The following is a 53,747-nucleotide window of genomic DNA, read 5'->3' as shown; positions in this document are numbered from 1 at the left end:
GCGCGCCCTTCGACCTCAACCTTTTCTACCGGCCCGAGGGCGAGGGCAGGGTGCTCGCGCCCGACGAGATCTTCCCGGTCTGCGCCCCGTCGCTGGCCGCGCGGCTCGCCCGGCCGGAAGACCTCGCCGATGTGCCGTGCCTCACCGACAGCGTATGGGCGGAGGACTGGCGCATCTGGGCTGAGGCCGCCTTGCCCGGGGCGGGTTTCGCGCCGGAGGGGCCGGTATTCTCGCTCTATGCGCTGGCGGTCGAGGAGGCCGTGAACGGCGCGGGCGTTCTCATGGGGCACGGCGCGCTGGTGGCGCGGCATCTGGAAAGCGGGGCGCTCGTCGCACCGTTCGGGCCGCGGCTGCGGCTTGGGCGCGACCTTTCCCTCTGGTCCGCGCGGCCGCATCGACCCGGCAGCCCGGCGGCGCGGGTGGCCGACTGGCTGGCGCGGCCCGGTGGCTGACGCCCCGCCGCCGGTTCAGCCGAAGGCCGCCCCGAGCGCGATCTCGACCATGTCGCCGAAGCTGCGTTCCCGGTCTTCGGAGGGCAGCGCCTCATGGGTGAGGAGGTGGTCCGACACCGTGAGCACCGCAAGCGCGCGGGCGCCGTGTCGCGCGGCGACGGTGTAGAGCTCGGCCGCCTCCATCTCGACGGCGAGCACGCCGTGGCGGGCCAGCATCTCGGTCAGGTCGGGGCGTTCGTCGTAGAAGACGTCGGCCGAATAGATGCCGCCGACATGGATGCGCGTCCCCTTCGCCCGCGCCGCCGCGACGGCGCGTTCGAGAAGGCCGAAATCGGCCGCGGGCGCGAACTGCATCTCCTTGAAGAAGCCGCGCGAGGGGGTGGAGATGGTCGAGGCGGTCATCGCGATCACCACGTCGCGCAGCTTCACCGTGTCGAGCATCGCCCCGGCCGAGCCGATCCGGATCAGCGTCTTCGCGCCATATTCCCTAATGAGTTCGTTGGCATAGATCGACAGCGACGGCATCCCCATGCCGGAGCCCTGGATCGTCACCCGGTGGCCGTTCCAGGTGCCGGTGAAGCCCAGCATGCCGCGCACCTGGTTGACGCAGACGGCGTCCTTGAGGAACGTCTCGGCCGCCCATTTCGCCCGGTAGGGGTCGCCCGGCATCAGGACGGTTTCGGCGATCTCGCCGGATTTCGCGCCGATATGGATGGTCATGGAGCCCTCGCCGGTTTGGTGCCCGCGAAGTATAGGCTCGGGTTGCGGGAAGGTTAATGGGTCTTGCGCGCTGGGGCGCGGAGAAGCCGGTATGGCGCTGCATCGGTTGATAAATTTGCGTATGCTTCGCGTACGGGACGTGTCGGCAAAGCGTATGGCATCCGTCCTGACATATGGTTCATCAAATGCGCGCGTTTGGCGAAGGATAAAAGCGTCCCGGCTCCGTCGGCCAGATCGACCTTTCAATCGACGCAGGGATAGGGAGGCATGCGGGGAATTCCACTTGCCCCACTGCCGGGCCTTCGCGTCTGGCATGCCAAGGTGATGAGCGCATCGAAGTCCTCGCTTTGCCCAAGCGCGTAGGACACGAAAGCCGCGATGGCCCGGCCTTCCCGCTCGGCTTGCTCGCGGGCGGGCTCCTGCTCGCTCTCCCACACAGACCAGACCGCGACAAGATGCTTCTCGACTGGAAGCGCGGCCAGGCAATGCTTTGTGGTCGAGCTGCCATCCTGCCTACAGTCGATTGAGACTTGGCCCCGGACCAGTGACATCGCCAGAAGGCTGTCAGACAAGCGCCCGCCGCCGGCACTCCCATGATACCTAAAGGACTCCGCGAAGCGCCGGTCATCGGCGAGGTGAAAGTCTCTGGGCAGAGCCTGCGTCAAAGGCGCCCACGGATCACGGCAGACCGATCTTGCCCACAGCCGGGTCAGTTGATCGCACAATTTGCTCCATTGCTCGTAAAACTCGTCGTTCAAGCTGTAGGGCCTGACCCAGATACGTATGTCGTCGAGCGAAGGCGCGCTACCCGGGCTCGAAGTGGCCGCCCGGAACTCGTCCCGACGCCTGATCCATTCCTCTTTCGCGCCTTTTCGGTTCAAGGAAAAGTACGCGCCCATCGAGACTTGATCTGGTAGCGCAACATGGGGGACAACGAGGGGCACGTCGCCGACGACAAGGTGTGCGTCCCGGGCAAGGGCTCTGATTTCAGCGTTCGAGGGGGCGGTTCTGGCGTTCTGGCCGCCCAATACCTGAGACAAGACGAGGCCGGTGACGATCACGACGGCGGCGATCTTCGCTGCCAGCCGGGCCGGTCGCGCTGATAGCTGCACCGCCTCACCTCCAATGCGTTTCCACGGCTCCCCTTCGGGGGGCTGCGCGTATGTCGCGATCAAATGCCTGTCGTCGCAATTCCTGTGCGGGGCTCAAGGCAGCGCCTCGCGCAGGTCTCGACCTTTCCCTCACTCTGCCGCGACCTGCTTCGGTTCGGCAAGCGCCATGAAGTGGAACACGGTCCGCTTCTGCGCGAATCCTTCGGGGCTTGGACCCGCCTCACGCCCGTAGCGCGAAGCCGGGTGGCATCAGGATCCTTTCGGCGGTCCCGCCAGGCCCGGCGCCGACAGGGAGGGGCATGTCCGGTCTCGTCGATGGAGCGCGCCAGCCGGCCGGGGCCGCGCGGGCGGGGCGGGGGTCAGACGCTCCTGGCTTGCGCGAGGTAGCGCCGGAGCGGTGCGAGGCTATCCGGATCGCCGGCAAGTTCGGCCCGTGCGTGGTCGATGATCGCCACCTCGTGCGCGACGAGCAGGTCGGCGTGGTGCCTGAGGGCTTCGGGCGCGCCGGCGCGGACCACCTCGAACTCCGTGACATAGGCGCCGTAGTCGTCGCGCATGTCGGTGAGGAGGTCGTGCCAGCTCTGGCCCGCGAGCTCTTGTGCCTCGGCGCGGCCTTCTTCGAGAAGCGCCGAACGGTCCGCGGGGCGCACATCCGCGGCTTCGAGCAGCGGCTCGAGCGCCCGCGCCGTCGCCCGCTCCATTTCCGCCATGAGCGTGAGGGCGTCGCGGGCGCGGCCCGATTGCATCGCGGCGAGTGCTGCGAAATAGGCTTCGCCCGACACCTCTTCTTCGTAGGCGGACAGCAGCGCTGCCGCATAGTCGGGAAACGCGCGGGCTTGCAGGGTCATGTGGTCCTCCGGCTCGTGACCCGCTCACTCTGCCGCGTCCGGTCTCGGTTCGGCAAGCGTCACGATGCCGGGCGTGGTCCGGTTCGGGGGGCTATTCGGCGCCGCCCACCCGGTTCCAGCGCCCCTCGTCCCAGGTCAGCGCGACGACGCAGCGGTTGAGATTGGTCCCGCCGCATTCGGAGCCGTGGATCTGCGCCAGAAGCACCGGGCCGGTGTTCATCAAGGCGAGATCCCAGCCCTTGTTGAGGAGCGTCATGACGCTGTCGCCGACCTTGAAGGTCGTGGTGCAGCCGCCGGTGCCGCAAAAGAGGCTCGCCGCCGTCGAGCAACTGAGCAGGTATTCGTCGAGCGCCCAGTCGGGTTTGAAGTCACCGTCGAGATCGGGCCGCGACACCGCGCCCCAGTCGACCGAGAGCACGCCGTTGTCGAAGCCGGCGCAGTCGGCGCGCGCGGCCTCGATCCGGTCGCGGAATTCGGGCGGCAGGTCGGCGAGGTCCTGCGCGGTGGCGGGAAGGGCGCTGACAAGCGCGGCGAGGCAGGCAGCAGGGGCGGAAAACGAGCGCATGGAAACCTCCGGATCAATGCGGTCGTTTTCCGTCAGGTCAGGGCAGAAGGCAATCCCCGCGTCGCGTCAGGCCGGGCTCGGCGTCACTCCGCCGCGACCGCCTTCGGTTCGGCCAGCGCCACGATGTCGAACATGATCCGGTTCAGCTCGAAGTCCTTCGGCGTATAGACCCGCGCCACGCCCATCTCGCGGAGCCGCGCGGCATCCTCCTCGGGGATGATCCCGCCGACCACGACCGGGACATGCGCGAGACCCGCCGCGCGCATCCGCTCCATCACCTCGGCCATCAGCGGCAGGTGCGAGCCCGAGAGCACTGACAGGCCGACCACATGCGCCTCGGCCTCGGCCGCCGCCGCGACGATCTCGGCGGGGGTGAGGCGGATGCCCTCGTAGCTGATGTCCATGCCGCAGTCGCGCGCCCGAGCCGCGATCTGCTCGGCGCCGTTCGAATGGCCGTCGAGCCCCGGCTTGCCGACGAGGAACTTGAGCCGCCGCCCGAGCCGCTTCGAGACGGTTTCCACCGCGTCGCGGATCTCGTCGAGCCCCTCGGTGCGGTTCGACGGGTTCTTCGAGACGCCGGTCGGGCCGCGGTATTCGCCGTGGACCTGGCGCATCACGCCGGCCCATTCGCCGGTGGTGACGCCGGCTTTCGCGCAGGCGACCGAGGCGGGCATGACGTTTTTCCCCGCAGTCGCTGCGGCGCGGAGCGCGGCCAGCGCTGCGGCCACCGCGCCCGCGTCGCGCGCAGCGCGCCAGTCGTTCAGACGCGCCACCTGGTCGACCTCGACCGCGGGATCGACCGTCAGGATTGCGCCGTCGCCGGCCGTCAGCGGCGAGGCCTCGCCCTCGCGCCAGCGGTTGACGCCGACGACCACGGTCTCGCCCGCCTCGATCCGGCTGAGACGGGCGGCATTCGACTCCACCAGCCGCGACTTCATGTATTCGATCGCCGCGATCGCGCCGCCCATGCCGTCGAGCGTCTTCAGCTCGTCGCGCGCGCCGGCCTTCAGCGCCTCGACCTTCGCGGTGATCGCCGGGTTGCCGTCGAAGAGGTCGCCGTATTCGAGAAGGTCGGTCTCGTAGGCGAGGATCTGCTGCATCCGCAACGACCATTGCTGGTCCCAGGGGCGGGGCAGGCCGAGCGCCTCGTTCCAGGCGGGAAGCTGCACCGCGCGGGCGCGGGCGTTCTTCGAGAGCGTCACCGCGAGCATTTCGAGGAGGATGCGGTAGACGTTGTTCTCCGGCTGCTGCTCGGTGAGGCCGAGCGAGTTCACCTGCACGCCGTAGCGGAAGCGGCGATATTTCTCCTCCGCGATGCCGTAGCGCTCGAGGCAGATCTCGTCCCAGAGCTCGGTGAAGGCGCGCATCTTGCACAGCTCGGTGACGAAGCGGATGCCGGCGTTGACGAAGAACGAGATGCGGCCGACCATCGCCGGGAAGGCTTCGTACGCCACCTTGCCCTTGAGATCGTCGAGCACCGCGATGCCGGTCGCAAGCGCGAAGGCCAGCTCCTGCTCCGGCGTGGCACCCGCTTCCTGCAGGTGATAGGAGCAGACGTTCATCGGGTTCCACTTCGGCAGGTGCTCCGCCGTGTAGGCCGCGACATCGGTGATCATCTTCAAGGATGGCTTCGGCGGGCAGATGTAGGTGCCGCGCGAGAGGTATTCCTTGATGATGTCGTTCTGCACCGTGCCCTGCAGCGCGGCGACATCCGCCCCCTGCTCCTCGGCCACCGCGATATAAAGCGCAAGCAGCCACGGCGCGGTGGCGTTGATCGTCATCGAGGTGTTCATCTGGTCAAGGGGAATGTCCTCGAACAGGGTCCGCATGTCGCCGAGGTGGCAGACCGGCACGCCGACCTTGCCGACCTCGCCCTTCGCCAGCTCGTGGTCGCTGTCGTAGCCGGTCTGGGTCGGCAGGTCGAAGGCGACCGAGAGCCCGGTCTGGCCCTTGGCGAGATTCGCCCGGTAGAGCGCGTTCGACTTTTCCGCCGTCGAATGGCCGGCATAGGTGCGGAACAGCCAGGGCCGGTCGCGCTCGGGTTGGTCGGACATGGGCGTCACCTCGCGGGGTAATATAGTTCTTCGCCCGGCAACCTATGCGGAATAAAGTTGCGCGTCCAGATGCTGCAGTGCAAAAAAATCGGGCCGGAAAATGCTGCACCGGCCCAATCGGGGCTCAGTTCACCGCGAAGCAGTAGAGAAGCCCGTCGCCGCCGGTGCCGCGCAGCGCGTCGAGGCCGCAGCCGCCGCGCGAGGAATGCGACGAGTTCCACGACTTCGCCGCGTCCGAATCGTCGAGCCCCATCCGGTCGTGGTGCCCGACCATCCCGGCGGCGTCCTCGGCGTCCGAGGTCCAGTCGGCGCAGGTCATGCCCTCGGCGACCGTGCCGTCGGGCATCGAACCGGTGAGGATGTCGTGCCGGTTCGGCTCGTCGCCGCGGCCGTTCACCACCGCGCCGGTCTCGTCGAGCCCGGTCTCCTTGGTGAGGTTGTTGGCGGCGCTGTGAAGCTCGTCGACGCTCGCGGCGATGGTGACGCCGGCGGCGTTGACCCAGGGGCCCGCGCCAATCCGGTCGCGGGCGTTCTCGGCGCTCGTGGAGAGATAGGCGTGCCAGGTCTTGCCGGTCACGCCGGCCGCCTCGGCGAGTGCGGCGCAATGAGCGTCCGCCCCCTCGATCCCGCCGAAATTGCCGCCGGTGCCGGGGTTCTGGCTGGTCACGAAGAAACTCATCGTGCCGTCCTGCGCAAAGGCCGCCGACGCGGCAAGCGTGATGGCGATGCCGCCCGCTGTCTTTAAGAACATTCTGAATACCTCCCGTTGTCCCGCTCAAATATCGGCAAGAGCCAGAACGCTACCACGGTTCAGCGGCCCGGTCCCTCACGCATGCGTGATGGGGGGCGAGCCGGTGCTGCCGACGACCGGTGCGCCGCGATTGCCGGTTCGGTCGCACCGGTGTCGACGTACGCCCGGCCCGCGTGCGGAAACGCTTCCTTTCTATGGGCTTGCGGCTAAGCTCCTCTTGCGGAGCGGCGTGGATCCTCGCGCCGCGCGGGGAGGGCGACGGGGTGTTCAACCTTTTGGAACTGATGGCAAAGAGCCAAATCTTGTTCATGGTCATACTGACCGTATTTCTTGTGACGATGAACGAGTTCGGCAGGCGGGTCGGCAACCGCCAGCGCACGAGCGAAGCCGCAGGCGATGACACGACCGGCCTGGTCATCGGCAGCGTTCTCGGCCTGCTGGCCTTCGTTCTGGCCTTCAACCTTTCGGCGGCGACGTCGCGCAACGCGGACCGGCTCGCATCCGCGATGGGCGAGGCCAACGCGATCGGCACCGCCTGGCTTCAGGCGAAGGCGATTGGCGGGGCGGACGGGGAGGCCGTGGCGTCGGCGCTTGGCGATTATCTCGGGGCACGGCTGATCTTTGCGGGGTCGCGCAGGCACGATCCGGCCATCGATGAGGCAGACGCCCGCACCAACGAGCTTCAGACGGTGATCTGGGACCATGTGAGCACCATCGTCGCGGAGCGGAAGGACCCCGCGGCGGCCTCGCTCATGAATGCGGTCAACAACACGTTCGATGCGACAACCGAGATGCGGTTCGCGATGGGATTCATCATGCCGCCCCAGCTCGTCTGGCTGCTTCTGGGCATGAACCTCGTCGGCATGGGCGCGGTCGGTTACAAGTTCGGACTTGCCGGTCGCTCCAACCGGCTCGTTGCGGTGTCGCTCAGCATTCTCTGGTGTGTCGTCACCACCGAGATCATCGATCTCGGCTCGGGCCGCATCTGGTCTTTCCGCACCGATGTCCGCACGTATATATGGGCGCTCGAAAGTATCGGCCAGAAACCGACGGACCTGCCGGGCTGATGGCGCCGGCGCGGCGGAGCCGGACCGAAAGGCATGAACGGCATGATGGCGACCGTTGAAATTCCGATCTGGCTGCTGGTCGTGGTTCTCGTGTTCGCGTCCATGTCGTTCTTCTCGCATTTCCTCGTTCCGTCCGTTCGCTGGTTCTTCCGCAAACGGATGGAACGGGTGGTGGCGCGGCTGAACGCGAAGCTCGACCGGCCGATCCAGCCCTTCAAGCTGATGGCGCGGCCCGACATGATCGTGCGGCTCGTCCACGATCCCCAGGTCGCCGAGGCGATCGCCGCCGAGGCCGCCCTGACCGGCGAGCCGGAGACCGTCGTCCACCAGCGTGCCCGCCGCTATGCGCGCGAGATCGTTCCGGCCTTCTCGGCCACGGTCTATTTCGGTTTCGCCGCGCGGGCGACGAAATGGCTCGCCCGGCTCGTCTACCGTGTCCACATCGGCCGGTTCGACGAGGGCGCGTTCGGCGCGATCGACAAGAAGGCGACGGTGGTCTTCGTGATGAACCACCGCTCGAACATGGATTACATCCTCGTCACCCATCTCGCGGCGAGCCGCTCGGCGCTGTCCTACGCGGTCGGGGAATGGGCGCGGATCTGGCCCTTATCCGGGCTGATCCGGGCTTCGGGCGCCTATTTCATCCGCCGCCGCTCGGGCAACCTGCTCTACCGTCGGGTGCTCGCCCGCTATGTGCAGATGGCAACGGCCGAGGGCGTGACCCAGGCGATCTTCCCCGAGGGCGGGCTCAGCCTCGACGGGCGCGTCGGGAGGCCGAAGCTCGGCCTGCTCGGTTACATCGTCTCGGGCTATGAGGAGGGCGGGCCGGATGTGGTCTTCGTGCCGGTCTCGCTCGCCTATGACCGGATCATCGAGGACCGCGTGCTGGTCGCCGCCCATGCCGCCGGCGTGCGCCGGTTCCGTGGCTCGGTCTGGTCGGGCGCGCAGTTTGTCGGCCGCCAGCTCCGGCGCATGCTGACCCGGCGGTTCCGCAAATACGGCATCGCCTCCGTCAGCTTCGGCGCGCCCCTGTCGCTGGCCGAGTTCCTGAAGGCGCCGCACGAGGACGCCACCGCCGAGATCGCCGAGGCGCTGATGGCGCGGATTGCCCGCAACATCCCGGTGCTGCCGGTGCCGCTCGTTACCGCGGCGCTTGGCGAGGAGACCGAGATCGCCCGGGACGCGCTTATGCACCGCGCCGAGGCGCTCGCGGCCGAATTGCGCGCCATCGACGTCCATCTCGAGCTTCCGGACGGCTCGGTGCCCAAGGCCGTCGAGACCGCGCTGGCGATCCTTTCGCTGCGCAAGATCGTCCGCAGTGCCAAGGGCAGGGTCACCGTGCTGCCGAAGGACCGCGCGCTCATCGGCTTCTACGCCGCCCCGGTCCGACAGCATCTTGCTGCAAGTGCGGCATCGGAAATGGGCGACTTTCGCCCATCGGCCCGGATTCGAAATCGGTCGGGACATAAAATTACAAAATAGGGCTGCGCGACTATTGCAATGTTGCTGCGCCAATCATATTCCATGACGTGAGCACGCGTTGATTCTGCAATGCGGCGAGAGCATCAGGAGAGGTAGATGGCCTTGGATACGCAGACCGAAATCGCGCCCTACGACGCGCCCGAAAAAGACCTCTACGAGATCGGAGAGATGCCGCCGCTCGGCCATGTGCCGAAGCAGATGTACGCCTGGGCGATCCGCCGCGAGCGTCACGGCGAGCCTGAAACCGCGATGCAGGTCGAGGTGGTCGATACCTGGAAGCTGGACAGCAACGAGGTGCTGGTTCTGGTGATGGCCGCCGGCGTCAACTACAACGGCGTCTGGGCGAGCCGCGGTGAGCCGATCAGCCCCTTTGACGTCCACAAGCAGGACTACCACATCGCCGGATCGGATGCCTCGGGCATCGTCTGGGCCGTGGGCGAGAAGGTCAAGCGCTGGAAGGTCGGCGACGAGGTCGTGGTGCATTGCAACCAGGACGATGGCGACGACGAATACTGCAATGGTGGCGACCCGATGTATTCGCCCAGTCAGCGGATCTGGGGCTACGAGACCGGCGACGGGTCGTTTGCACAATTCGCCCGTGTGCAGGCGCAGCAACTGATGCCGCGGCCGAAGCACCTGACCTGGGAAGAGGCCGCCTGCTACACGCTGACGCTGGCCACGGCCTACCGGATGCTCTTCGGCCATGCGCCGCACGATCTGCAGCCGGGCCAGAACGTGCTGGTCTGGGGGGCTTCTGGCGGTCTGGGCTCCTACGCGATCCAGCTCATCAACACCGCGGGCGGCAACGCGATCGGGGTGATCAGCGACGAATCCAAGCGCGACTTCGTCATGGGGCTGGGCGCCAAAGGCGTTATCAACCGCAACGATTTCAAGTGCTGGGGCCAGCTGCCCAAGGTCAACAGCGAGGAATATAATGCCTGGCTGAAAGAGGCGCGCAAGTTCGGCAAGGCGATCTGGGACATCACCGGCAAGGGCGTCAATGTCGACATGGTGTTCGAGCATCCCGGCGAGGCGACCTTCCCGGTCTCGTCGCTGGTGTGCAAGAAGGGCGGCATGGTCGTGATCTGCGCCGGCACCACGGGCTTCAACTGCACCTTCGACGTGCGCTACATGTGGATGCACCAGAAGCGCCTGCAGGGCTCGCATTTCGCGCATCTGGCGCAAGCCTCTGCCGCGAACAAGCTGATGCTCGAGCGCCGGCTCGATCCCTGCATGTCCGAGGTCTTCCCCTGGGCCGAGATCCCGGCCGCGCATATGAAGATGCGCCGCAACGAGCACAAGCCGGGCAACATGGCGGTGCTGGTCCAGGCGCCGCGGACGGGCCTGCGCACCTTCGAGGACGCGCTCGAGGCCGGCCGCAAGGCCTGAGCCCGGCGCAAGACGTGATCCGCGCCCGCGCCGTGACACCACGGCGCGGGCGTTTCCGATTCGTCCCAAGCGAAATCAACGGGTTGCCCGAATCACCCCCGTCAATATCGGGGAGTTGATCGTAAGGATTCGATAAGGAAGACTCTGCATGCTGTGGTTGAGTGTCCGTCAGTAAATCCGCTTGCGCGAGAGTGAAAATGCAATACGAATGGATCCTAGACGTGCTGACCGATCTCAAGGCCTTCGCCAAGGGCAACGGGTTGTCGGCCCTGGCCGAGCAGCTTGACGACGCATCGCTTGTGGCAGCCGCCGAGATCGCTCAGGTCGCGGGCAACATGGCCGGAGGCGTGGCTCTGGATGCAAACAAGGCTGGCAGGCGGTATTGCGGCGCTTCAGCAAGCGACAACGCTTGAGGAGCTGCGCGCCGCCGTCAGCGGCCTGCGCGACCAGTACGAGGTCGAGCATTTCGTCTACCACTCGGTCAATTCGACCGGCCAGCAATACGCGGTCCTGACCTACGCGGCCGATTGGGTCGCCCGCTACATCGAGCAGGACTACGCCCGCATCGACCCGGTGGTCCAGGGCTGTTTCCGCCGCTTTCACCCCGTCGACTGGAAGCTTCTCGACTGGTCGGGGCGCCCGGCCCGCGCCTTCCTCTCCGAGGCGATCGACGCGGGCGTTGGCAACCAGGGCTTCTCGGTGCCGATCCGCGGCCCGAACGGCCAGTTCGCCATGTTCACGGTTTCCGACCGCTCCGGCGATGCCCGCTGGCGAAACTTCACCGCCGAACATGTCGCGGACCTGATCCTCATCGCGCATTTCATCAACCTGAAGGCGCTCGAAATCGAACGCGGGACCGACTACCGCGCCCTGCACAGCCTCAGCCCGCGCGAGGTCGACGCCCTGACCAAGCTCGCGATGGGGCTGAACCGCGCCCAGGCCGCCGACAGCCTCGCGATCTCGGAACATACCTTGCGCGCCTATGTCGAGAGCGCGCGGTTCAAGCTCGGCGCGGCCAACACCACCCAGGCGGTGGCGCGGGCGATCGCCGAGGGCTTCGTGCTGATCTGAGATCCGTCCGGCTAGGCCGGTATTAACCAAGCTTCGCTAAGCCGTTCTCCATCTTGATGGAGGGCAGAATGCTACGATTCCTGACTGGCGAAGAACTTACCGACTATCCGCTCCTGCGCGACACGATGTTTGCAGACCGCGCGAAACAGTTCCGGGAACGGCTCGGCTGGGCCGTGCGCGTGGACGCCCAGGGCTTCGAGCGGGACGAATACGACGCGCTGAACCCGACCTACGTGCTCTGGCAAAGGCCGGACGGCCGCCACGGCGGCTCGATGCGGTTCATGCCGACGCTCGGCCGCTGCATGGTGAACGAGCATTTCTCGGCCCTCGCGGGCGGGCGGCGCTTCGCGCATCCGAAGGTCTGGGAATGCACCCGCTTCTGTCTGGGAGAACAGGCGCCGGCGATGGTGTCGGCCGCGCTGATGCTCGGCGGCGCGCAGCTCGGCGTCGGGCTCGGCCTCTCGCGCGCGGTCGGCGTCTTCGACGCGCGCATGGTCCGCATCTACCGCCTGCTCGGCTGGCAGCCGACGGTGCTCGGCTCGACGGGCGAGGGGTCGGACGCGATCAGCCTCGGCCTGTGGGAGTTCTCCGAGGAGGTCCGCCGCCGGGTGGCGCGCAAGGCCGGCATCGCGCCGGAGCTGGCGCAGGCCTGGTTCGAGCGCGACACCGATGGCCGCAGGGCGCTGCCGGCCGCGGTCTAAACCTGCTGGCGTCGGCGGGGGCGGGACGCTAGGGTCGCGCCGATGTCGGCGCCCGCGCTCACCTTTTCCGATGACCAGGCCGAGGCCTGGGACCGCGTCGCCGAACTTCTCGGCGGCGCGGGGATCGACCTCATTGAGGGAACGCTCACCGCGGCGGCGGCGGGAAGGCCCTCGGTCCTCGCGGTGATCGGCAAGGCCGGCTCGGGCAAGACCATGCTGCTCGCGGCGCTGACGAAGGCGCTGGCCGAGGCCGGGGTCGACACGATCTCGGGCGATTACGAGGGAAAGCGCCGCAAGGAGCGGCGCACGCTCGCGATCCTTGCGCCAACCAACAAGGCGGCGAGCGTGCTGCGCAATCGCGGCGTGCCGGCGACGACGATCCACCGTATCCTCTACACCCCGGTCTACGACCCCGAATATGAGAAGATCGCCGAATGGCTGATCGGCAACGGCGAGCGCCCGGTGATCGAGGGGCTGACCGACACCGCGCTCGACCGCGCCAAGGCGTTCCACGACCAGGTGAAGTCGATCCCCGGCGCGCTCGCTGCCGCGGGCCTGCGCGGCTCCGACTTCATCCGTGGCTGGAAGCGGCGCGAGGATGCGCTCGACATCGGCTTCGTCGACGAGGCCTCGATGCTCGACGAACGCCAGCTAGAGGATCTGAAGGAGATCTTCCCGACGCTCGTGCTCTTCGGCGATCCCGCCCAGCTCGCCCCGGTCGGCCAGTCCGGCGAGATGGTCTTCGACAAGCTGCCGGAGCGGAAGAAGCTGACGCTGCACCGGATTCACCGCCAGGCGGACGACAACCCGATCCTCGACCTCGCCCATGCGCTCGGCGACCCCGACCTGACCTTCGAGAGCTTCGAGCGTATGGTCGCCGAGGCCGCCCGCCGCGACGACCGCGTGCGCTGGGCGGAGCGGGTGGACTCGGGGCTCATGGCGCGCTCGCCGGTGCTCGTCTGGCGCAACCAGACCCGGATCCGGCTGATCCAGGCCTTCCGCGCCGCGTATGGCGCGCCGCCCGACGCGCTCCTGCCCGGCGAGCCGCTGATCTGCGACGGCATCGAACTACCCTTGAAGCACCGCAAGAAGCGCATCGACCTCGAGGCGCGCGGGCTGATCAAGGGCGCGCAGGTGATCTATCTCGGCCCCGGCAAGAAACCGGGATTCGCGAAGCTCCATGTCATCGGCGCCGAGGATCCGCAGGTCTCCGCCGCCTCGATCATCAAGATCGAGCTGCCCGACGAGGAGGAGCCCTTCATCCCCGCCGCCGCGACGATGGGCGCGGCCTTCCTGCACGGCGCGGCGGTGACGATCCACAAGGCGCAGGGCTCGCAATGGCCCGAGGTCCAGGTCTTCGCCCCCGACCTCTTCGTCGCCGCCCGCACCGGGCGGATGGAGGCCGGCATTCCGCTCTGGAAACGCCTCGCCTATGTCGCCATCACCCGTGCCGAGACGCGGCTCCACTGGGTGGTCCGCAACCGCCTCGCCCGCCCGGCCGACCCCCTGACGACCGCCGACCTGCCGAAGGCCGCGACGCCGCTCTCGCTGGTCTCCGAGAGCGATAGCTGACCCCTTCATCGTGCCAAAAATATCCCCGCCGGAGGCATCCGCCGCTTTCGGCGCGCGACCGGCCGCCGTCCGCTTCCCATCGCGCATCCCCGCCGCTAGTGTCACAGCAAAGAGAGGTGAGCCCATGCGCTGCGTTTTCGTCCAGTTCCGCTGCCAACCCGGCAAGACCTACGAGGTCGCCAACGAGATCTACGACCGCGAGGTTGTGTCTGAGCTCTATTCCACCTCGGGCGACTACGATCTCATCGCCAAGATCTACATCCCCGAGACCGAGGATGTCGGCCACTGGCTGACCGAGAAGCTCTTCGACATTCCCGGCATCAGCCGGACCCTGACCACGATGACCTTCCGGGCGTTCTGACATGGCCGCCACGCTCGTCGTCACCGGCGCCTCGGCGGGGATCGGCCGGGCGGTCGCGGAACGCTTTCTCGACGGCGGCTGGAACGTCGCGATGCTCGCCCGCCGCAAGGCGGTGCTCGACGGGATCGCGAAAGGACGCGGCAACGCGCTGGCGCTCGGCTGCGACGTCAAGGATGCCGCGGCCGTCGATGCTGCCTTCGATGCCGCCGCCGCGCGGTTCGGGCGGATCGACGTGCTCTTCAACAACGCGGGTATCATGCGGCAAGGCGGCCTCATCGACGAGATTCCGCTCGAAACCTGGTCGGACATGCTCGCGGTGAACCTTACCGGCATGTTCCTCTCCGCTCGCGCAGCGTTCCGGCAGATGCGGGCCCAGATGCCGCAGGGCGGACGGATCATCAACAACGGCTCGATCTCGGCCCATGCGCCGCGGCCGGGCTCGGTCTGCTACACGACAACGAAGCACGCGGTTACGGGGCTCACGAAGACGCTGGCGCTCGACGGGCGGTCCTATGGTATCGCCTGCGGCCAGATCGACATCGGCAACGCCGCGACCGAGCTCGCGGCAAAGATCGCCGAGGGCGTGCCGCAGGCCGACGGCTCGGTCCGGGCCGAACCGATGATGGCCGTCGCGGACGTGGCCGAGACGGTCTGGTCGATGGCGACGCTGCCCCCTGGCGCGAACATGCTCTCGGTGACGGTGATGGCGACGAACATGCCGTTCGTCGGCCGCGGATAGCGGTCCGCACAGCCCGCCGTCAGCCCTTGAAGTACCGGAATACCGCCGACGCGATCCAGCCCGCGGCGATGGCGATGACGATCGACAGTATCCCGTAGATCAGCGGCTGCTGGTGCGCGAGGTTGTAGAGCCAGCGTTCCATCCCGACCTTCTGCACCGCGAGATTGGTCGTGTAGCTCGTCACCACCTGCTTGTTGCGGGTGAGGTAGAGCGTCACCTTGTAGGTGCCCTCGGTCAGGTTGGCGGGCAGCGTGACCGAGGTCTTGAACAGCGTTTGGTCGAAGAAGGCGATGGTGTTCGGCCGGAACTGGTAGTCGCCCCGGTTGGCGCGGATGCGGATCAGTGCCTCGGTGAATGACGGGGCGTCCTGGATCGTCATCGGCGCCCCGACCGATCGGATCGCCTGCGGGATCGAGATCTTGTAGCGCAGATCCTCGGTCGCAGACAGGATCTGGTTGAACGGACGCGAGGTGGCGACCGCGTAGAACGAGGGCGCGAGGTCGACCTCCACCGCGTCGGTGTTCACCCAGATTCCCGCCACCCGCTCCTTGCGGCGCACGACGATCGGCCGCGATGGACCGGCGACGGTGATGATGACCGACAGCGGCTCGGTGATCGAGATCGGCGTCTCGCGCTTGACCGCGCCGAAGAGGATCAGTTCCGACCCGTCGAAATCGGCGGTGATCGGCACCTGGCGCTGGCTCAGATCGGCGACGATCTGTTCTTCGGCGGCAGCCGCCGGGCGCAGGAAGGCCGCGAGCAGGGCGGCGAGGAGGGCGAACCGGGCGATCATGCGTGCCCCACCGGTCCGAGCGAGTAGATCTCGGACGGCGTCAGCAGGAGATCGAGCGCCAGCTTGGCGCAGACCGCAAGCACCATCACCGCGAGCAGGATCCGAAGCTGTTCGGCCTTGAGCCTTGTGCCGATCATCGCACCGAACTGCGCGCCGACCACGCCACCGACGAGCAGAAGCACGGCGAGCGGAAGATCGACCGTGTAGTTCATCGTCGCATGGAGAAGCGTCGTGAAGCCGGTGACGAAGATGATCTGGAAGAGCGAGGTGCCGACCACGACCTTGGTCGGCATGCCGAGGAGGTAGATCATCGCCGGCACCATGATGAAGCCGCCGCCCACGCCCATGATTGCCGCGAGGACGCCCACGAGCACGCCGACGATGAGCGGCGGGATGACCGAGATATAAAGGCCCGAGGTGCGGAACTTCATCTTCAGCGGCAGGTTATGAATCCAGTTGTGCTTCTTGCGCGCCGGCGCGGTGCCGGTCTTCTTGGCACGGCGGATCGCGCGCAGGCTCTCGACGAACATCAGAAGCCCGATGATGCCGAGGAAGACGACGTAGCAGAGCTTCACCAGGAGATCGACCTGGCCGAGGCTGCGCAGCATCGCGAAGACCTGTACCCCAACGGCCGCGCCGACAAGGCCGCCGACGAGGAGCACGGTACCCATCCTCAGGTCCACCGTCTTGCGCTTGAGATGCGCGAGCACGCCGGAAAACGAGGAGGCGACGATCTGGTTCGCCTCGGTCGCCACCGCGACGGCGGGCGGGATGCCGATGAAGAACAGGAGCGGCGTCATCAGGAAGCCGCCGCCGACCCCGAACATGCCCGACAGCATGCCGACAATGCCGCCCAGCCCCAGAAGCAGGAACGCGTTGACGGATACCTCGGCGATGGGCAGATAGATCTGCATTGGGATGCCGCTGTTGCCGGTGAAAACCCTAGTCAAGTCATGCCCCTATGCGGGGGCGGTGTCAAACCCTCGAAGACCCTCGGTTCGCGCCAGATCGCACGCTCCGGTAAGTCCAGCGCCCCGGCGCCCTAGCGTTCCTTGACATAGGGCTCGCCGCCCGCGCGTGGCGGGATGGCGCGGCCGACGAAACCGGCGAGGATCACCACGGTCAGGATATAGGGCAGGGCCTGCATGAACTGGACCGGCAGCACGACGGCGCCGAGGTCGATGTTCTGGTAGCGGTTGGCGATGGCTTCGAGGAGGCCGAAGAGCATCGTGGCGCCGAGCGCGTACCACGGCCGCCACTTCGCGAAGATGAGCGCGGCAAGCGCGATGTAGCCGCGCCCCGCCGTCATCTCCTTCACGAAGCCGGCCGAGAGCCCGGTCGCGAGATAGGCGCCGGCGAGCCCGCAGAGAAGCCCGCAGATCGCCACCGCCGCGTAGCGCATCCTGACGACCGAGATCCCGGCGGTGTCGACCGCCGCCGGGTTCTCGCCCACCGCCCGGAGCCTGAGGCCGAAGCGCGAGCGGTAGAGCACCCACCAGGCGGCTGGCACCGCGGCGAAGGCGACGTATACGAGGACCGAATGGCCGGAGATGAGCTCGCGGTAGAGGGGGCCGGCCACGGGGACGGGCAGCAGCACCTCGGCGAACGGCAACTCGATGGGCGCGAAGCGCGCGGCGCCTTCGAGGGAGGGCGTCCGCCCGCCAAGCGCGAACCATTTCTGGCCGATGAGCACGGTGAGCCCCGAGGCGAGGAAGTTGATCGCGACGCCCGAGATGAGCTGGTTGCCGCGGAAGGTGATGGAGGCAAGCCCGTGCAAAAGCGCCAGCGCGAGGGAGGCGCAGAGCCCCGCCGCGACGCCGATCCAGACCGAGCCGCTCACCGCCGCGATGGCGGCGGCGGCGAAGCCCGCCATCAGCATCTTGCCCTCGAGCCCGATGTCGAAGATGCCCGCGCGCTCGGAAAAAAGCCCGGCGAGGCAGGCCAGGAGCAGGGGCGTGCCGAGCCGCACCGTGGAGTCGAGGATCTGGAGGATGGTGGCGTAGTCCATGGCTCAGCTCCTCGACGTGGCCAGCGTGAAGGCGGCGAAGGTGAAGACGCCGCCGAGCCCGGCCTCGATCCAGCGGCGGGCGCGCCCATAGGCGGCGCGGACCGGGCGGGAGGACAGAAGGAGCGCATAGGCGGCGTGGCCGGCGAAGGAATTGACGAAGGTTCCGACCACGAAGAAGGCGATGACGGGCAGGGGCGCGTCGCCGACGCCGCCGGCGGAGGCGATCGCGAGCCAGAAGAGGATCGCCTTGGGGTTCGAGACCTGAAGCAGGAACCCCGCGAGCGCGGTGCGGGTGAGGCTTTTCGGCGGGGTCGCCGTGAGATCGAGCGGCACGGGGTTCAGCGCCTTGCCGAAGGCGCGCCAGGCGAGCCAGAGGAGGTAGCCCGCGCCGATCGCGCGGATGAGCGTCATCAGCTCCGCCACCTGCGCAAAGAGGGCCGCAATCCCGATCACGGTCGCGAGCGACAGGATGATCGAGCCGCAGGCGACGCCGAAGGCGTTGGTGACGGCGGGCATCCGGCCGCGGCTGGTCGCGACGCCGAGGATCAGCGCGACCGACGGGCCGGGGGAGGCGATGCCGACGGCCTGGATCGACCAGGCGAGGAGAAGCTGCGGCAGGTACTCGGTCATCGCCGCGCCTCCCCGTCGGGGCGCCTGAGCGCGAGGAAGAGGCGTTCGAGCGGCATCCGCACCATGTTGTCGAGCGCGCCGGTGAAGAGGATCACCAGCGCCTGGATCACGGTGATGAGCTCGCGCGGGATCGTCGTCCAGAGCGCGAGCTCGGCCCCGCCCTGGAAGAGGAAGCCGAAGAGAAGGGCGGCGAGGAACACTCCGAACGGATGCGAGCGGCCCATCAGCGCGACCGCGATGCCGATGAAGCCCGCGCCCTCGACCGCGTTGAGGATGAGCCGCTTCTGCTCGCCCATCGTCGCGTTGATCGCCATCATCCCCGCGAGCGCGCCGGAGATGAGGAGCGCGTACATGGTGATCTTGACCGGCGAGATCCCGGCGTAGACGGCGGCCGGCTCCGATCGGCCGAAGGCGCGGATCATGTAGCCGAGCCGCGTGCGCCAGATGAGAAGCCAGACCGCGACGCAGGCGGCGAGCGCGATGAAGAGCGTGACGTTGACGGGCGTGCTCTTAAAGAGGGGCATGCCGAGGGCCGAGGTCATGTCGAAGAGCGTGGGCAGCTTCGCGCCCGCCGGGAACCGCGCGGTCGCGGGATCCATCGAGCCCACCGGCCGCATCACGTTGACCAGGAGGTAGTTCAGCAGTGAGGCGCCGATGAAGTTGAACATGATCGTGGTGATCACGATATGGCTGCCGCGCTTGGCCTGAAGCCAGGCTGGCACCGCCGCCCAGGCGGCGCCGAAAACCGCCGCGCCCACGGTCGCTGCGGCGAGCGCCAGCGTCCAGTGCGGCCAGTCGAAGGCGAGGCAGACCACCGCGACGCCGAGGCCGCCCAAGGTCGCCTGCCCCTCGCCGCCGATGTTGAACTGGCTGGCGTGGAAGGCGACCGCCACGGCGAGCCCGGTGAACATGAAGTTGGTGGCATAGTAGAGCGTGTAGCCCCAGCCATAGGCCGAGCCGAGCGCGCCGGTGAGCATGATCTGCAAGGCTTCCACCGGGTTTTCGCCGATGGCGAGGATCACGAGCGCCGAGATCACGAAGGCGAGGACCACGCTGATCAGGGGCACGAGGACCACATCGGCCCAGTCGGGAAGTCGCTTCATGTCGCCTCCGTCTTCACGATCTCGGATTTCCTGTAGCTGCCCTTCCAGAGCGCGAGAACCAGCGCGGCGCTGTCGTCGGTATCCATCGAATGGGTCTCGTAGGGCGCGTGATGGCGGAGCGCACCCGGGCCGAGCCGGGTGCGGGGCGAGCGGTCGGAACTGAAGACGGCGTTGCCGGCCAGCACGGCATATAGCTCCTCGGGCTCGTGGCGGTGAGGCGGGTAGTGCAGGCGCGGCCCGATATGCATGATGCAGACCAGGCCGGATGGAATGACAAGCGGCCCGTCCGGCGCGGCGATCGGCGCCCAGGCATAGCCGGTGGCGAAGGCGCCGACATCGGCGGTCGTGTAGCTCGACCGCCAGCTCAGGCGCGCCGCCTCTGCGCTTATGGCGGCGCAGAGCGCGCGGGTCTCGGCCGGGGCGGTATCGGCGAGCCGGTCGAGCTCGTCGGGCACAGGGCGAGCGAACCCGCCGGCCGGCGGCGGCGCCGGGCGCTCCTGCGGTTCCCGTGGCAGCCCGTCGAGAAACTCCGCCGCCGGGGCGTCGCAGCCGCGCAGATGGGCGAGGACCGCCGGCCAGAGGTCCCTTGCGCTCATGCCGCTGCCCCGCTCACGCCGGCCATCAGGAGGCCAAGTTCGCGCTCGTCGGTCTTTTCGGGCAGGCGCTCGCCCATGATGCGGCCGTCGAACATGACGGCGATGCGGTCACTGAGGCTCATGATCTCGTCGAGCTCGACGCTGACCAAGAGCACCGCCTTGCCCGCATCGCGCAGCTCCACGATGCGCTTGTGGATGAACTCGATGGCGCCGATGTCGACGCCGCGGGTCGGCTGGCCGACGAGGAGGAGGTCGGGGTTCCGCTCGATCTCGCGGGCGAGGATGATCTTCTGCTGGTTGCCGCCGGAAAAGCTCTTGGCGGCAAGCGTCGGGATCGGCGGGCGGACGTCGAAGCGTTCCATCTTGCCCGCCGTGTCGGCGAGGATCGCGTCGTTGTCCATCAGAAGGCCGTTCTTCTGGTAGGCCGGGTCGTGGTGGTAGCCGAAGGCCACGTTCTCCCACGCGGTGAAATCCATGATCATGCCGAGATGCTGGCGATCCTCCGGCACATGGGCGATGCTGTTCGCGCGCCGTGACTGACCGTCGGAATGGTTGCCGGTGAGGTCAAGCTCCTTGCCGTTCAGCCGGACCGAGCCGGTGCCGCGGGCGATGCCGCCGAGGACGGCCAGAAGCTCGGACTGGCCGTTGCCGGCGACCCCGGCGATGCCGAGGATCTCGCCCGCGTGGATCTTGAGCGAGATGCCCTTGAGCCGCTCCACCCCGTCCTCGTCGGTGACGCGCAGGTTGTCGATCTCCAGCACCGTCTGGCCGGGATGCGCCGGTCCCTTGGGCACGTTGAGGAGCACCTTGCGCCCGACCATCAGCTCGGCGAGCTGCTCGGGATTGGTGTCGGCGGTCATCACCGTCGCGGTCATCTCGCCGCGGCGCATCACGCTGACGGTGTCGGTGATCTCCATGATCTCACGGAGCTTGTGGGTGATCAGGATGATCGTCTTGCCCTGCTCCTTGAGGTTTTTCAGGATGCGGAAGAGGTGATCGGCCTCGGCGGGGGTCAGGACCCCGGTCGGTTCGTCGAGGATGAGGATGTCGGCGTGGCGGTAGAGCGCCTTGAGGATCTCCACCCGCTGCTGGTGGCCGACGCTCAGTTCCTCGATCATCGCATCGGGGTCGACGTCGAGCTCGTATTCCTCGGCAAGTTCGCCAAGCACCTTGCGCGCCTTGGCGAGCGAGGGGGTCAGGAGCGCCCCGTCCTCGGCGCCGAGGATGACATTTTCAAGGACGGTGAAGTTCTGCACCAGCTTGAAATGCTGGAAGACCATGCCGATCCCGGCGCGGATCGCGGCCTGGCTGTCGGGGATCTGCGTCGCGCGGCCGTCGATGAGAATCTCGCCGCGATCGGCTTTGTAGAAGCCGTAGAGGATCGACATCAGCGTCGACTTGCCGGCGCCGTTCTCGCCGATGATGCCGTGGATCGTGCCCTTCTCGACGCGGATCGAGATGTCCCTGTTCGCCTGGACCGGGCCGAAGGCCTTCGAGATCCCGCGAAGCTCGATGGCGGGAGCGGCAGTCGCCTGCCGCTCCGTCTGGAGGCGCTGAGCCATGCCGGGGCTCAGCTCACCGGGCAGGTGTTGTCGGACATGTAGTCGTGGACCGAGATCTCGCCCGACTTGATCTTCTCGGCCGCCGCATCCACGGCCGCCTTCATCTCGTCGGTGACGAGGGCCGCGTTGTTGTCGTCGAGCGAGTAGCCGACGCCCTCGGCGGTGAGGTCCATCACGTTGATCCCGGTTTCAAGGTCGGGACCGGCCTTGAAGGCCTCGTAGACCGCGTTGTCGACGCGTTTCATCATGGAAGTCAGCACCTTGCCCGGATGAAGGTGGTTCTGGTTCGAGTCGACGCCGATCGAGAGGATGCCCTCGTCGGCGGCGGCCTGCAGCACGCCGATCCCGGTGCCGCCGGCGGCGGCGTAGATCACGTCGGCACCTTGCGCCTTCTGCGCCTTGGCGAGCTCGGCGCCCTTCACCGGGTCGTTCCAGGCGGCGGGCGTGGTGCCGGTCATGTTCTCGATCACGGTGGCGTCCGGGTTGGCGGCCTTCACGCCCTGCACATAGCCGCAGGCGAACTTGCGAATGAGCGGGATGTCCATGCCGCCGATGAAGCCCACGGTGCCGGTCTTCGAGGCCATCGCCGCCATCATGCCGACGAGGTAGGATCCCTGCTCCTCGGTGAAGACGACGGAGCGGACGTTGGGCTGCTCGACCACCATGTCGATGATCGCGAACTTGGTGTCGGGGAAGTCGGGGGCCACGGTGTTGAGGACGTCGCCAAAGGCGAAGCCGGTCATAACCACCGGGTTGGCGCCGGTCTCGGCGAGCCGGCGCAGCGCCTGTTCGCGCTGGGCCTCGGACTGCATCTCGAGTTCCTTGTAGGTGCCGCCGGTCTCTTCCTTCCAGCGTTCGGCGCCGGCGAAGGCGGCCTCGTTGAACGACTTGTCGAACTTGCCGCCGAGATCGAAGATCAGGGCCGGGTCGGCCAGCGCGGCGCCGGAGGTCAGCGCCAGCGTCGCGGCCGCGCCGAGGAATGTCTGCTTGAGGGTCATGGATCGCTCCCGGTTATTGCTTTGCGCATCCGCGTCCGCGGTCGCGTCCCGATGACGGCCGGTCACGCGCGGATTGCATCGATTAGGGCGAATGCACCGAAGCCGGTCAATAGCTATTTGGGGCTGACGGGGCGGAAGTTTGACTCTTTGGTCAAGGTCGCGCCGCCATCAGCACCGCATCGACGCGGCTGCCGCCCGGCGTGAGGTAGTAGCCGCGCCGCCGCGCGGTTTCGGCGAAGCCATGCCTCGCGTAAAGCGCGAGCGCGGCCGCATTGTCGGCGGCAACCTCGAGGAAGGCGGTCTCGGCGCCCGCCGCGCGGGCGGCGTCGAGGAACCCGGCAAGCAGCCTTGCGCCGATGCCCTGCCGCCGCGCGGCGGGGGCGACGGCGACGGTGAGCAGTTCGGCCTCGCCGGCGATGGCGCGACCGATGAGGAAACCCCTGTCCTCGACGATCAGGAAGGCGCCCGGCGTGGTCAGGAGCGCGGCGATCTCGGTGGCCGACCACGGCCGGGGATGGGAAAAGGCGGCCCTGTGGATCGCGGCCAGCCGCTCGGGATCGGCGGTCACGGCAGGATCGCGGGGCCGGTGTCGCGCGCGGGCGCGGCATCGGCGGGGCGGAGGTAGAGCGGGGCGGGGCGCGGCGTCGCGCCCTGCCAGCGGGTTGCGGCAACGCGGGCGATGTGGACGGCAATTCGGTCTGCCGGCACGGCATCGAGCCGCAGGACCGGCGCGTCGAGCGATGCGAGCGCGGTGTCGGGCAGGATTTCCGGTGCGCTTGGCGCATCCCCGCGGCGCTGGGCGTAGACCGTGCCGCGCGGTCCGGGGATCACCGCCCAGAACGGCGCCGCGCGGTCCGGGTCGGCGGCCTCGAAGCCGGAGACGCCCACCGCGGGGATGCCGAGCGCGAGTGCCAGCCCGCGCGCGGCGGCGACGGAGATGCGGATGCCGGTGAAGTTGCCCGGCCCGATGCCGACGCCGAGCGCGTCGAGGTCGCGCCAGCCGTGGCCCGCCGCCGCGAGAAGTTCCTCGAGCATCGGCATCAGCCGCTCGGCCTGGCCGCGGCCCATCTCCTCGGCGCGGGCAGCGAGAACCGTGTCGCCGGAAACGAGCGCGGCCGCGCAATGCGCGGCCGCGGTGTCGAAAGCCAGGATCAGCGGGCCGGCCATGCGTCAGGCGGCGACCGGACGGACCTCGGTCACTTCCGGGATGTAGTGGCGCAGAAGGTTCTCGATCCCCATTTTCAGGGTCAGCGTCGAGGACGGGCAGCCGGCGCAGGCGCCCTGCATGTGCAGGTAGACGACGCCGCGGTCGAAGCCGTGGAAGGTGATGTCGCCGCCGTCCTGCGCCACGGCCGGGCGCACACGGGTGTCGAGCAGCTCCTTGATCTGGCGCACGATCTCGGCATCCGGGCCGTCATGGGCGGCATGGCCCGAGGCCACCTGCTCGCCCTCGATCACCGGTTGGCCGGACTGGAAATGCTCCATGATCGCGCCGAGGATCGCCGGCTTGACATGTTCCCAGAGCACCGCCTCGGCCTTGGTCACGGTGACGAAATCTGTGCCGAGGAAGACCCCGGTCACGCCCTCGACCGCGAAGATCCGCCGCGCGAGCGGCGAGTTCGCCGCGGCATCGGGCTGCGGGAAGTCCGCGGTGCCGGTCTCCAGCACCGTCTGGCCCGGCAGGAACTTGAGCGTGGCGGGGTTCGGCGTGGATTCGGTCTGGATGAACATGTCGGGGCCTCCGTTGCGCATTGGATATGCGCCCGGGGCCGGGGCGAGTCAAGGAATGGAACGATTCTAAGATGAGCCGCCGTCCGGCTTGGGATAGTGCGAACGCCAGTCTTGGCGTCGAGGCTCAGGAGCGGGTGTGATGATACGCATAAGACGCAGGCGGTCAGCGGTTCGCGTTGCAATGGTTACTCGACAAAGCCTTCGCGCTTGAAACGTACCTTTGCCTCGGGGCCGCGTTCGTCGAGATCATAGAGCGCTGTCCGCTTCGACAGGTATGCACGCCATGTACGCTCAGGTGCTTGGCTGATGCGCACACCATGCATAATGTGCATCTTTGGTCCAAGCTCGGTAATGCGCATGCCGCTGCCGTTTGTGCTGTTGGCGGCGATCAACTTCCTGATGTTGCGGTCAAGCTCCGTGACGCCGGGTGAGGTCGGTGAGGTTGTCGGGACGGGAGCGCTGATCGCGCTACGGAGCAGCGCAAAGGTGGTGCAGGCCGAACGAAACCCCGGGGGCGCCTTCGTCTCGCCCGCGCCGACGACTTTGAGGCCGCGCTCGCGCAGGCGGGTGGCCAGATGGGTGAAGTCGCCGTCCGAACTGGCAATGACGAATGTCGTGAAAGATTGGGTCAGCGCGATTTCCATCGCGTCTATTGAAAGCAGGAGGTCGGCCGCGTTCTTGCCGGTGCCGGCGTGGATGAGACGGTAGCCTCGAGCCTGGTGCCAGTCGCTGTTGCGGCTCGCGTCCGTATAGACCCGCATGACATCCACAACGCCCGAACGCTCCGCAACTTCGCGGATGGGAAGGGCAAATGTCGCATTGATATTGTCGCCATCAACAAACACCGCGACGCGGTCACCCATGACGAACTCCGTTCAAATAGCTGACAAACAACGAAAACGAACATTGCCGTGAACGAACGCTGCGTCAATATCGTAGAGCGATTGCCTGCCCGGATTAAGCAACCATTAATTGTGTTCATTGCGCCGGATGAGCCCGGCGTTTCAGTCGTGAAAGCCCGGACGCCCGTATTCGGGGATGAACTGCTGGGCGATGCCGGCGAGGAGGAGGTAGAGCGAGGTGATCGCGAGGCCCCAGTGCGCCAGTTCCCCGGGCGCGAAGTCGACCCAGGCGGCGCGGGCGGCAAAGCCCACCCAGGCGAGCGCCATCGGTAGGGTGATCCAGCGCCAGCGTTCGGTGCGGACCGGGTGGACGAATTTCAAGTTGGTGAACATCGAGACGGCGAGCGCGACGATGATCGCGGTCATCAGGTAGAAGTTCGGCTCCAGCGCGAAGAGGACGAGCACGACCATGTTCCAGCAGGCCGGGAAGCCCGCGAAGGAATTGTCCTTGGTCTTCATCCTCGTGTCGACGAAGTAGATCGCGCTCCCGTAGGTGATGACGATGATCGCGAGCCAGCCGGTCCAGCCCGGCAGGAGCCCGGACTGGAAGAGCGCGAAGGCCGGGATGAAGACGTAGGTCAGGTAGTCGATGATGAGGTCGAGAAGCACCCCGTCATAGGTCGGCCAGTTGGTCTTGACGTGGTAGTGGCGCGCGAGCGGGCCGTCGATGCCGTCGACGATGAAGGCGACGACGAGCCAGAGGAACATCAGGCTCCACTTGCCCTGCACGGCGGCGAGCATGGCCAGCATCGACAGCACCGCGCCGGTGGCGGTGAAGAGGTGGACGGCAAGGGCCTTGATCTGCGGCGTCATCGGGTCACCCCTTCGATTGGACGGTGGCGGCGCGGGGGTGCGCCCGGTCATAGATCTCCATCAGCCGGGCCGTGTCGACCGCCGTATAGGCCTGGGTCGTGGAGAGCGAGGCGTGACCGAGCAGTTCCTGGATGGCGCGGAGATCGCCGCCGGCGGCCAGGAGATGGGTGGCGAAGCTGTGGCGCAGCGCGTGCGGCGTCGCGGTGGCGGGCAGGCCGAGCCCGGCGCGGGCCGATTCCATCGCCCGCGAGATCAGCCGCGGGTTCAAGGGGCCGCCGCGGGCGCCGCGGAAGAGCGCCGCCCCGGGCTCGTCGGCGACCGGGAAGGGGCAGAGCCGGACGTAATCGGCCACCGCCCGCCGCGCCACCGGCAGCGTCGGCACGACGCGCTCCTTGCCGCCCTTGCCGAGGATCCGGAGCGTCTCGGGCAGCGGGCTTGCGGCGCCGGTGAGGCCGAGCGCCTCGGAGATCCGGAGCCCGCAGCCGTAAAGCAGCGTCACCACCGCCGCGTCGCGGGCGGCGATCCATTCCTCGCGCGGCTGGGTGCCGATCTGGCCGATCACCTCGCGCGCCGCGTCCTCGGACAGCGGGCGCGGCAGCTTGCGCTGGAACTTGGGGCTGCGCGCGGCGAGGATCGCGGTCGGGTCGAAGCCCTCGCGCTCGGCGAGCCAGCGGGTGAAGCTCTTGACCGCCGAGAGGCTGCGGGCGAGCGAGCGGGCCTGGGTGCCGCGGGAGCGTTCATGCGCCATCCAGGCGCGCATGTCGGTCTGGGTCACGCGGCCAAGCCGCGCGGGGCCGATGCTTTCGCCCCCGTGGGCGGCGAGGAAGCCGAGGAAGCCCGCGACATCGGTGCGGTAGGCGCGCAAGGTGTTCTCCGCCGCGCCTTCGAGGGCCGAGAGATGGTCGAGCCAGGTCGACAGCGCGTCGCGCAGGGCGTCAGAAAGCGCCAGGCTCATCGCCCCGCGCTCAGCCCAGCCAGCGCCGCATCGCGCGTTCGAAGACTGCCGCGAGGAAGGCGAGAAGGTCGGTGCCCTGGTTGGCGCGGAACTGGTGCGGATCCTCGGCGCCAAGCGCCAGCATGCCGGGCAGGCGGCCCGGCCCGAGATCGAGCCGCAGCGCCGCCTCGGAGCGGATCCAGTCGCCGGACTTGCCGTAGATCGTCGCAAGCTCCGGCAAGGCCGGGCGCAGCACGACGGGGCGGCTCGCGGTCGGCCGGCCGCCGGCGAGATAGTTGTCGACGAAGCCCGGTTCGGCGACGCAGAGCACGTCGCCCAGCCGGTCGAGCGCCTGTTCGCGCTCGGCCTGCCTGGTCTCGAGCACGAGCCGCACGGAATCGACGCGCAGGATCTGCGCCACCTCGCCGCCGAGGTCGCGGACGAACTCCTCGAAATTGATCGGATCGAGTATACGCAGGATCGCGCGGTGGATCTGGTTGGTGCCGGCGAGGTTCTCGTAAGCGGCGGCAATGACCGAGCGGTGCGTGTCCTCGAGCCGGTCGAGCCGGGCCTCGAGCCTCTCCATCGCGATGCCGCGGAGGTCGACGATATTGGCGCCCATCGCGCGTTCGTTGGCCCCGATCAGGGCCCGCATCAGGTCGCGATCCTCAAGGATGACCTCGGGTTCGGCGAGGAGCCGGTCCCTGACTTCTGCCGCGATGTTTGCCCTCTCGCCCATCTCCGCCCTCATCTCGATTTCTGGTTTTGAAGGAACTCTAACAGGCCCTTAGCCGGATTGCCTCAACTTTTTGTCGTCACGGCGACGCGGCGGATCAACCGTGCCGGTCGGGTCCGCCGCGCGCTGCGAAGGTTCAGAGAATCTTCTGCCCGGTCTTGGCCCAGTCCTTGAGGAACTGATCGAGGCCCTTGTCGGTCAGGACATGGTTGGCCATCGCCTTGATCACCGCGGGCGGGGCGGTCATCACGTCGGCGCCGATCTTGGCGCATTCGATGACATGGTTCACCGAGCGGATCGAGGCGGCTAGGATCTCGGTCTTGAAGTCGTAGTTGTCGTAGATCGTACGGATGTCGTGAATCAGCTCCACCCCGTCGAGATGGATGTCGTCGAGCCGGCCGATGAAGGGCGAGATGAAGCTCGCGCCGGCCTTCGCCGCGAGGATCGCCTGCGCGGACGAGAAGCAGAGTGTCACGTTGACCATGTGGCCTTCGGATGCGAAAGCCTTGCAGGCGGTGAGGCCGTCCCAGGTGAGCGGCACCTTGATCGCGATGTTCGGGGCGATCTTGGCAAGCTTCATGCCTTCGGCAATCATCTCCTTGGCCTCGGTGGCCACGACTTCGGCGGAAACGGGGCCCGAGACCATGTCGCAGATCTCTTTCGTGACCTCGACGATGTCACGACCCGCCTTGAGGATGAGCGAGGGGTTGGTGGTGACCCCGTCGACCATGCCGAGATCGGCGAGTTCACGGATGGCGGCGGTGTCGGCGGTATCGACGAAAAATTTCATGGGCGGCGTTCCCGGATTGAGGCTTGCGTTCGGGCGTCCTTCTAGCGCAAGCGCGGCCGGGCCGGAACCCGTCATCGGGGGGCGGCTTGGCTGATCTCTCCTTCTTTGACGGCGGCGCGCTGGTTTCGGTGCTGACGACCGAGCCTTTGGGCCGCGCGCTCGACTACCGCGCGCCGGAGGGGGGCTGCTTTCTCGGCGCCTTCGTCGAGGTGCCTTTGGGCCCGCGCCGGGTTCTCGGCGTGGTCTGGGGGGCGGGCGAGGGCGGCTATGACCTAGCCAAGGTGCGCCCGGTGACGCGGGTTCTCGATGCGGCGCCGATGAGCGAGGCGATGCGAGCCTTCCTGGTCCGCGTGGCCGACTACACGCTGACGCCGATGCCGGCGATGCTGCGGCTCGCGACCCGTGCACCCGGTCTTGCCGATCCGCCGGGGCCGCGCCGGGTCTACCGCAAGGGCTGGGCCGAGCCCGACCGGATGACCGAGGCGCGGGGGCGGGTGCTCGATGTGCTCGACGAATATGGTGGGGCGGCCTTCACGCTCGGCGAGTTGGCCGGGCTTGCCGGGGTGTCCTCGGGCGTTGTGAAGGGGCTGGTGAAGCAGGGTGCGGTGGCTGAGGAAGAGGCGCCGCGCGACCTGCCCTATCCGTCTCTCGATCCCGATCTTCAGGGCAAGGCGCTGGCGGACGATCAGGCGGCGGCGGCGGGGCGGCTCTGCGCGGGCATCCGTGCCGGGCGCTACGGGACGACGCTCCTGAAGGGCGTGACCGGCTCGGGCAAGACCGAGGTCTATCTGGAGGCGGTGGCCGAATGCCTGCGGGCGGGCCGGCAGGCGCTGGTGCTGCTGCCGGAAATCGCGCTGACGGCGGAGTTCCTGACGCGCGTCGAGGCGCGGTTCGGCGCGATGCCCGGCGAGTGGCATTCCGGCGTGACCCAGACCGAGCGGCGGCGGCTCTGGCGGATGGCGGGCGAGGGCGGTGTCGGTCTGGTCGTCGGCGCGCGCTCGGCGCTCTTTCTGCCCTTCCGTGATCTCGGGCTCATCGTCGTCGATGAGGAGCACGACACCTCCTACAAGCAGGAGGACGGGGTGCTCTACAATGCCCGCGACATGGCGGTGCTGAGGGCATCCTTTTGCGACGCGCAGGTGGTGCTGGCCTCGGCGACGCCCTGTCTCGAGACCTGGGCCAATGCCGAGGCGGGCAAGTATGCGCGCATCGACCTCACCTCGCGCTTCGGCGTGGCGGAGATGCCGGAACTCATGGCGGTCGACATGCGCGCCGAGGCGCTGGAGCCCAACCGCTGGATCGGGCCGACGCTGGTCCGGGCGGTGACGGCGCGGATCGCGGCCGGGGAGCAGGCATTGCTGTTCCTCAACCGACGCGGCTATGCGCCGGTCACGATCTGCCGCGCCTGCGGCCACCAGATCGGCTGCGAGCATTGCGACGCGCGGATGGTCGAGCACCGGTTCCTGAAGCGCCTCGTCTGCCACCAGTGCGGCGAGACAAAGCCGATGCCCGCGGCCTGCCCCTCCTGCGGCGTCGAGGGGCGGCTCGCGCCGGTGGGGCCGGGGGTGGAGCGGCTCGCCGAGGAGGTGGCGGAACGATTCCCGGAGGCGCGGGTGGCGGTGCTCTCGTCGGACCTCTTCGGCTCGGCCCGCGCGCTGAAGGAGAAGATCGCCGAGATCGCGGGCGGCGGGGCCGACATCATCATCGGAACGCAACTGGTGGCCAAGGGTCACAACTTTCCCTTGCTGACGCTTATCGGCGTGATCGATGCCGATCTCGGGCTGCAAGGGTCGGATCTGAGGGCGGCGGAGCGGACCTTCCAGCTCATGCGCCAGGTCTCGGGCCGGGCGGGCCGGGGGGCGCGGCCGGGCGTGGCGATGCTGCAGACCTGCCAGCCGGACCACGCGGTGATCCGGGCGATCCTTTCGGGTGACGAGGAGGCGTTCTGGCAGGCCGAGGCAGGCGAGCGGCAGGCGGCGGGGATGCCGCCCTATGGCAGGCTCGCCGGGATCGTGCTGTCGTCGCCCGACGTTCAGACGGTCTTCGACTTCGGCGCCGAGCTTGCGCGCCGTGACGCGCCGCTGAGGCGGATCGGGGCGCAGGTCTTCGGCCCGGCGCCGGCGCCGGTGGCGCGGGTCAGGGGGCGGCACAGGGTGCGGCTTCTGGTGAAGGCGGCGAAGGGGGTGGCGTTGCAGGCGGCTTTGGCGGAGTGGGTCGGGCAGTTGCGGGTGCCGAACAATCTCAGGCTCGCGATCGACATCGACCCGCAGAGCTTCTACTGAGGCGCCGGGGGCGCTGCCCCCGGACCCCCGGGATATTTGTGAAAAGAAGAAGCCGGATGCGTGTGTCGCGGCCAGTTCAGATCAGCTGGTCGTAGGCAGCGAGCGCGATGGCGCGGAGCCGGTCGCGGTCGATGTCGCCGATCACGGCGTAGCTGAGACCGGCATCGTGCCAGTAGAAGCCCGGCGCGGCGCCGGAGGAGAGGAACTGGAAGGCGCTGTTCTCCGCGCCGCCCTCGGGCAGGACATGGAGGGTGAGGCGGCGCCCGGTGTCGTCCTCGTACATGAAGAGGGCCGCGGGGCTCGTGTCGCCGGGCAGGAGCCGGCCGCCCATCAGGCGGAAGCCCTCGGCGGCGAAATCGGGGGCCTTGACCGGGTGGCCGAGGCGTTTGGAGAGCCATTGCACGAGGTGGTCGGCCTGGTCGGAGGCAACCTCGACCGGATGTGCGATCTCGGCGACATAGGTGACATGGGCGCGAAGCGCGCTGTCGGCGAGGCTGAAGGCGGGGGCGTCGGGCTGGGTGGAGCGGGCGGCGAACCAGCCGGAGGCGGCGCCGATGGCGAGGAGCGCGAGGGCGGCGGCGAGCGCATGGGCGGGGTGGCGGCGCGCCGGCGTCTCGGCGGCGGCGGCGAGCCGGGCGCGGAGGGGCGCGGGCAAGGGCTCCTCGGCCACGGGGCCGTAGAGGGCCGCGAGGGCCGCGTCCTGGCGGTCCCATTCGGCGAGCGTTGCCTGTGCCGCGGGATCGGCGGCGATGCGGGCGGCGAGCGCGCTGCGGGCCGCGTCGGTCAGGGCACCGGAGTGGAAGGCGATGAGGTCTTCTTCGAGGATCGGTTCCGGACCGGTCATGTCCTGCCCTCCTTCTTCGCGGGTCGCGGCCCGGCGCGGCCGGTCATCTCGCGCAACGTGGCCCGCGCCCGGCCGAGCCGCGAGACGAGCGTGCCTTCGGGGATGTCAAGGATACTGGCGGCCTCGGCGAGGCTCATGCCCTCGAGCGCGACGAGAAGAAGCGCCCGGCGCTGGTCGGCGGGCAGGCGGGCGATCGCCGCCTGCACTTCGCGCAAGTCCATGTGCGCCTCCTGCCGGGCAGGGCCCGAGGGCTCCGCCGGCAGCGTCTCCACCGCGACGAGGTGGCGGCCCTGTGACCGCCGGACCCCGTCGCGGTGGATGTTCAGGAGGATGCGGAACATCCAGGCCCGGACCGGGCCGTCGCCGCGCCAGTGGTGGCGCCGGGCGAGCGCCCGTTCGAGACAGTCCTGGACGAGATCCTCGGCCGCGTCGCGGTCCCGCATCAGCGCATGCGCGTAGCGGCGCAAGCCCGGGATGGCGGCCTCGATCTCGTCCAGAAGGCTCATCGCGTGTCCGATCAGGGTTTGGCGGCGTGCCAGACTTCCTTGACGCCGTCGCCGGTCACGTCGCCCGGGGCGGCATCCTTGACCCAGGTGTAGAGCGGCATGCCCTTGTAGGTCCACTGCATCGTGCCGTCGGTCCGTTCGGTCAGGCCGTAGTCGCCCTCGGCGGCGGCACCTTCGGCGGCCATCAGCGGCGGCCAGTTGGTGGCGCAGTCGTCGTAGCAGGCCGAGGCGCCGCCCTCGTCCTTGTCGAAGGTGTAGAGCGTCATGCCATCGGCATTGGTCAGGACCGCGCCGAGTGTGCTCTCGCCGGTCTTGATGCCGGTCTCGGCGACGGCGGCGGTGCCGGCGATCAGCAGGGCGGCGAGGGTGAGGGGGAAGCGGGGCGAACGGATGGTCATCGGTCTCTCCTCTCGGCCCGGGGATCGGGCCTGGTTGGGGCGCCCGTCGCGGGGACACCTGAGGCAATGACGCGGCGGGGGCGAAATCCATCCCGTGCCGCCGGTACGATCACGGAGACGTGAAGGACGGGTGTCCGCGTAGGTGCACAGGGGCCGCGCGCCGCGGTACTTTTCTTTTCGCCAGGGCGCGCGTATTGGCGGGTCATGAAGCTCGTCCCGCTCGCCGAGGCCAAGTCCCTGCCACGCTGGCGCCAGCCGGCGTTCCTGCTGTTCCTGATGGCGGCGGCGATGCCGATCGCGTTTTCGACCTGGTCGGCGCTTCTCAACAATTTCGTCAAGGAGGCGGCAGGTTTCTCCGGGGTCGAGATCGGCTGGCTACACACGGTGCGCGAGATCCCGGGATTTCTCGCCATCGGCGTGATCGTCCTTTTGTGGGTGCTGCGCGAGCAGGTGCTGGCGCTTCTGGCGCTCGGGCTCCTCGGCGCGGCGACGGCGGTCACGGCGTGGTTCCCGACCTTGGGCGGGATCCTGACGATCACGCTCCTGTCCTCGATCGGGTTCCACTATTTCGAGACGGTCAACCAGTCGCTGCAGCTCCAGTGGATCGACAAGAAACGGGCGCCGCAGACGATCGGCTGGATCGTCGCCATCGGCTCGGGCGCCTCGATGGTGGCCTACGGGCTGATCGTGGTGACCTGGAAGGCCTTCGATCTGAGCTACAACCTCGTCTACCTCGCCTCCGGCGGGCTGACGCTCGCCATCGCGGTCTTCGCCGCCTTCGCCTATCCGCAGTTCGAGGCGCCGGACCCGCAGCTCAAGCATTTCGTGCTGAGGAAGCGCTACTGGCTCTACTACGTCATGCAGTTCATGGCCGGCGCCCGGCGGCAGATCTTCGTCGTCTTCGCCGCCTTCATGATGGTCGAGCGCTTCGGCTTCGAGGTGCATGAGGTCACGGCACTCTTCCTCATCAACTACCTCGTCAACATGATTGCGGCGCCCTTCATGGGCCATGCGGTGGCGAAGTTCGGGGAGCGCGCGGCGCTGGTCGTCGAGCATGGCGGGCTGATGCTCGTCTTTCTCGCCTACGGCGGGCTCTATTGGTTCGGCTGGGGCGTCGTGCTGGCGGCGGCGCTCTATGTCATCGACCACCTCTTCTTCTCGCTCGCCTTCGCGCTGAAGACCTATTTCCAGAAGATCGCCGATCCCGGCGACATCGCGCCGACGGCGGCCGTTGCCTTCACCATCAACCATATCGCGGCGGTCTTCCTGCCGGCGGCCTTGGGCTACCTCTGGGTGATCTCGCCCGGCGCGGTCTTCGGCCTCGCGGCGGCGATGGCCGGCATCTCGCTCCTGCTCGCGCTCCTGATCCCGCGTCACCCGGAGCCGGGCAACGAGACGATCTTTTCGCGCGGCCTGCCGCTGGTGGCGGAATGAGGGTGGAGCGCGGCAGGTTCGTCACCGGCAGCCTGATGCGGCATGTCGTGGTAATGGCGCTTTCCGGGGCGCTGGGGCTGTCCTTCACTTTCCTCATCGACTTTCTGGCACTCTGGTGGATCTCGCGGCTCGGCGACGAGGCGATGATCGCGGCCGTGGGCATGGCCGGGACGATCCAGTTCGTGGTGATCTCGGTCGGCATCGGCATGATGATCGGGGCCGTGGCGCTGGTGTCGCGCACGATCGGGCAGGGCGAGGCTTCTCGTGCGCGGCGGATCGCGACGGTCGCGGTCCTCCTGACCGTGGCGGTGCAGGCGACGCTGGCGGCCCTGATCTGGGTCTTCCGAGAACCGCTTCTCGCGGCGACCGGGGCCGAGGGCGCGGTCATGGACCACGCGCGGACCTTCCTCGGCATCACGCTGCCGTCGATGCCGCTGATGGCGGCGGGGATCGTGTCGTCGTCGATCTTGCGCGCGGCGGGCGATGCCTGGCGCTCGATGGCGGTGACGATGGTCGCCGGGGCGGTCGCGGCGGTGCTCGATCCGGTGCTCATCGTCTGGTCAGGCTGGGGTGTCGCCGGGGCGGGCGCGTCGATCTTCGCGGCGAGGGCCGCGATGTGCGGCCTCGGGCTATTCTTCGTGATCCGGGTCCACGACCTGCTGGCGCGCCCGGCGCGCGAGGATATCCGGACCTTCCTGCGCCCCTATCTCGCGATCGCGCTGCCGGCCGTCGCCACCCAGGTCTCGGCCCCCTTCGGCAGCTGGATCCTGACCCGCGAGGTGGCCGAGTTCGGCGAGAGCGCGGTGGCTGGCTGGGGCGTCGTCATGCGGCTCACGATCCTCGCCTTCGGTGGCATCTTCGCACTTTCGGGCGCAATTGGCGGCATCATCGGCCAGAATTACGGCGCCGGGCGGCCGGACCGGGTGGCGGGCGCCTACTGGGCGGCGCTGAAGTTCTGTGCCGTCTACACGATGGTCACCTGGGCGCTGATGGCGGGGCTGACGGGACCGATCGTCGCGTCGTTCGGCCTCTCGTCGGAGGGCGAGGCGATCGTGCGCGCCTTCACACATTACGCCGCCGGCGCCTTCATCTTCACCGGGGCGCTCTTCGTCGCCAACGCGACCTTCAACAACCTCGCGCGGCCGCTGTGGTCCACCGGCGCCAACTGGTTTCGCGACGGCGTGCTGATGCTGCCCCTGGGCGTGGCCTTCACGGCCGCCACCGGCGCGGTCGGCGTGATCTGGGCGAACGCGCTCGCCAATGTGATCGGCGGCGGCGTGGCGGCTTTCCTCGCCTGGCGCTATATTCGGTCGCTGAACCGGACGGAGGCCGTCGCCGCCGCTGCGGAATAGGAGTGTCCCATGCTGCGCGCCCATTTCGGACGGAATCCGAACGCGACGATTGCGACTGCGGCCTGAGCATGGCCCGGTCGCCGCGCGAGATCATGGCAAGCGGGGAATGGTATTCGTGCCTCGGCGCGGAATATGCGGAACTGCGCCGTGCCGCGCGGCGGGCCTGCCATGAACACGCGACGATGGAGCCGGATGGACGCGGTGCCTGCGGGCCGCTGTTGGCGAGGTTGATCGCGATGGGCCGGGATTGCTGGATCGAGGCGCCGTTCCATTGCTCCTACGGGTTCAATATCCGCCTCGGCGAACGGGCCTATCTCAATGCCGGCTGCGTGGTGCTGGATTCGGCGCCGGTTTCCATCGGGGCGCATTCGATGCTCGGGCCGGGCGTGCAGATCTACTGCGCCGATCACCACCGCGACCCTTCAAAGCGGCGGGAGGGGATCGAGCGGGCGCTGCCGGTCAGCATCGGGGCCGATGTCTGGATCGGCGGCGGCGCGATCCTCCTGCCCGGCGTCACTATCGGCGACGGCGCGATCGTCGCGGCGGGGGCGGTCGTGGCGCGCGACGTTCCGGCCGGTGTGCGGGTCGCGGGCGTCCCGGCGCGCCCGATCTGAGCCTGAGGGTCACTCTCGGGCGCGTGTCCTGTGCTGCGCCTCGGCCTCTTCCTCCATCCGGTCAAGGAGGACATTGAGGCCGTGGTCGTACATCGCCTTGTGATGTTCCGCCCCGAAGTAGCGGCCCACTGCCATGATCGCAGGGTAGGCCGCGCGCGCCTCGTCGGGCGGAACCGGCTCGACGGCGCTCGGGCCATGCGCGTAGCCGAGCGCCTCGTCGATTCCCGCGCCCATGAGGTAGTAGCCGATGGTACGGAAATGCCGGGCGCAGGCCTCGGTGTCGAGGCCGCTGGCCTCGAACACCCGCACGATCCCGTCTATGTGCCGCAGGCCCGAGGCGTTGTTCATGCGGAAGGTGACGAAGTAGAGGAAGAAGCCGGGATGGCGCAGCGCCGTCCGGCGATAGGCCTGCCCGATCTCGTAGATACGGTCCCGCCAGTTGAGGCCCGGATCCGGTAGCGGCGTCTCGGCGATGCAGAGGTCGATCAGTGCCTCGAAGAGATGCGCCTTGGACGGATAGTAATGGTAAAGGCTCATTGCCTGGCAGCCGAGCCGGGCCGCGAGATTGCGGAAGCTGAACCCGTCGAGCCCGGCCTCGTCGATGAGTTTCATCGCCTCCTCGGCGATCCGCTCGGCGCTGAGCGGCTGGCGCTTGCCGCGCGGCTTTTTCGCGGTCGGCTCGGTCATGTCGTCATCCCGAATGGCAATGGACCCGGCGCACCCCTGGGAACGCCGGGTCGGGCGGCGGGGCGGTCAGCTGCCGCCAAGCTCTTTCTTGAACGTGTCGAAGTCAACCTGCAGCCCGTGAAAGATCGTGCTCCAGTTGCGGGTCATGCCGGCCATCGCGACGGCCTCGCCGATCTCCTGGTCGGTGGCGCCGGCCTGTCGCGCGGTGTTGGTGTCCATCCAGATGCAGTAATCGCAGGGGATCTGCGAGGCCACGGCGAGCGAGATCAGCGCCTTGGTCTTGGTGTCGAGCGCTGTCTCATCCGACATTTCGAGCATCTTGAGCTCGGTCCAAAGGCCGGGCAGAGCCGCGTCCGGCACCTGGTTGATGAAGGTCGGCACCGCGCCGAAGGCGGCGGCGATCTCGTCGCGCGCCGTCTGGGCGGCATCCTCGGCACGCAGCGACGCCGGGAGTGCCGCGGCAACGGCACTGATCGAAAGCGAAAGGAAAAGGCACTTGAGGGCGGGCATTGTCATCTCCTTCGAAACGTTAGACTTACATTGTAAGTCATATAATATTTCTAATCTTACTATGTACGAAATCAAGTCACGAACGCGTGAAGAGGTGCTTGCAGCCGATGCGGCGGGAAACCTCCCGGCGCTTCGGCCGTGCCTTGACGCCGGTTCCGGCCCGGACTAAGGCCCGCCCGACCGCGATGCGCCCCGGGAGGACGCCATGCCCACCTATTCCGCCCTCACGACCCTGCCGGCCAAAGAACCTGCCGAGGCGCTCGCTGAAGCGATGGAGAACTTTCTGCCGGAACCGACCGGAATCGGCGTGTTCGAGATCGAGGACGGTTCGGGCGATTTCGAGGTCGGCGTCTATTTCGAGGAAGAGCCGGACGCGATCGAGCTGGCGCTGCTGGCGGCGATCTACGGCGCCAAGCCCTTCGTCGTGTCGGAAGTGCCGCAGACCGACTGGGTCGCCCACGTGAAGCGTGAACTGCAGCCCGTGGAAGCCGGGCGCTTCTTCGTCTACGGCAGCCACGACGCCGAGCGCGTGCCGGCGGACCGCGTGGCGCTTCTGATCGAGGCCGCGATGGCCTTCGGCACCGGCCATCACGGCACCACCAAGGGCTGCCTCCTGGCGCTCGACCGGCTCGACCGGGCCGGATTCCGCGGCCGCCGCGTTGCCGATATCGGCTGCGGCACCGCGGTCCTCGCCATGGCCGCGGCGTCGATCTGGCCGGAGCCGGTCATCGCCTCCGACATCGATGCCGTCGCGGTCGAGGTCGCAAAGGCCAATGTCGAGGCGAACGGCCTCGGCGATCGCGTCACCTGCGTCGAGGCGGCGGGATTCGATCACCCCGAGCTCGCGGCAAGGGCGCCCTACGATCTGGTCTTCGCCAATATCCTCAAGGGGCCGCTGATCCAGCTGGCGCCGGAGATGGCGTCGGCGATCGCTCCGGACGGCTATGCGATTCTGTCGGGACTGCTGACGACACAGGCCGACGAGGTCATCGCCGCCTACAAAACCGCCGGCTTTGTTCTCGTTTCGCGCGACGAAATCGCCGAATGGGCGACATTGGTTCTAAAACGGCGACAAATTAAATAGACGCGCGCCCCGCCGCATTTACGCCGCATTTTTTCCCAATCCTTGTCGGATCGGGGGCGCGCAAGTGTTGGAGGATCGGCATGGTCGATCGGAACATGGCGAATTTCAACGGCCGTCTCGGGCGCATCGAACGTATCCGCCAGGCGGGCGGCGGGTTCGAAGCCCAGGGAACGCTTGGACGATCTTTTTTCAGCGAGCAGCAGCGCCCGCGCCGGCTTCGGCGCGGACTATTCGCGCCGTTCGTGCTCGTGCTGCTTACAATCGTCGCGCTGAAGTCGACCGTCTATGCCTCGATCGGGGCGGAGGCCTACGGCGAACGCATCGCGGCACTCAAGGCGGGCGGGATTGCGGACCAGATCGGCGCCTATGTCCTACAGGCCGATCCGCTCACGATCACCACGGCCGCACAAATCGGCAAGTATCTTAACTGAGCAGGAACGACAAAAGTCGTCAAAAAAAGAAAGGCCGTGTCGGGAGCTTCCCGGCACGGCCTTTGGCGACATCCGTCGCACGCAGAACGTCAGGCGGCGGTTCAGCCGCGCATCGCGATCGCGTCGATGTCACCGCGGCAGAGGCCGATATCGTCCAACTCGCGGTCCGAGAGCTTGGACAGCGCATTGCGGGTGACGCGCGCGTCGTTCCACGCCGCGACGGTCGCGACGAAGAGGTTGAAGATGCCGGACGTGCCGGTGACGGGGCGGTGGGCTTCGTAGACAGCCATGGTCGTTTCCTCGATATCGCGGACCTCACCGTGAGGATCCCGCGTTCGAGACTGGAAATAGACCTCGTGTGCAGCTGCAGCAATAGACGCCGCTGCAGGGCCGACATGCACGCATTGCATGGGTCATAAATCTGATAACTTCCTGTAAAGAAACCGTTTCTGCAAGCACAAAATGCGTCGATTCCGGTCGACGTGATGTCGATTTTAAGCCTCGGCGCGGGTGCATCCAGTGCGGGCAGGGTCGCGACATTCTCCCTTTGCGATGTTCGCGTTTCGTGCTAGTCGTGGGAAAAAAGCAACAGATGAGGGGCAGATGCGCGTTCTCGGGATCGATCCGGGCCTACGGAACCTCGGCTGGGGGGTGATCGAGGCGGTGGGATCGCGACTCAGCCACGTCGCCAACGGCGTCATCCATTCCGAAGGCACGGACCTCGCGGCACGGCTTCTCTCGCTGCACGCGGCGTTGACCCGGATCGTCGCGGAGCATGCCCCGGACGCCGCGGCGGTGGAGCAGACCTTCGTCAACAAGGACGGCGCGGGCACGCTGAAGCTCGGCCAGGCGCGCGGCATCGCCATGCTGGTGCCGGCGCAGGCGGGGCTCGCGGTCGGTGAGTATTCCCCGAACGCGGTGAAGAAGGCGGTGGTCGGTGTCGGCCATGCCGACAAGGGCCAGATCGCCCATATGGTGCGCTACCAGCTGCCGGGGGTGGAGCTTGCGGGCGCCGATGCGGCAGACGCGCTGGCGATCGCGATCTGCCATGCCCACCACCTCCAGAGCGCGGGCCGCATGGCCGCGGCGATGCGGGGCGTGGCATGATCGGGCGGATTGCCGGGGTGATCCTGCACCGGGCGTCCGACCACGTCCTGATCGACGTGCGCGGCGTCGGCTATGTCGTCCATGTCTCGCAACGCACCGCCGCCGCGCTGCCGCCCGCGGGCGAGGCCTGCGCGCTCTATACCGAGCTTCTGGTGCGCGAGGACCTCCTGCAGCTTTTCGGCTTCCCGACGCTTCTGGAGAAGGAGTGGCACCGGCTCTTGACCACGGTGCAGGGGGTCGGCGCCAAGGCCTCGATGGCGATCCTCGGCACGCTCGGAGCCGAGGGCGTCGGCCGCGCCATCGCGCTCGGCGACTGGTCGGCGATCAAGGCCGCGCCCGGCGTCGGTCCGAAGCTCGCGCAACGCGTGGTGATGGAGCTGAAGGACAAGGCGCCGGCGGTCATGGCGCTCGGCGGCGCGCTGACCGTCGATGTCGGGATCGCAGCACCCGATGACGCGGTGATCGAGGCGCCTGCTGCGCGTAAGGTGGCACAACCGGCGCCGGCCCAAACGGCAAGCGCGACCGCCGACGCCCTCTCGGCGCTGATCAATCTCGGCTACGGCCAGGGCGAGGCCGCGGCCGCCGTCGCCGAGGCGGCGGGTGCAGACGGCTCGGCCGCCGCTCCGGCGCTTATCCGGGCGAGCCTACGGCTCCTCGCACCGAAAGGGTAAGGCATGGATCCCGATCCCACGCTCCGTGCCGCGCCCCAGCCCGGGGATGCTGACCGCGCGATGCGGCCCCAGGCGCTGACCGAGTTCGTCGGCCAGGCCGAGGCGCGGGCCAACCTGCGCGTCTTTATCGAAAGCGCCCGGATGCGCGGCGAGGCGATGGACCACACGCTCTTCCACGGCCCTCCCGGCCTCGGCAAGACGACGCTCGCGCAGATCATGGCCAAGGAGCTCGGCGTCAATTTCCGCATGACCTCCGGCCCGGTCCTCGCGCGCGCCGGCGACCTCGCCGCGATCCTCACCAACCTCGAGGCGCGCGACGTCCTCTTCATCGACGAGATCCACCGGCTCAACCCGGTCGTCGAGGAGGTGCTCTACCCGGCGATGGAGGATTTCGAGCTTGACCTCGTGATCGGCGAGGGGCCGGCGGCCCGGACGGTCCGGATCGAGCTTCAACCCTTCACGCTCGTCGGCGCCACGACCCGGCTCGGGTTGCTGACGACGCCGCTGCGGGATCGTTTCGGCATCCCGACGCGGCTCCAGTTCTACACGGTCGACGAGCTCGACCATATCGTGTCGCGGGGCGCGCGCCTCATGGGCATTTCCGCCGAATCCGAGGGCACGCGCGAGATCGCGAAACGCGCGCGCGGCACGCCGCGGATCGCCGGGCGGCTCCTGCGTCGCGTGGTCGATTTCGCGCTCGTCGAGGGCGACGGACGGCTCACGCGGGAGATTGCGGACGGCGCGCTGACCCGGCTCGGGGTCGACCACCTCGGGCTCGACGGGGCGGACCGGCGCTATCTCGGGCTGATCGCCGAGAACTACGGCGGCGGCCCGGTCGGGGTCGAGACGATCTCGGCCGCGCTCAGCGAAAGCCGTGATGCGATCGAGGAGGTGATCGAGCCCTATCTCCTGCAGCAGGGGCTGATCCAGCGCACCCCGCGCGGCCGGATGTTGGCGGCGAAAGCCTGGGCGCATCTCGGCCTCGCGGTGCCAAAAGCGCCTGGCCAGGGCGAGCTTTTCGGCAAGTGAACCGCCACCCGGAGGCTGCCTTTCACGGACGGGCGGAGAGCCGGCGAGGGTTGAGGGCCGCGGTCAAACCTCATAAGCCTTCCGCCACGACATAGGCAGCAAGACGAAGGCGGGACCGTGCGGCCAGAGGAAATCGAGACGCTCTTCACCCGGAACACGGGGGAGTACCTGTTCGCCCGCTGGGGCCGGCCGATCGCGCCGGTTGTGTTCGGCGTCGATGATGCGACACTCGCCACCGTCAAGGGTGCGGTCGAGGCGGTCGTGACGCTCGCCGGCCACCGGATGGCCGAGACCGATCCCGAGCAGGGCGCCAACCTGATGGTCTTCTTCTTCCGAGACTGGGCGGAGCTTCTGGACGTGCCGGACCTCGACCGGCTGGTCGAGGGGCTGGGGCCGCTCGTCGCACGTCTCGACGCGGAGGGCGCGAACCAGTACCGGCATTTCCGTTTCGAGGAGGGCGGCGCGATCCGTGCCTGCATCGCTTTCCTGCGCATGGATGCAGCGCTGTCGCAGGTGCCCGCCGAGACGCTGGCGCTCTCGCTTGCGGCGCAGGTGATCCTGCTTTGGTCGGATCGCGCCTTCCGCGACCGCTCGCCGCTGGCGCAGGCCGGAGGAACGGTGTTTCTCGGCCCTGAAATCGCTGCCGCCATTCGCGCGGCCTACGATCCGGCCATGCCCGAGGTGGCGCGCGATCCGAGCCATGCCTTGCGGCTTGCCGCCCGGATTGGCTGAGGCTCAGGGCCAGGTCGCGGTGAAGAGGTTGACCCGGGCCGGGACGCTGACCCCGCCCGGTCCCGCGAAGGGCGAGAGGGCGCGCGCGAGCTCGGCTGCTATCGCGAGCCTGTCGTCCTCGGTGCCGCCATGCTCGGCCATGATCCGTGACACCGGTCCGATCAGCGTGGCAAGCTCGGCGGCCTCGGCTGTCGTGGCGCCGGCGCGCAGGTGCGTGTCGAGCGTCGCGCTGGTGATCCCGGTAAAGCCGGCGGCGGTGAGGATATCCTCGACATAGCCGAGTTCGGCGAAAGCGAACTGGCCGGGCACGCGCGGGCCGTCGACCGGCACCGGGCCGAGCCGGGCGACCGCTGCGGCGCGCGACAGGTGGCTCCAGGGATTGCGCTCGGCCGCGTCCCAGCTCATCAGCACCGCCCGTCCGCCGGGACGCAGGGCGCGGCCGATATTGGCGTGGGCCGCCACCGGATCGGCGAAGAACATGCAGCCGAAGCGCGACAGGACGAGGTCGAACGCCCCGGGCGGGAAGGCATGGGTCTGGGCGTCGGCGAGGCGGAAGCTGACGGTGTCGCGCCCGGCCGCGCGGGCCCGCGCTTCGTCGAGCAGCGTCTCAGAGATGTCGACGCCCTCGACCCGGCCGGACGGGCCTGCGTGGTCGGCAGCGACCAGCGTCGTCGCACCAGCGCCGCAGCCGATGTCGAGCACCGACTCGCCCGGCGCGATCGCCGCCCGCGCGAGCAGCATCTCGGTGATCTCTGCGAAGAGGGCGTCGAGCCGGTCGCGGTGGCGCGCCCATTTCTGGCCCGGCGCCGCGTTCCAGAATTCGGCCTGGCCGGCATTCGCGCCGGCCGCCGGATCGGTGTCCTGCATCGGAAGTCCTCCCGCGGCGATTACACCACGGGGCCGGTGATCGGGCAATCGGCGTCGGGCGGCTCAGCCGCCGGTGATCTGCACCTTGCCGACGAGCCGGGCGCCCTTTTCGGAGCTGAGCGTCTGGGCGGTCACGTCGGCCTTCACCTCCGCGTGCTGGTCAAGCGACAGCTCGGTGCAGTTGATGCTGCCCGACTGCTTGCCCTGGATGCGCACCGTCTCGGCCGAGATCGAGCCCTTGACCTCGCCGCCGGTATGGATCTCGACCGAGCGCGAGGCGATATCGCCCGAGACGCGGCCCTTGACCTCGACATCGCCCTCCTTCGAGGCGACGTTGCCCTCGATGATGAGGTCCTCCTCGATAACCGATCGCGTCATTTGGTTCCCCCACATTGCGCAGCCGAGGGGCCGAACGCTCGCTCCGGCCCTTGACCTTGGCTACAGAAACGGCGCGGTCCTGCCAAGTCGCGATCGCAAAATGGGCGGGAAGGCGCGGATCGGGGTGTCTTGCGGATGACACGCGCCCGCGCTAGGTCGAAGGCATTCTGCCGCCACGGGACCTTGACGATGAGCCACGATTTCCCGATCCGCGTCTATTACGAGGACACCGACCTCGCCGGCATCGTCTACTACGCCAACTACCTGAAGTTCATCGAACGTGCCCGCACCGAATGGGTGCGCGGGCTCGGCATCGACCAGGGCCGGCTCAGGGACGAGACCGGGATCGTCTTCGCGGTGCGCCGGATCGAGGCGGACTACCTGCGCCCGGCGACCTTCGACGACGAGCTGGTCGTGACCACGCGGATGCAGGGCACGACGGGCGCGCGGCTGATGCTCGAACAGGTGGTGTCGCGTGGGGCGGAACGGCTGTTTCATGCCGTGGTGACGCTCGTGTGCCTGACCGAGACCGGCCAGCCCGCGCGGTTTCCGGCGGAAATCCGCCGCCTGCTCGGGGTCGCGCTGCACTGAAGCCGGCCGGGGAGCGCGATTGCGGCACGGTCTGACGCGGTTGTGTTGGCATTCCCTCTAAAACCCGGATAGAATCAAATGTAAGAGAGCCGCGAAAACGTGGCCCAACCGGCGAGCAGAGACCCATGGAAACCGAAACCCTTGCCCTCGCGCAGGAGATGGACTTCTCCTTGCTTGCGCTGTTCTGGCGCGCCTCCTTCATCGTCCAGCTGGTGATGATCATGCTGACCGTGGCCAGCTTCTGGTCGTGGTCGATCATCGTTCAGAAGTTCATCTCCTTCCGCCAGGCGCGGCAGGAGGCGGCGGTTTTCGACCGCGCCTTCTGGTCGGGCGAGCCTCTGGACGAGCTTTTCGAGAAGATCGGCTCGCAGCCCGACGGGGCGTCCGAGAAGATCTTCGCCTCCGGTATGGTCGAGTGGCGCCGCTCGCACCGGCAGGACGGTGAACTGATCGCCGGCGCCCAGGCGCGGATCGACCGATCGATGGATGTCGCCATCGTCAAGGCGACCGAGAACCTGACGCGCGGCCTGCCGTTCCTCGCTACCGTCGGCTCCACCGCGCCATTCGTCGGCCTCTTCGGCACCGTCTGGGGCATCAAGGTCGCCTTCGAGCAGATCGCGATCAGCCAGAACACCTCGCTCGCGGTCGTCGCGCCGGGGATCGCGGAGGCGCTCGTCGCCACCGCGCTCGGCCTCGTCGCGGCTATCCCGGCGGTGATCTTCTACAACAAGCTCTCGACCGACAGCGACCGGATCATCTCGGGCTACGAGGCCTTCGCCGACGAATTCGCCACGATCCTCTCGCGCCAGCTGGACGGCTGATCCGATGGGCGCGGGGGTGATGAAATCGGGCGGTGGCGGCGGCAGGCACCGCCGCCGCGGCGGGCGCGGCAAGGCCGGCGTGATGAGCGAGATCAACGTCACGCCCTTCGTGGACGTGATGCTGGTGCTCTTGATCATCTTCATGGTCGCGGCGCCGCTGCTGACCGTGGGCGTCCCCTTGGAACTGCCGAAGACCGCCGCGCAGGCGGTGGCGACCGAGCAGGAGGAGCCGCTCACGATCTCGGTCCAGGACGACGGCACGATCTCGATCCAGAACGAGCCGATCGCCGAGGACCAGCTCATCGGCAAGCTCCAGGCGATCTCGGCCGAGCGGACCGACGACAAGCTCTATCTGCGCGCCGACGGCAAGATCCCCTACGAGCGGGTCGTGCAGGTCATGGGCGCGCTGAACTCGGGCGGCTTCGCCAATATCGTGCTCGTCACCGATGCCGGGGGGCCGAGCTTCGACGGCCAGGCGTCGGGCGGGCAGGCGGGGAACTAGGGCGCTGCCCATGGAGAGGTCCGAACGCACAGGCATGATCGTCTCAGGGGGCGCGCATCTCGGCGCGATCCTGTGGCTCATCCTGGGCGGCATCTTCTTTTCCCACGACCTGCCGCCGCCGGTGCAGACTTCGGAAGTGACGCTGATGTCCTCGGCCGAGTTCGCCGCCCTGCAGGCCGCCGCGCCGACAGCCGCGACCGAAGCACCGCCACAGCCGTCGTTGCCCGAGCCCGCCGAGGCGACCCCGCCGCCGCCGAAGCCCGAGCCGAAGCCCGAGCCGCAGCCCGAGCCCGCGCCCGAACCGCAGCCCGAGCCCGATCCGGCGCCGGACGTGACCGAGATCACGCCGCCCGAGACGGTGGTCGAGGACACGCCGCCGACGCCGCCCGCGCCGCCGACCGAGATCCCGGCGGAGACCCAGCTCTCCGATATCCAGCCCGATCCCAAGGCCGCCCCGCGCGTCGCGCCCGACCCGACCGAGGCGCCGGCCGAGAATGTCGACACCGCCCCCGAGGCGGTGACGGAAACCTCGCCCGAGCCGGCCGAGGAGGCTGTCCCCGAGGAGCCCGTCGAGGCCGCCGCCCCGCCGGAAGCCGGCGAGGTGCTGGAGACCGAGGCCAACAAGGACCAGACCGAGCTCGCCTCGGCCGCGCCATCGTCCTCCGTCCGGCCCCGCACCAAGCCCGAGAAACCGGCGCCCGCGCCGGAGCCCGAACCGGCGGCGGAACCCGCGCCCGAGCCTGAGCCGACCCCGACCGAAACCGCTGCGGCCGAGGCTCCCGAACCGGAGGCCCCCTCGCAGGACGCTGTCGCCGACGCGCTGGCCGAGGCGCTGGCGGGCGAGGCGTCCGAGGAACCGGCACCGGGCACCGGCACCGCGCCCTCAGGTCCGCCCATGACCGGGGGCGAGAAGGACGCGTTGGTGATCGCCGTGAAGCAATGCTGGAACGTCGGCGCGCTTTCGACGGACGCGTTGCGCACCGTCGTGACCGTCGGCGTCACCATGGAGCAGTCTGGCAAGCCCGTGACCGGATCGATCCGCATGATCGGCTTCGAAGGCGGCACCGAGGCCTCCGCGCAGCAGGCCTACGAGGCGGGCCGGCGCGCGATCATCCGTTGCGGCCAGAACGGCTTCCCGTTGCCGGCCGAGAAATACGAACAGTGGCAAGAGGTCGAGATCGTCTTCAATCCCGAAAAGATGAGGATGAAGTGACCCCGCGCCGCGACACCATGAATCCGCCCCTAGCAAAAGGGAAAGCCATGACCTTCATCCGGACCCTCTGCGTCTCTCTCGCATTCGCCGGCATCGCCGCGCCGATGGTGGCGGCCGAACCGCTCAGGATCGTCATCGACGAGGGCATGATCGAGCCCTTGCCCTTCGCCGCGCCGAGCTTCGTGGCCGAGAACCCCGGCGCGGCCGAGGTCGCGGCGGCGATGACAGAGGTCATCGTGGCGGACCTCGCCGGCACCGGGCTCTTCCGAGAGATCCCCTCGTCGGCCTTCATCAGCCAGGTGACGAGCTTCGATGCGCCGGTCTCCTATGCCGACTGGAAGGCGATCAACGCCCAGGCGCTGGTCACCGGTGCGGTCGCGGCGACGTCGGACGGGCGCATCAACGTCAAGTTCCGGCTCTATGACGTCTTCTCCGACGCGCCGCTCGGCGACGGGTTGCAGTTCGGCGGCGGTCAGGGCGACTGGCGGCGCATCGCCCACAAGGTCGCGGACCAGATCTACGCCCGCATCACCGGCGAAAGCGCCTATTTCGACAGCCGCGTCGTCTATGTCTCGGAAAGCGGTCCGAAGGACCAGCGTCTGAAGCGGCTGGCGATCATGGATTACGACGGCGCCAACGTGCAGTACCTGACGGACTCGTCCACCATCGTGCTCGCGCCGCGTTTCTCTCCCGCCGGCGACCGGGTGCTCTACACCTCGTTCGAGACGGGCTTCCCGCGCATCAAGCTGATGGACATCGCCACCGTCTCCTCGCGTGCGCTCGCGGAACTCTCCGGCAACATGACCTTCGCGCCGCGCTTCTCTCCGGACGGCGGCACCGTGGTCTTTTCGCTGGAGCAGGGCGGCAATACCGACCTCTATTCGATGCAGCTCTCCTCGGGCCAGGTCAGCCAGCTCACGAATGCGCCCTCGATCGAGACCGCGCCCTCGTTCTCGCCCGACGGCAGCCAGATCGTGTTCGAAAGCGACCGGTCCGGGAACCAGCAGCTCTACGTCATGTCCGCGGGCGGCGGCGAGCCGACGCGGATCAGCTTCGGCGAGGGCCGCTACGGCACGCCGGTCTGGTCGCCGCGCGGCGACCTCGTGGCCTTCACCAAGCAGCACGCCGGGCGTTTCCACATCGGCGTTATGCGGACCGACGGCAGCGAGGAGCGGCTTCTCACGGCCTCGTTCCTCGACGAGGGCCCGACCTGGGCACCGAACGGGCGGGTGATCATGTTCACCCGCGAGACCTCTGGCGCGGGCGGCGCCGCGCAGCTTTATTCGGTGGACATCTCTGGGCGGAACCTGCGCAAGGTGCCGATGGAAGGGGCGGCTTCGGACCCGGCCTGGTCTCCGCTCCTGCCGTGAGAACGGCGGATTCCCAAGTTCAAGACACAGTGTTATGGTAGCGGCCATCGAGCCAAGAACAAAGGCGGTAAACCCGATGTACAAAGTCTCCTCCCTCCTTCTCCTCGTTGGCGCGCTGGCGCTGTCGGCCTGTAACAACCCCGACCGCTACGGCGCCGGCGCTGGTGGCGCGGGCGGTGCGGGCGGCGCCGGCGGCTACGGCGCGGGCGGCATCACCGCGGGCGGCCTCGGCGACCCGAACGACCCGAACTCGCTGGCCTATTTCCAGCAGCGGATCGGCGACCGGGTGCTCTTCGCGGTCGACCAGTCGACGCTGACGCCGGAGGCGCAGGCGACGCTGTCGAGCCAGGCCACGTGGCTGAACCAGCACGCGACCGCGACCGCCATCATCGAGGGCCATGCCGACGAGCAGGGTACGCGCGAATACAACCTAGCGCTCGGCGCGCGCCGCGCCTCGGCGGTGCAACAGTACCTGATCGCGCAGGGCGTCGCCGCCAACCGGCTCCAGACCGTGTCCTATGGCAAGGAACGCCCGCTCGCCGTCTGCTCGGACGAGGCCTGCTACTCGCAGAACCGCCGCGCCGTCACGGTGATCGGCGCCGGCGCGGGCGCCTGAGGCTGCGCGCATGATCCGGTCGTTCGTGACTTCCCTGGCGGCGGCGGCGGTTCTCGCCGCCCCCGCCTTCGCCCAGGACCGGGCGCAGACGCTCGCCGACATCCGGGCCGAACTCTCGGCGCTCGCGGGGCAGATCCAGGCGCTCCGGGGCGAACTCGTCTCGGGCGGGGCCGCCGCGATGCAGGCCGCGGGCGGCGCCTCGGCGCTCGACCGGATGAACGCGATGGAGGCGGAGCTGTCGCGGCTCACCTCCCAGACCGAAGCCCTGCAGAACCAGGTCAACCGCGTGGTCGCCGACGGCTCAAACCGGATCGGCGACCTCGAGTTCCGGATCTGCGAGCTCGAGGAAGGCTGCGACCCGGCCAACCTGCCCATTACCCAGAGCCTCGGAGGCGCGCCCGCCGGCGCCGTCGCGGCGGCCCCGGCCACGCCCGTCACCCCGCTGCCCGTTCCGGGCACCGGCGGTTCGGCGGAGCTTGCGGTCAGCGAACAGGCGGATTTCGATCGGGCGAAGGCGGCGCTCGATTCCGGTGACTTTCAAGGCGCCGCTCAGCAGTTTGCGACCTTTACCGAAGCCTATACGGGCGGCCCCCTGACCGGCGAGGCGCACTACCTGCGCGGCGAGGCGCTGCGCCAGGCGGGCGACACGTCGAACGCGGCGCGGGCCTATCTGCAGGCCTTCTCCGGCCAGCCCGACGGGCCGCGTGCCCCGGCAGCACTCCTGAAGCTCGGCGCCTCTCTGGGGCTTCTGGGCCAGACCCAGGAGGCCTGCGTGACGCTTGGCGAGGTCGGCGTGCGCTTCCCGACCGCGCCCGAGGCGGTCGAGGCGACAACCGCGATGCAGGCGCTCGGCTGCCAGTGACGGCGGGCGACCTCCAGAACTTCCTTGAAAAGGCATTCACGCCGGGCCCGCCAGACGGGCTCGGCGTCGCCGTTTCCGGGGGCGGCGATTCGATGGCGCTCCTCCATCTCGCGGTGGACTGGGCGCGCGAGGGCGGTCCCAAAGTCGCGGCGGTGACGGTCGATCACCGGCTGAGGCCCGAGGCCGCCGAGGAGGCGCGGTTCGTGGCCGAGACCTGCACGCGGCTTGGCGTCGCCCATGACACGCTGGTATGGGATCACGGCGACATCGACGGCAACTTGCAGGATCAGGCGCGGCGCGCGCGCTACCGGCTCATCGGCGACTGGGCGCGGGGGCGGGGGCTCTCGCATGTCGCGCTCGGCCATACCGCCGACGATCAGGCCGAGACCTTCCTCATGGAACTGGCGCGCAAGGCCGGGCTCGACGGGCTTTCCGGCATGCGCGGCAGCTGGATCGAGGGCGGCATCCGCTGGACACGGCCGCTCCTTGCCGTCTCGCGCCGGGACCTGCGCGCTGTCCTTACCGCGCGCGGCGCCTCCTGGGTCGAGGACCCGTCGAATCGTGACGATCGCTTCACCCGCGTGAAGGCGCGCCGCGTTCTCGAGGCGCTGGCGCCGCTCGGGATCACCGCTGATACGCTCTGCACGGTTGCCGAGCGGCTGGGGCAGGCGCGGGCGGCGCTGGTGCAGGTGACGGCCGAGGCGGCCGCGGCCCATGCCCGGACCGCGGCGGGCGCCGTTCGCATCCCCCGCGAGGTTTTTCTTCGCGGCCTTTCCCCCGAGGTCGCGCGGCGTTTTCTGGTCGGCGCGCTGCTCTGGGTGGCGCGGGCCGACTATCCGCCACGGTCAGAAGCGGTCGACCGCGTTCTCTGCGCGATTCGCGACCTGAACGCTGTAACGCTTGGTGGGTGCAGCATCCGGGTCACCGAGGACGAGATCGCCGTCACCCGCGAACCGAGAGCGATCGCCGGGCTCGAGTCGGGAACCGACGGGCTCTGGGATGGCCGCTGGCGGATGCGGGGGCCGCACGAATCCGGTCTGACCGTGCGGGCACTTGGCGCCGAAGGGCTCGCGCAATGCCCGGATTGGCGCGAAACCGGGCATTCGCGCGCGGCGCTCGTGGTCACGCCGGCGATCTGGCGCGGCGACACGCTCGTCGCGGCGCCGCTGGCCGGGCGCGCTGAGGGCTGGACGGCGGAAATCGTCATAAGCTTCGGCTCTTTCCTCATCGCGCATTGAACCCGGCCCGCATATCTCTATTTTAGAAGCAAGTCCGCGCCGCCCGCCGTCGCGGTCGGAATTCGTTTGGAGGATCTCCCCTTGGGTAACGCGAGAAACATCGCCTTCTGGGTCGTGCTGTTTTTGTTGATCCTGGCGCTGTTCAACCTGTTCGGTAACGGCCAGACCACGATGAACTCGCGCACGCTGAGCTATTCGGACTTCATCCAGAAGGTCGATTCCGGCGAGGTCGGTGCCGTCGTCATCGATGGCGAGCAGGTGCAGGTGCAGACCCGCGACGGTCAGAACTGGGTGACGATCAAGCCCGAGGGCGAGGTCCTGAACGAGACCCTGATCGACACGCTGATCGCCAAGGGCGTGAGCGTGAAGGCCGAGCGCCAGCAGCAGTCGGGTTTCTTCTCGGTGCTGTCGCTGTGGCTACCGTTCCTCGTCCTCATCGGCATCTGGATCTTCTTCATGAACCGGATGCAGGGCGGTGGTCGCGGCGGTGCGATGGGTTTCGGCAAGTCGCGCGCGAAGCTCCTGACCGAAAAGCACGGCCGCGTGACCTTCGACGACGTCGCCGGCATCGACGAGGCCAAGGAGGAGCTCGAGGAGATCGTCGAGTTCCTGCGCAACCCGCAAAAGTTCTCGCGTCTCGGCGGCAAGATCCCGAAGGGCGCGCTTCTGGTCGGCCCTCCGGGCACCGGCAAGACGCTTCTCGCCCGTGCCATCGCCGGCGAGGCGGGCGTGCCGTTCTTCACCATCTCGGGCTCGGACTTCGTCGAGATGTTCGTGGGCGTCGGTGCGAGCCGTGTCCGTGACATGTTCGAGCAGGCCAAGAAGAACGCGCCCTGCATCGTCTTCATCGACGAGATCGACGCGGTCGGCCGCTCGCGCGGCGTCGGCTACGGCGGCGGCAACGACGAGCGTGAGCAGACGCTGAACCAGCTTCTGGTGGAGATGGACGGCTTCGAGGCCAACGAGGGCATCATCATCGTCGCGGCCACCAACCGGCCCGACGTCCTCGATCCCGCGCTGCTGCGTCCGGGCCGCTTCGACCGCCAGGTTCAGGTGCCGAACCCGGACATCAAGGGCCGCGAGAAGATCCTCGCCGTCCATGCCCGCAAGGTGCCGCTCGCGGCCGATGTCGACCTGCGCATCATTGCCCGCGGCACGCCCGGTTTCTCGGGCGCCGACCTTGCAAACCTCGTGAACGAGGCGGCGCTTCTGGCCGCGCGCGTGGGCAAGCACCGCGTCACGCTGGAGGATTTCGAGAAGGCCAAGGACAAGGTCATGATGGGCCCCGAGCGGCGGTCCATGGTCATGACCGAAGACGAGAAGAAGCTGACCGCCTATCACGAGGCTGGCCACGCGATCGTCGGCATCCATGTGCCGCAGCATGATCCGGTTCACAAGGTGACGATCATCCCGCGCGGCCGCGCGCTCGGCGTGACCTTCTACCTGCCGGAGCGCGACAAGCTCTCGCTGACGCGCGAGGCGGCGCTGTCGAAGCTCGCCTCGGCGATGGGCGGCAAGGCGGCGGAGGAACTGGTCTTCGGTCCCGAGAACGTCACCAACGGCGCCTATTCGGACATCCAGCACGTCACCAACCTCGCCACCGCGATGGTCAGCCAGTGGGGCATGTCCGACAAGCTCGGCAACATCAATTACACCTCGACCCAGGAGAGCTTCCTCGGCAGCCAGTCGCATTTCAACGCCTCCGAGGAGAGCCGCGAGATCATCGATCAGGAGGTTCGGCGGCTGGTGGACGAGGCCTATGACCGGGCCAAGACGATCCTCAAGGACAACTGGCAGGAGATGGAAAACCTCGCCCAGGGGCTTCTGGAATACGAGACGCTGACCGGTGAGGACATGATGCGGGTGATCCGCGGCGATGCGCCGAAGACCGGCGACGACGAGGATGACAGTTCCGACAAGGGCAGCGCGGTGCCGTCCCTGACGGCGATTCCGAAGACGAAGAAGCCGAAGGAGCCGAAAGGCGGGCTGGAGCCGGAACCCTCGGCCTGAGGCGGCGGGAGGGGCGCGCGCGAGGGAGGCCACCATGCCAGGGCGCAGCGACTGGAATCCCGAAGCCTACGCGCAGTTCGGTGACCTGCGCCTGAGACCCGCGCTCGACCTTCTGGCGCGGGTCGGCGACCTCCCTGCGGGCGACATCGTCGACCTCGGCTGCGGCAGCGGTGCCGCCGGCGCGGCGCTGGCCGCGCGCTTCGGCGACCGCCGGCGGATCCACGGTGTCGACGCCTCGCCGGCGATGCTGAAGGCGGCACGGGGCGCGGGCTGCTACGACCGGCTGATCGAGGCCGACGCGGCGGTGTGGACCCCGGAGACGCCGCCGGCGCTCATCTTCTCCAACGCCGCGCTGCACTGGTTGCCCGATCGCGACGTGCTCATGCCGCGGCTCGCGGCCTGCCTCGCGCCGAAGGGCGTTCTCGCGGTGCAGATGCCACGCCAGTACGGCGCGCCGTCGCACCGCTTCCTGCGCGACTTCGCCGCCGAGATGTTCCCCGACCGCTTCGATCTCGCCTCCTGGAAGGCGCCGGTGGGACCGCCGGTCGAGTATCACCGCATGCTGTCGGAACTCGGCCGGGTCGATGTGTGGGAAACCGATTACGTTCAGCGACTCGACCCAGCACCGGAAGGTCATCCGGTCCGCCGCTTCACGCAGTCGACGGCGATGCGGCCCTATCTCGACGCGCTGAGCGCCGCCGAGGCCGCGGATTTCATCCGCCGTTACGACCAGGGGCTCGCTGCCGCCTATCCGGTCGAGTCCGATGGCTCGGTCCTGTTTCCGTTCCGGCGGCTCTTCTTCACGCTGAGGCGCTGAGCCGGCCGCGGCGCGCCACGGCGCAAAGTGTCCCATTGCATGCCGAAGTTTCCGATGAGAAACAGACGCGGAGCGCGGCTGGCGATTCCGGCGGAGGATTGGTCGCAATCGGTCCGTTTCGTATCGGCCCTCGCCGCTATAGCCGGGGCGACGTCCCGACCCGGGCCCGAAGGAGAGACAGAGAAGATGGCGTTCAAGACGGATATTGAGATTGCGCGCGAGGCGCAGAAGCGTCCGATCATGGAGATTGGAGAGAAGCTGGGGATCCCGGCGGAGCATCTTCTGCCGTATGGTCATGACA

61 protein-coding genes (1 of these 61 running past the window's edge) are annotated in these 53,747 nt (G+C 68.3%); 31 read left to right on the top strand and 30 right to left on the bottom strand.

Features of this window, described 5'->3' with window-relative positions; genetic code table 11:
* Positions 1–452, top strand: partial view of a LysR substrate-binding domain-containing protein gene (locus tag OEZ60_RS05120; protein ID WP_263333877.1) — the 3' portion only. It extends 427 nt beyond the left edge of the window; only the last 452 of its 879 coding nucleotides appear in the window; its start codon lies off the left edge, out of view; the stop codon is at positions 450–452.
* 15 nt (positions 453–467) lie between these two features.
* Here the strand turns inward: OEZ60_RS05120 and deoD are convergent, their stop codons facing one another.
* The 6 genes from deoD to OEZ60_RS05090 form a co-directional block, all read right to left on the bottom strand.
* Complete coding sequence (deoD, locus tag OEZ60_RS05115) at positions 468–1,172, bottom strand: purine-nucleoside phosphorylase (RefSeq protein WP_263333875.1); 705 nt, start codon at positions 1,170–1,172, stop codon at positions 468–470.
* Positions 1,173–1,414: 242 nt separating this feature from the next.
* Positions 1,415–2,284 carry a hypothetical protein gene (locus OEZ60_RS05110; RefSeq protein WP_263333873.1) on the bottom strand — a complete coding sequence of 290 codons (870 nt, stop codon included), beginning with the start codon at positions 2,282–2,284 and terminating at the stop codon, positions 1,415–1,417.
* A gap of 359 nt (positions 2,285–2,643) precedes the next feature.
* Positions 2,644–3,132 (bottom strand): hypothetical protein, encoded by a 489-nt coding sequence (locus tag OEZ60_RS05105; RefSeq protein ID WP_263333871.1) that lies wholly within the window; start codon positions 3,130–3,132, stop codon positions 2,644–2,646.
* 91 nt (positions 3,133–3,223) lie between these two features.
* Complete coding sequence (locus tag OEZ60_RS05100; RefSeq protein ID WP_263333870.1) at positions 3,224–3,697, bottom strand: hypothetical protein; 474 nt, start codon at positions 3,695–3,697, stop codon at positions 3,224–3,226.
* Positions 3,698–3,780: 83 nt separating this feature from the next.
* Positions 3,781–5,751 (bottom strand): methylmalonyl-CoA mutase family protein, encoded by a 1,971-nt coding sequence (locus OEZ60_RS05095; RefSeq protein ID WP_263333869.1) that lies wholly within the window; start codon positions 5,749–5,751, stop codon positions 3,781–3,783.
* A gap of 124 nt (positions 5,752–5,875) precedes the next feature.
* The gene (locus tag OEZ60_RS05090; protein ID WP_263333867.1) at positions 5,876–6,502 is read right to left on the bottom strand and encodes a hypothetical protein; all 627 of its coding nucleotides are present in this window, start codon (positions 6,500–6,502) and stop codon (positions 5,876–5,878) included.
* A 308-nt stretch (positions 6,503–6,810) separates the two neighbouring features.
* Here OEZ60_RS05090 and OEZ60_RS05085 point away from each other — a divergent pair, with 308 nt between their 5' ends.
* From OEZ60_RS05085 to OEZ60_RS05045, 9 genes are all read left to right on the top strand, one after another.
* Positions 6,811–7,569 (top strand): hypothetical protein, encoded by a 759-nt coding sequence (locus tag OEZ60_RS05085; RefSeq protein WP_263333865.1) that lies wholly within the window; start codon positions 6,811–6,813, stop codon positions 7,567–7,569.
* A gap of 45 nt (positions 7,570–7,614) precedes the next feature.
* Positions 7,615–9,051: a 1-acyl-sn-glycerol-3-phosphate acyltransferase gene (locus OEZ60_RS05080; RefSeq protein WP_317852819.1), complete on the top strand. Its 1,437-nt coding sequence runs from the start codon at positions 7,615–7,617 to the stop codon at positions 9,049–9,051.
* Positions 9,052–9,147: 96 nt separating this feature from the next.
* Entirely contained in the window at positions 9,148–10,440 is a 1,293-nt protein-coding gene (gene ccrA, locus OEZ60_RS05075) for a crotonyl-CoA carboxylase/reductase (protein WP_263333864.1), read from the top strand.
* 197 nt (positions 10,441–10,637) lie between these two features.
* Positions 10,638–10,853: a hypothetical protein gene (locus OEZ60_RS05070; protein WP_263333862.1), complete on the top strand. Its 216-nt coding sequence runs from the start codon at positions 10,638–10,640 to the stop codon at positions 10,851–10,853.
* A complete protein-coding gene (locus tag OEZ60_RS05065; protein WP_263333860.1) occupies positions 10,798–11,511 on the top strand; it encodes a helix-turn-helix transcriptional regulator in 714 nt (237 codons plus the stop codon). Before OEZ60_RS05070 ends, OEZ60_RS05065 begins: the two co-directional genes overlap by 56 nt.
* 68 nt (positions 11,512–11,579) lie before the next feature.
* On the top strand, positions 11,580–12,212 hold the full coding sequence (locus OEZ60_RS05060) for an acyl-homoserine-lactone synthase (protein ID WP_263333858.1): 633 nt from the start codon (positions 11,580–11,582) through the stop codon (positions 12,210–12,212).
* Between the two features lie 42 nt (positions 12,213–12,254).
* Positions 12,255–13,784 carry an ATP-dependent DNA helicase gene (locus tag OEZ60_RS05055; RefSeq protein WP_263333857.1) on the top strand — a complete coding sequence of 510 codons (1,530 nt, stop codon included), beginning with the start codon at positions 12,255–12,257 and terminating at the stop codon, positions 13,782–13,784.
* A 124-nt stretch (positions 13,785–13,908) separates the two neighbouring features.
* Positions 13,909–14,145, top strand: a complete 237-nt coding sequence (locus OEZ60_RS05050; RefSeq protein WP_263333855.1) for an Lrp/AsnC family transcriptional regulator — start codon at positions 13,909–13,911, stop codon at positions 14,143–14,145.
* 1 nt (position 14,146) lies between these two features.
* Positions 14,147–14,884: an SDR family oxidoreductase gene (locus OEZ60_RS05045; protein WP_263333853.1), complete on the top strand. Its 738-nt coding sequence runs from the start codon at positions 14,147–14,149 to the stop codon at positions 14,882–14,884.
* 19 nt (positions 14,885–14,903) lie between these two features.
* Here the strand turns inward: OEZ60_RS05045 and OEZ60_RS05040 are convergent, their stop codons facing one another.
* The 16 genes from OEZ60_RS05040 to fsa all read right to left on the bottom strand — a co-directional run bounded on the left by OEZ60_RS05040 (position 14,904) and on the right by fsa (position 28,480).
* Entirely contained in the window at positions 14,904–15,677 is a 774-nt protein-coding gene (locus tag OEZ60_RS05040; protein WP_263333851.1) for a TIGR02186 family protein, read from the bottom strand.
* Positions 15,674–16,591, bottom strand: coding sequence for a sulfite exporter TauE/SafE family protein (locus OEZ60_RS05035; protein ID WP_263333850.1), 918 nt, complete (start codon positions 16,589–16,591; stop codon positions 15,674–15,676). The genes OEZ60_RS05040 and OEZ60_RS05035 overlap by 4 nt, the downstream gene beginning before the upstream one ends.
* Before the next feature lie 128 nt (positions 16,592–16,719).
* The gene (locus OEZ60_RS05030) at positions 16,720–17,685 is read right to left on the bottom strand and encodes an ABC transporter permease (protein ID WP_263333848.1); all 966 of its coding nucleotides are present in this window, start codon (positions 17,683–17,685) and stop codon (positions 16,720–16,722) included.
* A gap of 3 nt (positions 17,686–17,688) precedes the next feature.
* On the bottom strand, positions 17,689–18,315 hold the full coding sequence (locus OEZ60_RS05025) for a LysE family translocator (RefSeq protein WP_263333847.1): 627 nt from the start codon (positions 18,313–18,315) through the stop codon (positions 17,689–17,691).
* Positions 18,312–19,418: an ABC transporter permease gene (locus OEZ60_RS05020; RefSeq protein WP_263333845.1), complete on the bottom strand. Its 1,107-nt coding sequence runs from the start codon at positions 19,416–19,418 to the stop codon at positions 18,312–18,314. The genes OEZ60_RS05025 and OEZ60_RS05020 overlap by 4 nt, the downstream gene beginning before the upstream one ends.
* Positions 19,415–20,014, bottom strand: coding sequence for a dimethylsulfonioproprionate lyase family protein (locus OEZ60_RS05015; protein WP_263333842.1), 600 nt, complete (start codon positions 20,012–20,014; stop codon positions 19,415–19,417). Before OEZ60_RS05015 ends, OEZ60_RS05020 begins: the two co-directional genes overlap by 4 nt.
* The gene (locus OEZ60_RS05010; RefSeq protein ID WP_263333840.1) at positions 20,011–21,576 is read right to left on the bottom strand and encodes an ABC transporter ATP-binding protein; all 1,566 of its coding nucleotides are present in this window, start codon (positions 21,574–21,576) and stop codon (positions 20,011–20,013) included. Before OEZ60_RS05010 ends, OEZ60_RS05015 begins: the two co-directional genes overlap by 4 nt.
* Before the next feature lie 8 nt (positions 21,577–21,584).
* Positions 21,585–22,574, bottom strand: a complete 990-nt coding sequence (locus OEZ60_RS05005) for a BMP family lipoprotein (RefSeq protein ID WP_263333839.1) — start codon at positions 22,572–22,574, stop codon at positions 21,585–21,587.
* A gap of 151 nt (positions 22,575–22,725) precedes the next feature.
* On the bottom strand, positions 22,726–23,142 hold the full coding sequence (gene rimI, locus OEZ60_RS05000; protein WP_263333837.1) for a ribosomal protein S18-alanine N-acetyltransferase: 417 nt from the start codon (positions 23,140–23,142) through the stop codon (positions 22,726–22,728).
* A complete protein-coding gene (gene tsaB, locus OEZ60_RS04995; protein ID WP_263333835.1) occupies positions 23,139–23,741 on the bottom strand; it encodes a tRNA (adenosine(37)-N6)-threonylcarbamoyltransferase complex dimerization subunit type 1 TsaB in 603 nt (200 codons plus the stop codon). The genes rimI and tsaB overlap by 4 nt, the downstream gene beginning before the upstream one ends.
* 3 nt (positions 23,742–23,744) lie before the next feature.
* Positions 23,745–24,305: a NifU family protein gene (locus OEZ60_RS04990; RefSeq protein ID WP_263333834.1), complete on the bottom strand. Its 561-nt coding sequence runs from the start codon at positions 24,303–24,305 to the stop codon at positions 23,745–23,747.
* Positions 24,306–24,490: 185 nt separating this feature from the next.
* Entirely contained in the window at positions 24,491–25,168 is a 678-nt protein-coding gene (locus OEZ60_RS04985; RefSeq protein ID WP_263333832.1) for an NYN domain-containing protein, read from the bottom strand.
* Positions 25,169–25,309: 141 nt separating this feature from the next.
* Complete coding sequence (locus tag OEZ60_RS04980) at positions 25,310–26,020, bottom strand: CDP-alcohol phosphatidyltransferase family protein (protein ID WP_263333830.1); 711 nt, start codon at positions 26,018–26,020, stop codon at positions 25,310–25,312.
* A gap of 4 nt (positions 26,021–26,024) precedes the next feature.
* The gene (locus OEZ60_RS04975; protein WP_263333828.1) at positions 26,025–26,975 is read right to left on the bottom strand and encodes a tyrosine recombinase XerC; all 951 of its coding nucleotides are present in this window, start codon (positions 26,973–26,975) and stop codon (positions 26,025–26,027) included.
* Between the two features lie 10 nt (positions 26,976–26,985).
* A complete protein-coding gene (locus tag OEZ60_RS04970; protein WP_263333826.1) occupies positions 26,986–27,693 on the bottom strand; it encodes a DUF484 family protein in 708 nt (235 codons plus the stop codon).
* 133 nt (positions 27,694–27,826) lie between these two features.
* Complete coding sequence (gene fsa, locus OEZ60_RS04965) at positions 27,827–28,480, bottom strand: fructose-6-phosphate aldolase (RefSeq protein ID WP_263333825.1); 654 nt, start codon at positions 28,478–28,480, stop codon at positions 27,827–27,829.
* A gap of 86 nt (positions 28,481–28,566) precedes the next feature.
* On the opposite strand from fsa, the gene OEZ60_RS04960 reads away from it, so the two are divergent.
* Positions 28,567–30,762, top strand: coding sequence for a primosomal protein N' (locus OEZ60_RS04960; RefSeq protein ID WP_263333823.1), 2,196 nt, complete (start codon positions 28,567–28,569; stop codon positions 30,760–30,762).
* Between the two features lie 76 nt (positions 30,763–30,838).
* Here the strand turns inward: OEZ60_RS04960 and OEZ60_RS04955 are convergent, their stop codons facing one another.
* Genes OEZ60_RS04955 through OEZ60_RS04945 form a run of 3 tightly spaced genes read right to left on the bottom strand, consistent with a single transcriptional unit; the run spans position 30,839 to position 32,510 of the window.
* Positions 30,839–31,606, bottom strand: a complete 768-nt coding sequence (locus tag OEZ60_RS04955) for an anti-sigma factor family protein (protein WP_263333821.1) — start codon at positions 31,604–31,606, stop codon at positions 30,839–30,841.
* Positions 31,603–32,112 carry a sigma-70 family RNA polymerase sigma factor gene (locus OEZ60_RS04950; protein ID WP_263333819.1) on the bottom strand — a complete coding sequence of 170 codons (510 nt, stop codon included), beginning with the start codon at positions 32,110–32,112 and terminating at the stop codon, positions 31,603–31,605. The genes OEZ60_RS04955 and OEZ60_RS04950 overlap by 4 nt, the downstream gene beginning before the upstream one ends.
* Positions 32,113–32,123: 11 nt before the next feature.
* Positions 32,124–32,510 carry a COG4315 family predicted lipoprotein gene (locus OEZ60_RS04945; protein ID WP_263333817.1) on the bottom strand — a complete coding sequence of 129 codons (387 nt, stop codon included), beginning with the start codon at positions 32,508–32,510 and terminating at the stop codon, positions 32,124–32,126.
* 204 nt (positions 32,511–32,714) lie between these two features.
* Between OEZ60_RS04945 and OEZ60_RS04940 the strand changes: the two genes are divergently transcribed.
* The 3 genes from OEZ60_RS04940 (at position 32,715) to OEZ60_RS04930 (ending at position 35,910) form a co-directional block, all read left to right on the top strand.
* The gene (locus tag OEZ60_RS04940; protein ID WP_263333816.1) at positions 32,715–33,944 is read left to right on the top strand and encodes an MFS transporter; all 1,230 of its coding nucleotides are present in this window, start codon (positions 32,715–32,717) and stop codon (positions 33,942–33,944) included.
* The gene (locus OEZ60_RS04935; protein ID WP_263333814.1) at positions 33,941–35,296 is read left to right on the top strand and encodes an MATE family efflux transporter; all 1,356 of its coding nucleotides are present in this window, start codon (positions 33,941–33,943) and stop codon (positions 35,294–35,296) included. Before OEZ60_RS04940 ends, OEZ60_RS04935 begins: the two co-directional genes overlap by 4 nt.
* 68 nt (positions 35,297–35,364) lie before the next feature.
* On the top strand, positions 35,365–35,910 hold the full coding sequence (locus OEZ60_RS04930) for a sugar O-acetyltransferase (protein ID WP_263333812.1): 546 nt from the start codon (positions 35,365–35,367) through the stop codon (positions 35,908–35,910).
* 9 nt (positions 35,911–35,919) lie between these two features.
* On the opposite strand, the gene OEZ60_RS04925 is transcribed toward OEZ60_RS04930, so the two are convergent.
* Positions 35,920–36,597: a TetR/AcrR family transcriptional regulator gene (locus tag OEZ60_RS04925; RefSeq protein ID WP_263333810.1), complete on the bottom strand. Its 678-nt coding sequence runs from the start codon at positions 36,595–36,597 to the stop codon at positions 35,920–35,922.
* A gap of 66 nt (positions 36,598–36,663) precedes the next feature.
* Positions 36,664–37,107, bottom strand: a complete 444-nt coding sequence (locus OEZ60_RS04920) for a carboxymuconolactone decarboxylase family protein (protein ID WP_263333808.1) — start codon at positions 37,105–37,107, stop codon at positions 36,664–36,666.
* Positions 37,108–37,312: 205 nt separating this feature from the next.
* Here OEZ60_RS04920 and OEZ60_RS04915 point away from each other — a divergent pair, with 205 nt between their 5' ends.
* Positions 37,313–38,191: a 50S ribosomal protein L11 methyltransferase gene (locus OEZ60_RS04915; RefSeq protein ID WP_263333807.1), complete on the top strand. Its 879-nt coding sequence runs from the start codon at positions 37,313–37,315 to the stop codon at positions 38,189–38,191.
* 80 nt (positions 38,192–38,271) lie between these two features.
* Positions 38,272–38,622, top strand: a complete 351-nt coding sequence (locus OEZ60_RS04910; protein ID WP_263333805.1) for a hypothetical protein — start codon at positions 38,272–38,274, stop codon at positions 38,620–38,622.
* A gap of 101 nt (positions 38,623–38,723) precedes the next feature.
* Here the strand turns inward: OEZ60_RS04910 and OEZ60_RS04905 are convergent, their stop codons facing one another.
* Entirely contained in the window at positions 38,724–38,912 is a 189-nt protein-coding gene (locus OEZ60_RS04905) for a DUF1127 domain-containing protein (RefSeq protein ID WP_263333804.1), read from the bottom strand.
* A gap of 313 nt (positions 38,913–39,225) precedes the next feature.
* On the opposite strand from OEZ60_RS04905, the gene ruvC reads away from it, so the two are divergent.
* The 4 genes from ruvC (at position 39,226) to OEZ60_RS04885 (ending at position 42,161) form a co-directional block, all read left to right on the top strand.
* Positions 39,226–39,729 carry a crossover junction endodeoxyribonuclease RuvC gene (gene ruvC / locus OEZ60_RS04900; protein ID WP_263333802.1) on the top strand — a complete coding sequence of 168 codons (504 nt, stop codon included), beginning with the start codon at positions 39,226–39,228 and terminating at the stop codon, positions 39,727–39,729.
* Positions 39,726–40,400 (top strand): Holliday junction branch migration protein RuvA, encoded by a 675-nt coding sequence (gene ruvA / locus OEZ60_RS04895; protein WP_263333800.1) that lies wholly within the window; start codon positions 39,726–39,728, stop codon positions 40,398–40,400. The genes ruvC and ruvA overlap by 4 nt, the downstream gene beginning before the upstream one ends.
* 3 nt (positions 40,401–40,403) lie before the next feature.
* Positions 40,404–41,429 (top strand): Holliday junction branch migration DNA helicase RuvB, encoded by a 1,026-nt coding sequence (gene ruvB / locus OEZ60_RS04890; protein WP_263333798.1) that lies wholly within the window; start codon positions 40,404–40,406, stop codon positions 41,427–41,429.
* Between the two features lie 117 nt (positions 41,430–41,546).
* Complete coding sequence (locus tag OEZ60_RS04885) at positions 41,547–42,161, top strand: hypothetical protein (protein WP_263333796.1); 615 nt, start codon at positions 41,547–41,549, stop codon at positions 42,159–42,161.
* Positions 42,162–42,164: 3 nt separating this feature from the next.
* On the opposite strand, the gene OEZ60_RS04880 is transcribed toward OEZ60_RS04885, so the two are convergent.
* The gene (locus OEZ60_RS04880; RefSeq protein ID WP_263333795.1) at positions 42,165–43,028 is read right to left on the bottom strand and encodes a class I SAM-dependent methyltransferase; all 864 of its coding nucleotides are present in this window, start codon (positions 43,026–43,028) and stop codon (positions 42,165–42,167) included.
* 63 nt (positions 43,029–43,091) lie between these two features.
* Positions 43,092–43,406, bottom strand: coding sequence for a bactofilin family protein (locus OEZ60_RS04875; protein ID WP_263333793.1), 315 nt, complete (start codon positions 43,404–43,406; stop codon positions 43,092–43,094).
* A 189-nt stretch (positions 43,407–43,595) separates the two neighbouring features.
* Here OEZ60_RS04875 and ybgC point away from each other — a divergent pair, with 189 nt between their 5' ends.
* From ybgC to OEZ60_RS04820, 11 genes are all read left to right on the top strand, one after another.
* Positions 43,596–43,997: a tol-pal system-associated acyl-CoA thioesterase gene (gene ybgC, locus OEZ60_RS04870; RefSeq protein ID WP_263333791.1), complete on the top strand. Its 402-nt coding sequence runs from the start codon at positions 43,596–43,598 to the stop codon at positions 43,995–43,997.
* 125 nt (positions 43,998–44,122) lie between these two features.
* Positions 44,123–44,818 carry a protein TolQ gene (gene tolQ / locus OEZ60_RS04865; protein ID WP_263333789.1) on the top strand — a complete coding sequence of 232 codons (696 nt, stop codon included), beginning with the start codon at positions 44,123–44,125 and terminating at the stop codon, positions 44,816–44,818.
* Positions 44,819–44,822: 4 nt separating this feature from the next.
* Positions 44,823–45,320 (top strand): protein TolR, encoded by a 498-nt coding sequence (tolR, locus tag OEZ60_RS04860; RefSeq protein ID WP_263333786.1) that lies wholly within the window; start codon positions 44,823–44,825, stop codon positions 45,318–45,320.
* Positions 45,321–45,330: 10 nt separating this feature from the next.
* Positions 45,331–46,533: a hypothetical protein gene (locus OEZ60_RS04855; protein ID WP_263333785.1), complete on the top strand. Its 1,203-nt coding sequence runs from the start codon at positions 45,331–45,333 to the stop codon at positions 46,531–46,533.
* Positions 46,534–46,580: 47 nt separating this feature from the next.
* Positions 46,581–47,903: a Tol-Pal system beta propeller repeat protein TolB gene (gene tolB, locus OEZ60_RS04850; RefSeq protein WP_263333782.1), complete on the top strand. Its 1,323-nt coding sequence runs from the start codon at positions 46,581–46,583 to the stop codon at positions 47,901–47,903.
* A gap of 76 nt (positions 47,904–47,979) precedes the next feature.
* Positions 47,980–48,519, top strand: a complete 540-nt coding sequence (pal, locus tag OEZ60_RS04845; RefSeq protein WP_263333781.1) for a peptidoglycan-associated lipoprotein Pal — start codon at positions 47,980–47,982, stop codon at positions 48,517–48,519.
* A gap of 10 nt (positions 48,520–48,529) precedes the next feature.
* A complete protein-coding gene (gene ybgF, locus OEZ60_RS04840) occupies positions 48,530–49,381 on the top strand; it encodes a tol-pal system protein YbgF (RefSeq protein ID WP_263333779.1) in 852 nt (283 codons plus the stop codon).
* Positions 49,378–50,619, top strand: coding sequence for a tRNA lysidine(34) synthetase TilS (gene tilS / locus OEZ60_RS04835; RefSeq protein ID WP_263333777.1), 1,242 nt, complete (start codon positions 49,378–49,380; stop codon positions 50,617–50,619). Before ybgF ends, tilS begins: the two co-directional genes overlap by 4 nt.
* 81 nt (positions 50,620–50,700) lie before the next feature.
* Positions 50,701–52,629: an ATP-dependent zinc metalloprotease FtsH gene (gene ftsH / locus OEZ60_RS04830; protein WP_263333776.1), complete on the top strand. Its 1,929-nt coding sequence runs from the start codon at positions 50,701–50,703 to the stop codon at positions 52,627–52,629.
* 34 nt (positions 52,630–52,663) lie between these two features.
* Positions 52,664–53,446: a methyltransferase domain-containing protein gene (locus tag OEZ60_RS04825; protein ID WP_263333774.1), complete on the top strand. Its 783-nt coding sequence runs from the start codon at positions 52,664–52,666 to the stop codon at positions 53,444–53,446.
* A gap of 186 nt (positions 53,447–53,632) precedes the next feature.
* On the top strand, positions 53,633–53,747 hold a 115-nt coding region (locus OEZ60_RS04820; protein ID WP_263334203.1), incomplete at its 3' end, for a formate--tetrahydrofolate ligase.

Origin of the sequence: Albidovulum salinarum, from assembly GCF_025673475.1 — a bacterium.
Classification (GTDB): domain Bacteria; phylum Pseudomonadota; class Alphaproteobacteria; order Rhodobacterales; family Rhodobacteraceae; genus Albidovulum; species Albidovulum salinarum.
Note: the sequence above shows the minus strand (reverse complement) of the source record. Positions and strands in the feature narration are given on the sequence as shown.

Coding starts and splice junctions, on each gene's coding strand:
- deoD (WP_263333875.1), bottom strand. CDS start 1,172: ATGACCATCCATATCGGCGCGAAATCCGGCGAGATCGCCGAAACCGTC.
- OEZ60_RS05105 (WP_263333871.1), bottom strand. CDS start 3,132: ATGACCCTGCAAGCCCGCGCGTTTCCCGACTATGCGGCAGCGCTGCTG.
- OEZ60_RS05100 (WP_263333870.1), bottom strand. CDS start 3,697: ATGCGCTCGTTTTCCGCCCCTGCTGCCTGCCTCGCCGCGCTTGTCAGC.
- OEZ60_RS05095 (WP_263333869.1), bottom strand. CDS start 5,751: ATGTCCGACCAACCCGAGCGCGACCGGCCCTGGCTGTTCCGCACCTAT.
- OEZ60_RS05090 (WP_263333867.1), bottom strand. CDS start 6,502: ATGTTCTTAAAGACAGCGGGCGGCATCGCCATCACGCTTGCCGCGTCG.
- OEZ60_RS05085 (WP_263333865.1), top strand. CDS start 6,811: ATGGTCATACTGACCGTATTTCTTGTGACGATGAACGAGTTCGGCAGG.
- OEZ60_RS05080 (WP_317852819.1), top strand. CDS start 7,615: ATGGCGACCGTTGAAATTCCGATCTGGCTGCTGGTCGTGGTTCTCGTG.
- ccrA (WP_263333864.1), top strand. CDS start 9,148: ATGGCCTTGGATACGCAGACCGAAATCGCGCCCTACGACGCGCCCGAA.
- OEZ60_RS05070 (WP_263333862.1), top strand. CDS start 10,638: ATGCAATACGAATGGATCCTAGACGTGCTGACCGATCTCAAGGCCTTC.
- OEZ60_RS05065 (WP_263333860.1), top strand. CDS start 10,798: ATGCAAACAAGGCTGGCAGGCGGTATTGCGGCGCTTCAGCAAGCGACA.
- OEZ60_RS05060 (WP_263333858.1), top strand. CDS start 11,580: ATGCTACGATTCCTGACTGGCGAAGAACTTACCGACTATCCGCTCCTG.
- OEZ60_RS05055 (WP_263333857.1), top strand. CDS start 12,255: ATGTCGGCGCCCGCGCTCACCTTTTCCGATGACCAGGCCGAGGCCTGG.
- OEZ60_RS05050 (WP_263333855.1), top strand. CDS start 13,909: ATGCGCTGCGTTTTCGTCCAGTTCCGCTGCCAACCCGGCAAGACCTAC.
- OEZ60_RS05045 (WP_263333853.1), top strand. CDS start 14,147: ATGGCCGCCACGCTCGTCGTCACCGGCGCCTCGGCGGGGATCGGCCGG.
- OEZ60_RS05040 (WP_263333851.1), bottom strand. CDS start 15,677: ATGATCGCCCGGTTCGCCCTCCTCGCCGCCCTGCTCGCGGCCTTCCTG.
- OEZ60_RS05035 (WP_263333850.1), bottom strand. CDS start 16,591: ATGCAGATCTATCTGCCCATCGCCGAGGTATCCGTCAACGCGTTCCTG.
- OEZ60_RS05030 (WP_263333848.1), bottom strand. CDS start 17,685: ATGGACTACGCCACCATCCTCCAGATCCTCGACTCCACGGTGCGGCTC.
- OEZ60_RS05025 (WP_263333847.1), bottom strand. CDS start 18,315: ATGACCGAGTACCTGCCGCAGCTTCTCCTCGCCTGGTCGATCCAGGCC.
- OEZ60_RS05020 (WP_263333845.1), bottom strand. CDS start 19,418: ATGAAGCGACTTCCCGACTGGGCCGATGTGGTCCTCGTGCCCCTGATC.
- OEZ60_RS05015 (WP_263333842.1), bottom strand. CDS start 20,014: ATGAGCGCAAGGGACCTCTGGCCGGCGGTCCTCGCCCATCTGCGCGGC.
- OEZ60_RS05010 (WP_263333840.1), bottom strand. CDS start 21,576: ATGGCTCAGCGCCTCCAGACGGAGCGGCAGGCGACTGCCGCTCCCGCC.
- OEZ60_RS05005 (WP_263333839.1), bottom strand. CDS start 22,574: ATGACCCTCAAGCAGACATTCCTCGGCGCGGCCGCGACGCTGGCGCTG.
- tsaB (WP_263333835.1), bottom strand. CDS start 23,741: ATGGCCGGCCCGCTGATCCTGGCTTTCGACACCGCGGCCGCGCATTGC.
- OEZ60_RS04990 (WP_263333834.1), bottom strand. CDS start 24,305: ATGTTCATCCAGACCGAATCCACGCCGAACCCCGCCACGCTCAAGTTC.
- OEZ60_RS04985 (WP_263333832.1), bottom strand. CDS start 25,168: ATGGGTGACCGCGTCGCGGTGTTTGTTGATGGCGACAATATCAATGCG.
- OEZ60_RS04980 (WP_263333830.1), bottom strand. CDS start 26,020: ATGACGCCGCAGATCAAGGCCCTTGCCGTCCACCTCTTCACCGCCACC.
- OEZ60_RS04975 (WP_263333828.1), bottom strand. CDS start 26,975: ATGAGCCTGGCGCTTTCTGACGCCCTGCGCGACGCGCTGTCGACCTGG.
- OEZ60_RS04970 (WP_263333826.1), bottom strand. CDS start 27,693: ATGGGCGAGAGGGCAAACATCGCGGCAGAAGTCAGGGACCGGCTCCTC.
- fsa (WP_263333825.1), bottom strand. CDS start 28,480: ATGAAATTTTTCGTCGATACCGCCGACACCGCCGCCATCCGTGAACTC.
- OEZ60_RS04955 (WP_263333821.1), bottom strand. CDS start 31,606: ATGACCGGTCCGGAACCGATCCTCGAAGAAGACCTCATCGCCTTCCAC.
- OEZ60_RS04950 (WP_263333819.1), bottom strand. CDS start 32,112: ATGAGCCTTCTGGACGAGATCGAGGCCGCCATCCCGGGCTTGCGCCGC.
- OEZ60_RS04945 (WP_263333817.1), bottom strand. CDS start 32,510: ATGACCATCCGTTCGCCCCGCTTCCCCCTCACCCTCGCCGCCCTGCTG.
- OEZ60_RS04940 (WP_263333816.1), top strand. CDS start 32,715: ATGAAGCTCGTCCCGCTCGCCGAGGCCAAGTCCCTGCCACGCTGGCGC.
- OEZ60_RS04935 (WP_263333814.1), top strand. CDS start 33,941: ATGAGGGTGGAGCGCGGCAGGTTCGTCACCGGCAGCCTGATGCGGCAT.
- OEZ60_RS04930 (WP_263333812.1), top strand. CDS start 35,365: ATGGCCCGGTCGCCGCGCGAGATCATGGCAAGCGGGGAATGGTATTCG.
- OEZ60_RS04925 (WP_263333810.1), bottom strand. CDS start 36,597: ATGACCGAGCCGACCGCGAAAAAGCCGCGCGGCAAGCGCCAGCCGCTC.
- OEZ60_RS04920 (WP_263333808.1), bottom strand. CDS start 37,107: ATGCCCGCCCTCAAGTGCCTTTTCCTTTCGCTTTCGATCAGTGCCGTT.
- OEZ60_RS04915 (WP_263333807.1), top strand. CDS start 37,313: ATGCCCACCTATTCCGCCCTCACGACCCTGCCGGCCAAAGAACCTGCC.
- OEZ60_RS04910 (WP_263333805.1), top strand. CDS start 38,272: ATGGTCGATCGGAACATGGCGAATTTCAACGGCCGTCTCGGGCGCATC.
- OEZ60_RS04905 (WP_263333804.1), bottom strand. CDS start 38,912: ATGGCTGTCTACGAAGCCCACCGCCCCGTCACCGGCACGTCCGGCATC.
- ruvC (WP_263333802.1), top strand. CDS start 39,226: ATGCGCGTTCTCGGGATCGATCCGGGCCTACGGAACCTCGGCTGGGGG.
- ruvA (WP_263333800.1), top strand. CDS start 39,726: ATGATCGGGCGGATTGCCGGGGTGATCCTGCACCGGGCGTCCGACCAC.
- ruvB (WP_263333798.1), top strand. CDS start 40,404: ATGGATCCCGATCCCACGCTCCGTGCCGCGCCCCAGCCCGGGGATGCT.
- OEZ60_RS04880 (WP_263333795.1), bottom strand. CDS start 43,028: ATGCAGGACACCGATCCGGCGGCCGGCGCGAATGCCGGCCAGGCCGAA.
- OEZ60_RS04875 (WP_263333793.1), bottom strand. CDS start 43,406: ATGACGCGATCGGTTATCGAGGAGGACCTCATCATCGAGGGCAACGTC.
- ybgC (WP_263333791.1), top strand. CDS start 43,596: ATGAGCCACGATTTCCCGATCCGCGTCTATTACGAGGACACCGACCTC.
- tolQ (WP_263333789.1), top strand. CDS start 44,123: ATGGAAACCGAAACCCTTGCCCTCGCGCAGGAGATGGACTTCTCCTTG.
- tolR (WP_263333786.1), top strand. CDS start 44,823: ATGGGCGCGGGGGTGATGAAATCGGGCGGTGGCGGCGGCAGGCACCGC.
- OEZ60_RS04855 (WP_263333785.1), top strand. CDS start 45,331: ATGGAGAGGTCCGAACGCACAGGCATGATCGTCTCAGGGGGCGCGCAT.
- tolB (WP_263333782.1), top strand. CDS start 46,581: ATGACCTTCATCCGGACCCTCTGCGTCTCTCTCGCATTCGCCGGCATC.
- pal (WP_263333781.1), top strand. CDS start 47,980: ATGTACAAAGTCTCCTCCCTCCTTCTCCTCGTTGGCGCGCTGGCGCTG.
- ybgF (WP_263333779.1), top strand. CDS start 48,530: ATGATCCGGTCGTTCGTGACTTCCCTGGCGGCGGCGGCGGTTCTCGCC.
- OEZ60_RS04825 (WP_263333774.1), top strand. CDS start 52,664: ATGCCAGGGCGCAGCGACTGGAATCCCGAAGCCTACGCGCAGTTCGGT.